Below are 56,944 nucleotides of genomic sequence, written 5' to 3' on the forward strand. Positions count from 1 at the left end.
CCGGGCCGCSCCCGCCGCGCCGTGGTCACGGGGTGAACGGACGTTGATCCAGGAACGCGGCATCGGCGTTGATCGTGAACAGGTTCGGAACCTGGTCCGGTGGCATCGCGTTCATGATCCGCTGATGGAACTGCCGATAGCCGGCGTCGAAGGCGCCGTCGCCCCACACCTGCAGCAGCGCGCCGGTGAACTGTCCGTTGACCGGCCCGTCGTAGGACAGCTGCGAGTCCTGGCAGCCGGCCAGCAGCACCACGCCCGCCTCGATGGCGGCCCGCGAGTTCGGTCCGGCCAGCTGCTGGACGAACGCGTACATGGCCGCGCGCTGCTTGTTGTCCTCGGTCTGCACCTCCAGCGGCATCGCCTTGGCGCTGCCGTGGACCACGGTGCCGAGGTCGCCACCGGGATAGTCGCGCGCGGCCAGATCGACGATCGCCGTGCGGGTCTCGCGGGTGAAGGCGTCGCGCGCCACCGTGCCGCTGTGGCAGCTGTCCGAACAGACAACGACCCGCACGCCGGGCGCGAACCGCGACCACATCCGGTACAGCTCGTCGTCGACGATCTGGCGATCGAACACCACCCAGGTCTCGTCGCGGCGGTCGTCCTCCTCGCCGTCGACGTCGCTGGTCTGGCCGCCGTGGCCGGAGTAGGTGACCAGCACCAGATCGCCCGCTCGCGCCGCGCCGGCGAGCCGGGCGATCTCGCCGATGATCGCGAACGATGTCGCCGCGCTGTCGAGCAGCACGCGTGGGCCGGCGAAACCCTGCGCGGCCGCCAGCGCGGCCATGGCATTCGCGTCGTTGACACAGCCCGCGAGCGCGCCGTCCCAGCCGCCGTAGGCGGTGGGATCGACCCGGTTCAGTCCGATGTGCAAGGAGTATCCGCTCACTGTCGTTCCCTCCGTCTGGGATGTCCGATCAGGGGGTGCCGGGGGAGTCCGGCGCGGATCAATTCTTCGGCGGCCGTGCCGGACTCGATAGCGTGCCGCACTACCCCAATCCGGCGAATCGCCCGGCGGAGGTGGAGTAGTGCATTACGCGTTCGGCACGGGTACCCGGTGCGCGACGATATCGGGGTGGGAATCTCCCCACGATTCGAAAGGACAGGGAGATGTTCGATTCGGATATCGAGGACGCGGTCCCGGCAGCCAGCCAGGACACCGGGGAAGAGTGGTTCGAAGCGGCGAAAGCACCGGCCGGCAGGCCCGACAACGGCGTCGGGACGAGGGGAATCGACCGGACCGAGGTCGACGCCGACCGCACCCTGCTCCTCGGACCCGCGACGATGCGGGTCCTCGATGGCGTCCCGCACGCCGACGGCACCATGACGGTGCGGTACCCCGTCGGCCGGGACGCCGAGCTCCGGATGCTGCGCAACTCCATCATCGTGAACTGACCGGCCATGACCACAGCGGAACAGCACGCCGGATCGCCCGTGCGAGCCAGCGGCGACCACGTCACCTCGGGCTTGGCGACCATCGAACAGGTCGGGCGTGGCAAGGTTTTCGCGTCCACCACCGGCATCGTGGTCTTCCTCGTCGCGGTGCAGGCGACGATGGCGTTTCCGCTCGGCGCGCGCACGGCCCAGGAATGCCACACCGCGGGATTGCTGGCCCTGCTGGTGGGCGCCATGATGGCGATCGCGGCGCCGACGGCGACCTACCGGTACTACGTCTACATCTATTCGCTGCGGCTGGACCCGAAGTACGCCCAGTTCGCGAAGCTGGTCTTCGCCGGCTCGCTGCTGTTGTCGGTGCTCGACGGTGGCGCCGATCTCGCGCTGGCGATCCGGCTGACCGGCGAGCCCGCGTCCTGTGGCGGCGCCACGGTGACGCTGCTGCGCGCCCAGGCGGGCCTGCACCTGTTCTTCCTGCTGCTGGCCCTCGTGGTCACCGCCATGATCTGGTACCTCGGCACCAAGCACCGCCTCGCCGGCGACGACCCGTCGCAACCGCAGTACGCGCCGACCCCCACCACCGCCCCCGCGCCGAGCGGGCTGATCATCTGCTGCTCCGGCGGCGGCATCCGGTCCGCGTCGTTCTGCCTCGGCGCGCTCCAGGTACTGCGCGACCGGGGACGCTACCAGAGCGCGACCGCGGTGGTCGGGGTGAGCGGCGGCGGCTACATCGCCGCGGCCATGCACATCCTGCACCGCAACTTCACCGATCCCTACGCGCTCGAATCCTCGGAGCTGGCCTATCTGCGCCGCCGCACGCGCTACCTGATGCCGCGCGGCACCGACAAGTTCCGCGCCGTGTTCTCCCTGCTCTACGGCATCGCCGTGAACGCGACGCTGGTCGGGATCTCGCTGCTGGCGGTGTCGTGGTGGCTGGGCTGGCTGCTCGACGACATCGACGTGCTGACCCGCGACGGCGATCGGCTCGAACTGCACCTGGTGCCCGCGGGCGGGTACTGGTACCTGGCGATCGCGCTCGGCCCGTTCGCGCTCGCACTGGCGGCGTTCGTGGTGGAGAAGGCCTGGGATCGGCTGACCATGGTGCCGGACCGGATGCGCAACGTACTCGCGAAGGGGTCCTCCGTGCTGTTGGGGATCGGGGCGCCGCTGGCGGTGCTGCTCGTCGGGGTCCCGGTCGCCCTGTACGTGCTGAGCAGGGTGACCGACGGGTCCGCCGGCGCGCCGACCACGTTGCTCGTCGGGCTCGTCGACCCGGGCGCGAAGGGCGCGCTCACCTTCGGCGCGACGCTGGTCGCGGTGATCGGGCTCGGGCGCTCGGCGTGGAAGGGGCTGCACACGGGCGACGCGGCGAGCGGCTGGTACGGGCGCGTGCTCGCGGTGGTGCGCAAGCAGCTCGCCCCGTGGCTGGGCAGCGCGCTGATCGTCGCGGTCGCCGTCGTGCTGCTGCTGCGCTGGACGACGGTCTTCGCCACCGACGCGCACGCGCGCGCGAACTGGACGCTGGCCTGGTGGATGATCGGCGTCGCCGTCGCGATCAAGGTGTTCACCGACGCCAACCGCACCTCGCTGCACACCTACTACCGCGAAGCGCTGTCGAAAGCCTTTCTCGTGGAGAAGGATCCGCGGTCGCACCAGGCGGTGCCGCTGCCCTACAGCACCGCGCTGCGCTACTCCGACTACGGCAAGCCGGTCGGGCACGGACCGCGGCTGGTCATCGCGGCGGCCGCCAACGCCAACGACGTCGCCTTCGTGCCCACCCGGCGCGGCTGCGTGCCGTTCGTCTTCGATCCGGACCGGATCGGCGTCGTCGGTGACCGCGCGCTCACCCAGGACGGCCTGCGTCCGACCGCGACCTACGAGCAGGTGGCCGACTACCGGTATCGCGATGTCACCGTGCCCGCGGCGATGGCGATCAGCGGCGCCGCGTTCAGCCCGCTCACCGGCCGCGAGAGCGCCCGCACCCGGCCGGTCCGGATCCTGCTCGCCCTGCTCAACGCGCGTCTGGGAGTGTGGCTGCCGAATCCGTACTGGCGGCCGGTCCCCCAGGGCAGGCTCGCCGCGAAACTGCCCGCGGCCTACAGCTGGGCCGACAAACCGGGACCGTACCGGCTGCTGCGCGAGGCCTTCGGCAATCCGTCGCTGTACGACCGCTGGCTCTATGTCACCGACGGTGGCCACTACGACAACCTCGGGCTGGTGGAGGCGTTGCGCAGGCGGCCGGCGACGGTGCTCGTCCTCGACGCCAGCGGCAGTCCCGACGACCGGTTCTGCGCGCTGGCCGAAGCCATCGCGACGGCGCGCATGGACCACTGCGTGGAGATCACCATCGACCTGCGGCAGATGCTGCGCGGGGAGCGCAAGCGCGCCCACAAGGCGTGGGCACACGGTGTCGCCCGGCATCTCGACGGCGCCACCACCGACATCTACTACCTCCGGTCCCAGCTGATCGACGACCTGAGCTGGGACCTGGAGAACTACAGCAGGGCACATCCGGACTTCCCGTACACCTCCACCGGCGACCAGCTCTACAGCGAATGGGATTTCGAGGCCTACCGCGCCCTCGGGCACGAGGTGACCGAGCGGGCGCTGGCGGATCCCGTCTTCGCCGGGCTGGTCGGTGCGCCCGGCGCCGGAGCGCCGGAGTCCGACGGCGAGACCGGCGCACCGGTCTTGGCCCGCTAGCGCCTACTCGCCGACGACCGATCGCGCGGCGGTCAGCGTGGTGAGTACCCGCTCGGTCTTGGTCAGCTCGGTCGAGATCGACAGACCGTAGCCGCGGACGGCGGCATGGAGCCGGTGCTGCACGTCGAGGGCGCGCGCGTGCAGGGCGGTGGGGGATTCGCCCGGCGCGGGCGTCACTTTCAGCGTGAGCTCGAACAGGTCGAGCCCGTCGACCGTCCACCGCTCGGCGTCGGCGGCCAGATCGCCGACGGCGATGTTGGTCCACTTCGTCGACGCGACCGGACCCATCGCGCGTAGATGATCGACCACGACACCCGGAGGCGTGCAGCTGACCAGGAACTGGCGCTGGGCCGAGTCGAGGGCGTCGGTGACGTCCTCGCCGCACAGGGCCGCCACCCGCAGCGAACCGGCCGGGCGTCTGCTCACCACCGAGGCCGACAGCACCCGGCGTTCGCCGCACCAGTCGCCCTCGATGCGGTACTGCATCCCCGGTTCGCTGAACGGCGTCGCCCAGCGGCCCACCAGCTGCGCGGTGGCGCAGGGCCGCAGTTTGACGGTGAGGTCGTCGTGGTCGCCACTGCGCAGCCGGATGGCGATCCGGCCCGCCAGCAAGGCGGGTGCGCCGCGCGCGCCGGGAACGGCGGGTTCGGCGAACCACACGTCCCGGCTGATCGCGGCGGCATTGGTGCACCCCAGCCGGGATTGGGCGTCGAGGAGGTCACCGTCGAGATTGACCTTGATTTCGATCGGAGTAGTCACCCGAGCAGCGTCGCCCATGCCCCCGCCGTTCGGCGCGCGTAATTCGCTACTCGATTGCCGTGGGCCGGGCCGCGGCGACATCACGGCCGCCGGAACACGGGCCGGTCAGGGCACCGAGTAGTGCACTACTCGTGACATAGATCACCCGGTGCCGGACACTGATCTGCGACCACTTCTCGTACACCGCGGTTCGAGCCAGTCAGCTACGTGGAGGTTCTCGATGGTCGAGGCACAGCCGGCGATTCCGCCGCAGTCGTCGCCGCCCCACCGGTCGTTCGTCGCCCGCGCCGCCGTCGAGGCCGCCGAAGCGCTAGACCGGCGCGTGGGCTGGTTCCGGTTACCCACCCCGCTGGGGCTGGCCGTGCTGGTCGGCCTGCGCAGCAGGCTGCGCTCGCGCAATCTGTTCGACACCGGCCGACATCCGGCCGGACCGTTGCCGCCGGACACGACCGGCGAACACCGGGCCGCGCGCACCATCGACGGTTCGTACAACAGCGCCACCGATCCGCGCACCGGGTCGGTCGGCTGCCGGTTCGGGCGCAATTTCGCACCCGAGCACAGCTACCCCGAGGACTCCGCCCGAATCCAGGAACCGAACCCGCGCCAGGTCAGCCTGCGCCTGCTGGCCCGCGACGGCTTCCAGCCCGCCACCACCCTGAACCTGCTGGCCGCGGCCTGGATCCAGTTCGAGGTGCACGATTGGTTCAGCCATACCCGCACCGACAGCGAGCCGTTCCGGGTGACGCTCGACGAGCACGACACCTGGCCCGAACGGCCGATGACGATCCAGCGCACCGCCACCGTCCCCGGGGCCGGGCCCGGCGACCCGCCCAGCCATGTCACCGAGGACTCGCACTGGTGGGACGCCTCCCAGATCTACGGCAGCACAGCGGCTTTCGCGTCCGCCCTGCGCTCGGGCAAGAACGGCGAACTGGTGATCGACGAGCTCGGCCTGCCGCCGCTGGACGCGGCCACCCTGCTGGCGCTCTCGGACGCGGCCGCCAACGCCTGGGTCGGTCTGGCGCTGCTGCATTCACTGTTCCTGCGCGAGCACAACGCGATCTGCCGCCGCCTGTCGCGGCGCTATCCGGACCTCGACGACCAGCTGCTCTACGACACCGCTCGCCTGATCAACGCCGCGCTGATCGCCAAGATCCACACCGTCGACTGGACCCCGGCCATCATCGCCCACCCCACCACCGTCGCGGCCATGCGCGCCAACTGGTTCGGCGTCCTCGGCGAACGGATCTCGCGCCGGTTCGGCAGGCTCGTCGGCAACGAGGTGCTCTCCGGCATCCCCGGCTCCGCGGTCGACGACCACGGCGTGCCGTACGCGCTGACCGAGGAATTCGTCTCGGTGTACCGGATGCACCCGCTGATCCCCGACGATCTGGTGGTGCGCAGTCTCACCGACGACCGGGTACTGGCCGAGTATCCGTTCCCCGAGCTCGGCGTCGCTCACATCCGTGAGCGCCTCGGCGAGACGCCGATGGACACGCTGTTCTATTCCTTCGGCCGCGCCAACCCCGGCGCGCTGACGCTGCACAACTATCCGCGCCATCTGCAGCAGCTCGCCAGGCCGGGGCAGCCGCTGATCGACCTCGCCACCATCGACATCCTGCGGGTCCGCGAGCGAGGGGTGCCGCGCTACAACGAGTTCCGGCGGCAACTGCGGTTGCGGCCCGCCGCCTCGTTCGACGAGCTGACCGACAATCCACGGTGGGCGCGTGAACTCGAACAGGTCTACGGCAACGTCGACGACGTCGATCTCATGATCGGCCTCTACGCCGAGCCCAAGCCTCCCGGTTTCGGCTTCAGCGACACCGCGTTCCGGATCTTCGTGCTGATGGCGTCGCGGCGGCTGTCGGCCGACCGGTTCTTCACCACCGACTTCCGGCCCGAGATCTACACCGAGGCCGGTATGGCCTGGGTGCGCGACAACAGCATGCGCACCGTGCTGCTGCGCCATTTCCCCACGCTGGCGCCCGCGCTCGCGGGCGTCGCGAATCCCTTCGCGCCGTGGAGGACTCCGCGATGACCTACCTGCGCTTCCGCGACGACCTGGAACAGCCGCGCCCCGACGAAGAACAGATCATCGACAAGATCATCGCGGTGCTGCGCGACAACAACGAACGCGCCTACCGCAAATACAAGCGCGGACTGCGCGACGCGCACGCCAAGAGCCACGGCATCCTGCGCGGCGAGCTCACCGTGCCCGCCGGCTTGCCGCCCGAGCTGGCACAGGGCCTGTTCGCCACCCCGGCGACCTATCCGGTCATCGCCCGGCTGTCGAGCACCTCCGGGGTCATCCGCAGCGATCAGTTGCGGGGCGTGCGCGGCCTCGGCATCAAGGTGCTGGGCGTGCACGGTCCGCGGGCGATGCCCGGCGACGAGGCCACCACCCAGGACTTCATCATGGTGACCCACCGGGAGTTCCTGTTCGCCGACGCGCACGCCTACCTCACCCGGGGCATGCCGACCGCCTGGGTGCTGGCCCGGCTGCCCGACGAGGTGCTTCGCGCGGGCAGCGATCTCGTCGCGGCCCTGGACAAGCACGTGCTGCGGCGCATCGGCAAGCGGGTGCCCCCGAATCTGGGCGTGTTCGTGGCGCCCAACACCCACATCCTCGGCGAGACCTTCTACACCTCGGCGCCGGTGCGCTACGGCGACTATGTCGCCAAGCTGCTCTATGTCCCGGTGTCGCCGGAAGTCGCCGCGCTGCAAGGACAACCGGTGAGCACGGGGGCCGGGGTCAATGCCCATCAGGACGCCGTCGTCGACTTCTTCGCCGCGCACAGCGCCACCTACGAACTGCGCGCGCAGCTGTGCACGGACGTGGCCACGATGCCGATCGAGGACGCGACTGTGCCGTGGCCGGAGGAGGCGTCTCCGCATCGCACGGTCGCGACCATCCGGTTCGACGTCCAGGATCCCTACACCCCGCAGCGGCGGGCCTACGGTGACGACGTGCTGTCGTTCAACTCCTGGCGCGGCCTGGACGCGCACCGTCCGCTGGGGTCGATCAACCGGCTGAAAAAGCGGGTCTACGAGGCGTCGAGCGACTATCGCCACGACGTCAACAACGCGCCGCGGCTCGAGCCCCGTGACGCGACCGAATTGCCGCCATGACCACCGCGCAGGTCCGTTGTGGGGGAGCCGGTCGCGAACTAGAATTGTGGCGTATGGGCGAATTGTGGCAACTGCTCGATCGCCCCGCCGAATTCGACACCGTGCGTACGGCTTTGACGAATGGGAACAGCGGCGGAGTGATATTGGTCGGCGCCGCAGGCATCGGCAAGACCACGCTGGCCCGGCTGGTCACCTCGGTGCTCACGGACCCGGTCCGCTGGGTGGCGTGCACCGCCTCGTCGCAAGCCATTCCGCTCGGCGCGTTCGCCCCCTGGATCGCCGCGTCGGCCTCCCGTGATCCGCTCGCCCTGCTGCACTCGGCACGGGAAAACGTTCTGGCCCAGCCGGATACGGTGATCGGCGTCGACGACGCGCACCTGCTCGACACCCTGTCGGCCACCCTGGTGCACCAGATCGCCGCCGACCGCAGCGCGCGCATCGTGGCCACGGTCCGCTCCGGCGAGCACGTGCCCGACGCGATCACCTCACTGTGGAAGGACGGCTTCCTCGCGCGCGTCGAACTGACACCGCTGTCCAAGACGCAGTGCACCACCCTGGTCGAGACCGTGCTGGGCGGGACCCTGGAGGGGCTCAGCGCCGACGTCATGTGGGAGGCCTCGGGCGGTAACCCGCTGTTCCTGCGCAACATGGTCGAAGGCGCGGTCGAGGCGCGCACGCTCACCGATGTCAACGGGGTCTGGCAGTTGCGCGGTCCGACCGCCGTGCCGTCGGGGCTGGTGGATCTGCTCGACGAGCGGCTGTCCAGGGCGGGCGAACCGGTACTCGACGCGCTGCGGATGCTGTCGGTCCACGAGCCGCTCGACATCGACATCCTCACCGAGCTCGTCGGCGTCGAGGCCGTCGACGCCGCCGAGCTCAGCGGCCTGATCCGGGTCTGCCGCCATGGCGGCTCGGTCGACGCCCGGTTCAGTCATCCGCTGCTGGGCGAGGTGGTCCGCCGTCGGATCGGCACCGCCGCGGCCCGCACGCGGCGCGGTCGCATCGTCGAGACGCTGCGCGACCGGCCGCTGGACACCCCGGCCGAGCGGATCCGGCTGGCCCAGCTGTGCGTCGACAGCGATCAGCCGATCGACATCGTGTTGCTGATCAATGCCGCCAAGGACGCGATCGCGCTGGCGAACCTGCCGCTGGGGGAGCGCTTGGCGCGCGCCGCCTGCGAACGCTGCGGTGGCCTGCGCGCGGCCGAACTGCTGTCGCGGGCGCTGCTGTGGCAGGGCAAACCGCACGAGGCCGACGAGATCCTCGCCCGGTTCGACCCCGACCGGCTCGATCCGCTGCAGGTGGTGCAGTGGGGGCTGCCGCGCGCGAGTCTGCAGTTCTGGTCGCTCGGCGATGTCGCGCGGGCCCACCAGCTCATCGACCTGGTCGCCGCACGCGTCGAGCATCCGTCGCTGCGGCTGCTGGTCGACGCGGTCCGCGCGGCGATGGCCGTGCACGAGAACCGGCTCGGCGTCGGCGTCGCGGAGGCCGAGCGCGTGCTCGCCGACCCGGACTCGCCCCGGCAGGCCGCCGATTTCGCCGCGTTCTCGCTGGGCCTGGCGTTGCCGTACGTCGGTCGCGGCGCCGACTTCGCGCCCATCGCCGCCCGGATCACGGCCGAGCAGAAATCCACCGACGGCCTGATCCGGGTGATGGTGCGCTACGGCGACGTGGTCGCCCTGACGATGATCGGTGACCTGGACCTGGCCGAACAGCGGGCCTCGGAATACCGGGAGTTCTCCTCGGCGGGCCAGTTCGCCGGCTGGGCGATCGCCCGCATCGCGATCGGCGTCGTCGCGACCTATCGCGGCCGGTTCCGGGCCGCGATCGCCGCCTTCGAGCAGGCGCTGGCCGCGCTCAACGCCGATTGCACCCTGCCCTGGCAGCTGCCCGCCCGGCTGGTGCTGGCCCGCGCCTACGCGGCGGTGGGCGAGGTCGACCAGGCCGAACGGGTCCTCGCCGACGCCGAGGAGCACAGCGGCCCCCACATGGCCCTGCACGAGCCGCAGCGGATGATCGCGCGCGCCTGGGTGGCCGCGGCCGAGCACAGTCAGCACACCGCGATCGACCTGGCCCGCAAGGCGGCCGACCTGGCCCACCGCACCGGCCAGTACGCGCAGGAAGCCGAGGCGCTGCACCACGCCGCCCGCTTCGGTGACCGGACCCTGGCCACCCGGCTCGCCGCCGTCGCGGCCCGGGTGCAGGGACCCGCGGCCGGCATCTACGCCCGCCACGCGGCCGCGCTGGCCCACTCCGACACCACGGCGCTCGCGGCGGTCAGCGTCGAGTTCGAGGACGCCGGGCTGTTGCTGGCGGCGGCCGACGCCGCGGCTCAGGCCGTCCCGATCTTCGACCACGCGGGTCAGCGCCGTCCTAGCGCCCAGGCCGCGGCCCGCGCCACCGCGCTGGCCGCCCGCTGCGACGGCGCCTGCACACCGGCGATCACGGCCGCCGCTCGTCCCCTGCCGATCACCGAACGCGAGCGGGAGATCGCCGCCCTCATCGGCCGCGGGTTGTCCAACCGGGCCATCGCCGAACGGCTCTGCGTCTCGGTCCGTACCGTCGAGGGGCACATCTATCGCGCGTGCATCAAGCTCGACGCCACCGATCGCGACCAGCTCGCCAAGCTGATCTGACACCATGGGTGGGTGACGACCGGTCGCCCACGAGCTGTCCTCGGCGCCGCGCTGGTCGCCCTCACGGTCACCGCCTGCGCGAGCGACGAGCCGGACCGGAGCGCGCCCGCCGCCGTGACCTCGACCGTGCCGAGCCTGCCCGCGGGCCGTCCCGATCTGGGCGCCGCCGAGGAGATCGCGCACGGCCTCGACGTGCCGTGGGGACTGGCGTTCCTGCCGGACGGCGGCGCCCTGGTCGGCGAGCGGGATTCGGGCCGCATCCTGCGCGTGACGCCCGGCCGCGCGCCCGAGATGGTCGATCAGGTGCCCGGTGTCGTGGCGCGCGGGGAGGGCGGACTGCTCGGTCTCGCCGTCGCTGCCGACTACGCCGACACCGGATACGTGTACGCGTATCTCACCGCCGCCGAGGACAACCGCATCGTGCGCCTGCGGCCGGGCGCGACGCCGGAGGTCGTCTTCACCGGAATCGCGAAGGCGGGCAACCACAACGGCGGCCGGATCGCCTTCGGACCCGACGGCATGCTCTACGTCGGCACGGGTGACGCGGCCGACAGCGCACGATCGCAGGACCCGGCGAGCCCGAACGGCAAGATCCTGCGGCTCACCCCCGATGGCGCACCGGCACCGGGCAACCCGACCGCAGGCTCACCGATTCTGAGTCTCGGCCACCGCAATGTGCAGGGCCTGGCCTGGGACCGCGCCGGCACCCTCTACGCCGCCGAGTTCGGCCAGAACCGCTGGGACGAGCTCAACCGCATCGAACCGGGCCACAACTACGGCTGGCCCACCGTCGAAGGCGCGGGTGGCGCGGACCGCGGCTTCACCGACCCGCTGCTGTCCTGGTCGACCGCCGAGTCCTCGCCCTCCGGCCTCGCCATCGCCGGCGACACCCTCTACCTGGCCGCCCTGCGTGGCCGAAGGCTCTGGACCGCAACGCTGTCCGAGGGCGAAGCGACCGCTCCGGTGGATCTACTCCGCGACACCTACGGCCGCCTGCGCACCGTCGCGGTGGCCCCGGACGGCGCCCTGTGGCTCACCACCTCCAACACCGACGGCCGCGGCGACCCCCGCACCGGCGACGACCGCATCCTGCGCTTCCCGGCCCGCTGACCCGCCTCCGGCCGCGCTAGTGACCACCGTCGCGGCGGCTGACCCAGTGGGGATCACGGCCGAGCAAGGCCGCGATCGTGTCCAGTGCGGGCAGCGGCCGGTCCGGCTCGACCGGGGGCCGATAGACCCCGCCCGGGCCGTTGAGCGTACTGCCCGGCGCGGTGATCGACCGCGCGATCGGCAACGCGAGCGCGGTGAGCCGATCGGGGACCGCGCAGGGCCGGGCCAATGCCCGCGACAGATCCCAGCGGTGCGCGAGCATGTCGACGACATGGACCGACAGCACTTCGTCCGTCGCCAGCGGGCCGCGGTGCGGCAAGTTCACGACCTCGCCGGTCTGTTCCATCGCGACCACCCAGCGCGCGGCGGTCCGCGCGAAATCGTCGCGGGGATTGTCGGCGTGGTCCGCGAGCGGCGGCAGGACCGACGCGACGACGGCTTCGTGCCGTTCGTTCATGTGGCTGATGAGGTCCGCGACGGTCCAGCCCGCGCACGGGGTCGGCGCGTCCATCTCCGCGTCGGAGACAGTGGCCACATCGTGGGCGATCAGCGCGGTCGCCGTCGCGTCGAGGCGGAGCAGTTCACTCATTCGGAGACATCCTTTTTAGCGGTCGATCGTTCGCTATGAGGATAGCGAACGATCGACCGCTATGATGGAACGATGTCTCCCCGTCGCTCCGTCGCCGAAGCGGCCCGTACCCGGGATCGGATCGTGCGGACCGCTGTCGACGAGGCATCGTGTCTCGGTTTGGAAGGGCTGACGGTCGGCGCGCTCGCCTCCCGGCTCGCGATGAGCAAGGCGGGAGTCGTCGGCCCCTTCGGATCTCGGGAGGACTTGCAGGCCACTGCCCTCGAGCGGGCCGGTCAGATCTTTCGGGCCGCCGTCCTGGCGCCACTGTCGCACCTGGCGCCCGGCCCGGCCCGGCTGGCGCGACTGATCGATGCCTGGATCGACTATCTGGCCGAATGTCCTTTTCCGGGAGGGTGTTTCGTCACCGCGGCATCGTCGGAACTCGATGGACGGCCCGGCGTACTGCGGGACCGGCTGCGGGTGGTCGTCGCCGACTGGCGCGCCCACCTCACCGCCGAAATCGCCGCGGCGCAAGGCGAAACCCCCGCCGCGCAGCGGCCACCCGAGCAGATCGCCACCGTGCTCATCGGCATTTCGATGGCGGTCAACCAGGAAATCCAGCTACTCGGCGACGCGTCCGCCGCGCGGCGTGGCCGTGCTGCCATGCGCGACGCGGCCGGTCTGCCGCATTCGCCATAGCTCGGCGGTGCGCGGCTACGGTGTGCCGATCTGTTCGACGTAGCCGGTGCCGGTGACCGGACGGCCGCGGAAGGTGCCGGTGTAGCGGTAGCTGCCGACGTAGCCGCCGGTCATGCCGTAGACATAGTCGTCGTTGGCGACGGCGTCGATCTGGATCAGGGGGTCGCCGTTGTCGTCGTCGACGGCCCAGGTGAACGTCGTGGCCAGGGTCATGTCCCGGCCCTCGGGGGTGTGTCGCGGGGTGTGTTCGTACCCGGCGACGCGATAGCGGTAGCCGTTCTCGTAGGCGCCGCCGTGGTCGGTGCGAGAGCGCACGTAGACGGTCTGCTGGAGCGGAATGCCCAGTGGCCCACGGACTTCCACCATCAGCACCTGGGTGTCGGCGTCGATGTTGATGATCTGATAGGTGAAGAAGGTGGGGAACAGGTCGACCGCGACGGCGCGGGCGTATTCGAGCGTGCTGAGCCCGGACAGGTCGTACCGGGTGCCCTGGTGGTCGACGGTGCCCTCGTACTCGCACAGCAGTGACCAGTGGTCGTAGAGCCCGCCGCGCAGCTTGGCAAAATGCGCGATCTTGTCGGTGGCGCGCACCCGCAGATCCGCCCGGAACTCCGGATTGCGGTAGGTGACCAGGAAATTCGGGTAGCTGCCCCGCAGGGCGAAGTCCTCGCCGAACCGGATCAGGCTCGCGTCCGGCGCCAGTTCCAGATCGCGCGCGACCTGGTAGCCGCGGAACTGGCCGGGGAATCGCACCGCCGTGCCCGCCAGCAGGTTCGCGGTGTCGGCCGCCGAGGTCTCGATCAGATGCGCGTTGCGGAACGCCCGCACCTTCGGCTGCCCGATCACGGTGATGAAGTCCAGGAAGTTCAGCGGCGCGGGCAGGCCGGGGAACATCAGGCCGTAGTGGACGGTCCGGTAGCGCCCACGGGGCGGATGGAAGGGGGTGCTCGGGTCGTACGGGGTGCCGTTCACCGCGTGGGAACTCGACACGGTGCGTTGAATGCCGTGGAGCAGGGGAGTCGTCATCGCCATGGAAACCGGCGCCTTTCGCTGGACGGACATCGAGCTGACCGATAGGAAAATTACCGTTTGGTCAATTCGTCGTCAACCAGTCCGTGGATGCCCGTCGACGTGGAGGCCCGACCAATTGACCGGCACTGGCGAGGCGGTAAATTACCTGGTGGCCGGGCACGGTCAACCAGCGGAAGGAGGGCGTGATGGGCACGGCGGGAACGAAAGGGGTGCCGCGCGCCGAGCGGGAACAGCAGATTCTCGACATCGCCGGTGAGCAGATCAGCCGGGTGGGGTACGCCGGGCTGTCCCCAGCCGGCGTGGCGAGCGCGGCCGGGGTCTCGAAACCCATGGTGTTCCACTACTTTCGCAGCAAAGAGGGCCTCTACGCCGCGTGCGTGGAGCGGGCGGCCGACGCGGTGTGCGGCGCCATCGAGCCGGTCTTCGACGGCACCCCGGGAATCGAGATGGCCGAGCACACACTCGAAGTCGTCATCGCCGCGCTGGCCCGCAGGCCCCACGACTGGAACGTGCTGCTGGACCGGTCCTATCCGCCGGACGGCATCGCGGCCGACGCGTCACATCGCGCCGAACGCCGCCTCGCCGAGCAGGCCTACCGGGGCGCGGCCGCCCTGCTCGCCGAACGCGGAATCACCGATGCCGCCGACCTGTCGGCGCTCACCGACGTCTGGATGGGTGTGGTGACGGCACTGGTGAATTGGTGGCTGCGGCACCCGGAGGAAAGCGCCGAGGCCATGATCGCCCGCTGCACCCGGCTCATGGGCGCGTTGTTCTGATCGGACTCAGAGCGCGTCCGCCAGGTCGTCGAGCAGCCGCCGCTTGGACCGCGCGCCGACGACCGTGCGCACCGGCTCGCCGTCCCGGAACAGCATCAGCGTCGGCATCGACAGCACGGCGTAGTCGGCGGTCGTGCGCGGGTTGGCGTCCACATCGAGCTGGACCACCGTCATCCGGTCCGCCTCCTCGCGGGCCAGTTCCCCCAGCATCGGCTCGATCATCTTGCACGGCGGGCACCACGACGCCGTGAACTCGACGAGCACCGGTACCTCGGCGGCGAGCACCGCGCCGGCGAACGTCGCATCCGTCACCGCGGTCATCGCGTGGGTCATGTTCTCTCCCTCGGTCGGCGGGGCACCTCGCCCCGGGGTCACCACGCTAGGGACTGACGCCGAGGTCAAGGCAAGCTCGAACGGGGAAACCCTTGCCGGGCAGGCCGATCGGTCCGTACGGTCGGTCGATGGTTCCGCTTCCGAATCTGCTCGCCTTCGTCGCGGCGGCCTTCGTCATCGTCGTCGTGCCGGGGCCGGGGGTGCTGTTCGCGGTCGGCCGGGCGCTGACCTCGGGGCGGCGCGCCGCACTGCTGTCGGTGTTCGGCCACGCGATGGGCGTGCAGACGACGCTGGTGCTGGTAGCGGCCGGGCTCGGTACCGTGCTCGCGGCCTCGGCGCTGGTGCTGACCGTGGTGAAACTCGTCGGCGCGGTCTATCTGCTGCACCTGGGGGTGCAGGCGATCCGGCAGCGTCGTGCGCTGTCCGCCGCGCTGGCCGCGGGCGCGGCGCCGGTGGCGGCGACGAAGCTGTTCCGGCAGGGGTACGTCGTCGGCCTCACCAATCCGAAGGCCATCGTCTTCTTCGCGGCGGTGCTGCCGCAGTTCATCGATCCGGCGGCCGGATCGATGGTCGTGCAGCTGGTCGTGCTCGGGACCATCATGGCCGCGCTGGCGCTGGTGCTCGACAGCAGCTGGGCGCTGATCGCGGGGACCGCGCGCGGCTGGTTCGCCCGCTCGCCGCGCCGCCTGGAAGCGGTCGGCGCCACCGGCGGGGCGATGATCATCGGGCTCGGCGCCTCCGTCGCGCTCACCGGCGCCGTCAAGTGAAACGAACCAGGCCGGGACGCGCCGGGTAGCGCACTACTCTCGGCCGGTCGCGCGATTCGGAGGACACTGAAGACATCGCGTCCGGGCCGTGCCGTCGGCGCGCGTCGAGGCGCGCCGAGACCCCGCGCTGACCGGGGCGTGTGCGGCCGACTTCATTAATACGTGCGGGTAACCCTTGGACGCTGTTCACATATACGGAGTAGAGGTGCACACTGCCCTGGAACCGGAGTTCGAATTCGTACCCGTCCGGGCCACACAACTCGGTATTGGAAAGGAGTCGGCGAGTGTTCAGCCGCATCGCCATCGTCAACAGGGGAGAGGCCGCCATGCGGCTCATCCATGCCGTCCGTGATCTGGCAGCGGCGAGTGGGCTACCGATCGAAACGGTCGCCCTGTACACCGACGTCGACCGAAACGCCACGTTCGTCCGGGCCGCCGATGTCGCCTACGACCTCGGCCCGGCCTCGGCCCGCCCGTACCTGGATCTCAAGGTGCTCGAGCAGGCCCTGGTGGCCACCAAGGCCGACGCGGCCTGGGTCGGCTGGGGCTTCGTCGCCGAGGATCCGGCCTTCGCCGAACTGTGCGAGCACATCGGCGTCACCTTCATCGGCCCCAGCGCCGAGGCCATGCGCAAGCTGGGCGACAAGATCGGCGCCAAGCTGCTCGCCGAAGAGGTCGGGGTCCCGGTCGCGCCGTGGAGCCGCGGCGCGGTCGACACCGTCGAGGACGCCATCGAGGCCGCCTCCGAGATCGGCTACCCGCTGATGCTCAAGGCCACCGCCGGTGGTGGCGGCCGCGGCATCCGCGTCATCACCAACGAGGCCGAACTGGTCGACGCCTACGAGCGCACCAAGCAGGAAGCCGCGCGCGCCTTCGGCAGCGGTGTGGTCTTCCTGGAGCGTCTGGTCACCGGTGCCCGCCACGTCGAGGTCCAGGTGATCGCCGACGGACAGGGCACGGCGTGGGCGCTCGGCGTCCGCGACTGCTCGGTGCAGCGGCGCAACCAGAAGGTCATCGAGGAGTCCGCGTCGCCCGTGCTCAGCGCGGAGCAGACCGCCGAGCTGAAGGCCTCCGCGGAGCGCCTCGCCGTCGCGGTCGGCTACTGCGGCGCGGCGACCGTCGAATTCCTGTACCACCCGGGGGAACAGCTGTTCGCGTTCCTCGAGGTGAACACCCGCCTGCAGGTCGAGCATCCGATCACCGAGTGCACCACCGGTGTCGATCTCGTGCACGCGCAGCTGTCGGTGGCCTCCGGCACCAAGCTCGAGGGCACCCCGCCGGTCGAGCGTGGCCACGCCATCGAGGCCCGGCTCAACGCCGAGGATCCCGACCGTGACTTCGCCCCCGCCCCCGGCCGCATCGTGCGGCTCGACCTGCCCGCGGGCCCGGGCATCCGCGTGGACACCGGCGTCAGCGAGGGCGACACCATCCCCGCCGACTTCGACTCGATGATCGCCAAGATCATCGCCTACGGCCGCGACCGCAACGAGGCCCTCGGCCGGCTGCGCCGGGCCATGGCGCAGACCCGGGTGGTCATCGAGGGCGGCGCGACCAACAAGAGCTTCGTCCTCGACCTGCTCGAGCAGCCCGAGGTGATCGACGCCAGCGCCGACACCGGCTGGATCGACCGGGTGCGCGGTGAGGGCCGCCTGGTGACCCACCAGCACTCCGCCATCGCGCTCGCCGCGGCCGCGATCGACGCCTACGAGGACGACGAGCGCGCCGAGCGGCACCGCCTGCTGTCCACCGCCTCCGGCGGCCGTCCGCAGGTCCAGCACGAGAGCGGCCGCCCGCTCGACCTGAAGCTGCGCGGCGCGAGCTACCGGGTCCGGGTGGCGCGCATCGGCGCGCACCGGTTCCGCGTCGGCATCGAGGCCGGCGCCGAACTGACCACCGCCGACGTCGATCTCGAGCGTTTCGACCAGCACACCGGGCAGATCGTCGTCAACGGCACCCGCTACCGCCTGATCACCGGCACCCACGGACCGACCCACCTGGTCGACGTCGACGGCGTGACCCACCGGATCAGCCGGGACGAGGGCGGCGTCGTCCGCTCGCCCGCGCCCGCCCTGGTCGTCGGCACCCCGCTCGAGGTCGGTGCCGAGGTCGAGGCAGGCGCCGCGGTGCTCGTGCTGGAGAGCATGAAGATGGAGACGGTGCTGCGCGCGCCGTTCCGCGCCCGGCTCAAGGAATGCAACGTCTCGGTCGGTACCCAGGTCGAGACCGGCGCGCCGCTGCTGCGGCTCGAGCCCCTCGCCGACGACGACGAGGCAGGCGAGACCGAAGCGGTCGGGACGGTCGAGCTCGACCTGCCCACCGAGCCCACCCCGCGCCAGCCGCACGAGCGGCTCGCGCGCGGCCTGCAGGATCTGCGCAGCCTGCTGCTCGGCTTCGACGTCGACCCGCACGACGACCGCCGCGTCCTCGACGAATACCTCGCGGCCCGCCGCGATTGTGTCGCCGGCGATCACCGTCCGCTGGCCGAGGAACTCGAACTCGTCCAGGTCTTCGCCGATCTGGCCGAACTGAGCCACAACCGCGCGGCCGACGACGAGCACAGCGCGGACCACCTGCACAGTGCGCGCGAGTACTTCCACACCTACCTGCAGAGCCTCGACGTCGAGCGGGCCGGTCTGCCCGAGGCGTACCAGGCCAAGCTGGCGCAGGCGCTGAGCCACTACGGCGTCACCGAGCTGGATCGGACCCCGGACCTCGAGGCCGCGGTGTTCCGGATCTTCCTGGCCCAGCAGCGCCCGACCGACACCGTCGAGGTCATCACCACGCTGCTGCGCGAGTGGCTGCGGGAGCCGATGCCGGACCAGGTGCTGCGCGAGCCCGTCGGCCTGGCGCTCGAGCGCCTGGTCGCGGCCACGCAGGTGCGCTTCCCGGTGATCGCCGACCTCACCCGAGGACTGGTCTACGGCTGGTACGGCCAGCCGCTGCTGCGCCGCAACCGTGCCCGCGTCTACACCAATGTCCGCAAGCACCTGACCTACCTGGACGCGCACCCGGACTCGGCCGATCGCGCCGCCCGCATCGCCGACATGGTGCGCAGCACCGAACCGCTGGTGCGCCTGCTCGGCCAGCGGCTCGAGCGCGACAAGCCCGACCACACCGTCCTGCTCGAGGTGCTGACCCGCCGCTACTACGGCAACAAGGGCCTGACCGGCGTGCACACCGAGCAGGTCGGCGGCACGTCCTTCGTCGTCGCCGAGCGCGACGGCGCGAGCCTGGTCTCGGCCGCGGTGAGCTTCGACGAGCTGGGCACCGCGCTGCAGGGCCTCGGCGAGCTGGCCAACGGCGCCGCCTCGATCGACGCCGACATCTACCTCAGCTGGGAAGCCCAGCCCGAGGACTTCGACGCCATGGCCGCGGCCCTGCAGGAGGTCCTCGGCGGCTACCAGCTGCCGCAGCAGGTGCACCGGATCACCGCCACCGTGGCGGGCAGCAACGGCGCGGTCATGCACCACCACTTCACCTTCCGTCCGTCGGCCACCGGCATGGCGGAGGAGCGGCTGATCCGCGGCCTGCACCCCTACATCGCGCAGCGGATGCAGATGGAACGGCTGCGCAAGTTCGACCTGACCCGCCTGCCGTCCTCGGACGACGAAGAGGTCTACCTGTTCCGGTGCGTCGCCAAGGGCAATCCGTCCGACGACCGCCTGATCGCCTTCGCCCAGGTCCGCGACCTGGCCGCGCTGCGTGAACACGACGGCAGGCTGCTCGCCCTGCCCACCGCCGAGAGCACGATCGCGACCTGTGTCGACTCGATCCGTCGGGCGCAGTCGCGGCGGCCCTCGGCCAAGCGGCTCAACACCAACCGCATCGTGATGTACATCTGGCCGCCGATGGACGTCACCAGCGAGGAACTGGCCACGATCGGCGGACACGTGCTGCCGACCGCCGTCGGCGCCGGGCTGGAGGAAATCCTGCTCATCGCGCGTCAGCGTGATCCGCAGACCGGTGAGCTGACCAAGGTCGGCGTCCGGATCGCGATCGACGCGACCGGCGGTTCCCAGGTGACCGTCGGCGAGCTGACCGACGAGCCGGTCGAGCCGCTCGACGAGTACCGCCAGAAGGTGCTGCGCGCCGCGGGCCGCAACACCGTGTACCCGTACGAATTGACCGGTGTGCTGGGCGATTTCGCCGAGTACGACCTCGACGCCGACCACACCCTGGTCCCCGTCGACCGGCCGAAGGGCCGCAACACCGCGGCCATCGTCGCCGGTGTGATCAGCACGCCGACCATCCAGCACCCCGAGGGCGTCACCCGCGTCCTGCTGCTCGGTGACCCGACCAAGTCGCTGGGCGCGCTCTCGGAGCCCGAGTGCCGCCGCGTGATCGCCGCGCTCGATCTCGCCGAACGCCTGCAGGTGCCGCTGGAGTGGTACGCGCTGTCCTCCGGCGCCCGGATCTCGATGGAGTCCGGCACCGAGAACATGGACTGGGTCGCCGCCGCGCTCAAGCGGATCGTCGAGTTCACCCAGGACGGCGGCGAGATCAACATCGTGGTCGCCGGCATCAATGTCGGCGCGCAGCCGTACTGGAATGCCGAAGCCACCATGCTCATGCACACCAAGGGCGTGCTGGTGATGACGCCGGACTCGGCCATGGTGCTGACCGGCAAGCAGTCGCTGGACTTCTCCGGCGGCGTCTCGGCCGAGGACAACTTCGGCATCGGTGGCTACGACCGCGTCATGGGCCCCAACGGCCAGGCGCAGTACTGGGCGCCGAACCTGACCGCCGCCCGCGACGTGCTGATGGCGCACTACGACCACACCTACGTCGCGCCGGGCGAGCAGTCGCCGCGCCGCGCGCAGACCGTCGACCCCAGCGACCGCGACATCTCGAGCTTCCCGCACGTGCTGGCCGACAGCTCCTTCGCCACCGTCGGCGAGATCTTCTCCGCCGCCGCGAACCCGGATCGCAAGAAGCCCTTCGACATCCGGACCGTGATGCGCGCGCTGGCCGACCAGGATCACCCGGTGCTGGAGCGCTGGGCGGGCATGGCCGACGCCGAGACCGCGGTGGTGCAGGACGCGCACCTCGGCGGTATCCCCGTGTGCCTGTTGGGGATCGAGTCGCGCAGCGTGCCGCGGCGCGGTTTCCCGTCGACCGACGGTCCCGACACCTACACGGCGGGCACCCTGTTCCCGCGGTCGTCGAAGAAGGCGGCCCGGGCCATCAACGCGGCCAGCGGTAACCGTCCGCTGGTGGTGCTGGCGAACCTGTCGGGCTTCGACGGCTCGCCGGAGTCGATGCGCAAGCTGCAGCTCGAGTACGGTGCCGAGATCGGTCGCGCCATCGTCAACTTCGAGGGCCCGATCGTGTTCACCGTGATCTCGCGGTACCACGGCGGTGCGTTCGTGGTGTTCTCGAAGGCGCTGAACCCGAACATGACCGTGCTCGCCCTGGAGGGCTCGTTCGCCTCGGTCCTCGGTGGCGCCCCCGCCGCCGCGGTGGTCTTCGCGGGCGAAGTCAACTCCCGCACCGCGGCCGACCCGCGCGTGCGCGACCTGGAGACCCAGGCCGCCAACGCGTTCGGCACCGACCGCGCGACCCTGACCGCCGAACTCGACGAGGTCCGCTCCTCGGTGCGCGCGGAGAAGCTGGGCGATGTGGCCGCGGAGTTCGACCGCGTCCACAACATCCAGCGCGCCGTCGAGGTCGGTTCGGTCGACGCCATCGTCAGCGTCAGCGATCTGCGCCCGCGTATCATCGCCGCGATCGAGACCGGCCTGCCGGAGTAGGTTCGAGCCGAAACGAAGCCGCCCACCCTGTCGAACCAGGGTGGGCGGCTTCATTTCTCGGCTCGTCGGGTGGGCGATCGTCCCGGGTGATGCTCAGGAATCGGGCCCTCGGTCTATCGCGCACGAGAAGGCATAGGCGTCGAGCCGCCCGATCAGGGCCTCGATGTCACCGGCTGAGGCGTTGTCCCGCACTCGGAGCAGCGCGTGCGGGCGACCGTCTCGCGAACTGACCTCCACATCGCCGCGGAGCCCGGCGTCGTGGGTTTCCCGCATCACCACCCGCCGGACCGCATCGTGGACCAGCGGCACCTTGTGCACCTTGCCCACCGTGGTGACCGGGATTTCCTCGACGATATGGACGAATTTCGGTGCGGCCGCCGGTTCGGGTGCGTGGGAGCCGGCCCAGGACAGCAACTCCGCCGGTGACGCGCAGGCGCCGAGCCGCAGGACGACATACGCCGCGGGCACTTCGCCGGCGTGGCTGTCCGGTCGTGGTACCACCGCGGCGGCTTCGATATCCGGATGCGCGAGCAGCGACTCCTCGACCAGCCGCGGGTCGATATTGTGCCCACCGCGGATGATGACGTCGCGGGCTCGGCCTGCCAGCGTCACGAATCCGTCGGCGTCGACCCGTCCCAGATCGCCGGTGATCAGCCAGCCGTCGACCACGATCCCGGTGGGGTCGGGCGTGGGGCCGCCTGGACCCGCGCGGAGATAGCCGGGAAAGACACTGGGTCCGCGCACGGCGAGGACCCCGGTGTCCCCGGGCGCGCAGTCAGCGACCGGCCTGCCGGCGTCGTCGACCCGGACCGCCTTGATCTGCTGGTCGGGCAGCCGCAGTCCCAGCGCGCCGGGACGGTTGCCGCGCACCGGCGCGAGCACGCTGGCGCAGGTGGCTTCGGTCAGTCCGTACCCTTCGAGCATGGGTACCCCGGTCGCGGTTTCGAAATCGCTTCGGACTCGGCTGGGAAGCGGGGCCGCACCGACGATTCCGGCCCGCAGGCTGGAGATGTCGACGCCGTCCGGAACGGCGGGCAGCCCCGCGTACACCGTGGGAACCGCCGAAAAGCCGGTGACGCGATAGCGTTCCACGATCCGCCAGAAATCGGCCATCGCGGTCCGGTCCCGATAGCCGAGCGGTCCGAGCGACACCACCGACCGTGCCGAGTAGAACGGTGCGAGCGCGGTGACGAGCACCGCGTTCACATGGAACAGCGGCAGTCCGGCCAGCATGACCGCGTCCTCGCCGAAGATCTCGTGCTGGGCCAGCGCCCACGCGAGAGAGACCTCGTTCGCGTGCGTGTGGGCCGCGACCTTCGGCGTGCCGGTCGTTCCGCCGGTATGGAAATAGGCGGCCACATCCGTAGGCCGGGGCAGCCGATCTGTCGTGAGCTCCGCGGGCTGACCGGCGGACAGCGCGTCGAAGTCGCCGACCCACTGTGCGGGCGGTTCGGCCACTTCGCCACCGACCGTGATCAGCGCCCGCAATCCGGGCAGCGCCGCGACCACCTCGCACGCCGTCCGCCACATCCCCGGGTCGAGTTCCGGTGCGGCAGCGATGAGTATCCGCGCTTCGGTGAGCCGGAAGATATCGATGATGTGCTCGGTCGCGAGCATCGGATTGACCGGATTGGCGATGCCCACCGCCTGGGCGCCGAACAGCGCCGCGTACGTGGCGCCGGTGTTGGGCAACAGCAGGCCCACCACCCCGCCGGGCTCGAGACCGAGCGCCGCGTACAGGTTCGCCGCCCGGTTCACCCGGAGCAGGAGATCCGCGTAGGACCAGGTTTCGGGCCGATCCCACCCTCGGCCACCCCGCAGCAGGTGGAGGGCGGGACGGTCGCCTGCCCGGCGAGCGGCGGCCGCGAGCAGTTCGTAGGTGCTGTCGGGCCACGCGCGCTCGGCCGGCGATATCGACTCTAGCCGCGCGAGTTCCGCGACGGCGACGATGTCGGGCGGGGTGGGCACGATGTTCACGCGCTGACCACCCGATTGCCGAGCACGCCGATCCGCTCGACCTCCACCTCGACCAGATCGCCGGCGCGCAGGTAGCGTTCCGAGAACACCCCGGCGCCGCGCGGTGTGCCGGTGCAGATCACGTCACCGGGTTCGAGGGTCTGATAGCACGACAGATACGCGATCAGCTCCGGGATGGAATGCAGGAAGCCGCTGGTCCGATCTTCTTGGCGCAGGTGCCCGTTCACCCGGGTGCGGAGGCCGAGATCCGGCGTATCGGTGAACTCGTCGGCGGTGACCAAGCAGGGGCCGAGCGGTTTGAAAGTGTCGAAGCTCTTGGCGACGCCGATCGATGCGGTCGGGTCCCCGGTCATCGCCCGGCGCTGGATATCGCGCGCGGACACGTCGTTGACGATCGTCAGCCCGGCCACGTGCGCCCACGCCTCGTCCACGGTCACCGCGGTGGCGGTCGTGCCGATGACGACGGCGACCTCACCCTCGTAGTCGACGTACTCGGCCGCCACCGCGGGCAGCCGGATCGGATCGGCGGGACCGGTCACCGCCGACCCGGCGCAGACCTGGAGGTTCGGTTCGTCCGGGAGCGTGATATCCGGTGTGCCCAGCGCCGCGAACATCGCCAGCGCCTCGCTCGCGTGGCTGCCGTAGTTCAACCCGACGATCAACACCTTGCCGGGCCGCGACACGGGGGAGCGCAGCGTCGCGGGCGTCAGCGGCTGTTCCCGCAGCACCGGCGCGGTCCGGGCGGCGTCGACGCCCGGACCGCGCAGGAGCGCGCCCACGTCCGGATACGGCAGATCGAGCACGGCGAGCACGCCGGCCCGGTCTTCCCTGGCGAGTCCGCTGTCGAGGGCGTAGAGACGCATATCGAACCTCCTTGTTCGCCGGCTACCCACCGGCCCGTTCTCTTGAGTGTCAGTTAAGAGCATGTCTTAGCTCTCAGTCAAGAGCGGGCATAGAGTGGTCGCATGCCCAAGAATCGTCAGGAGATCCCCAAGGCCGAACGTCAGGCCGAACTGGTCGCGCAGGCGCGCGAGCTCTTCGTCGGCAACGGCTATCGCGGCACCAGCGTGGCGGCGGTCGGCCGGGCGGCCGGTATCGCGCCCGCGGCGGTGCACTGGTATTTCCCCACCAAGGATGACCTCTTCGCCGCGGTGATCGCCTCGATCTTCGAGGCGGAGCGGGCCCGGGTCGAGGCCGACGCGACCCTGTCGGGGGATCCGCGCGCCGAACTGGTCGCCCTGCTGGTGCGGATGGAGCCCTATCGGGCGCTGCATCGCGTCGCCTACGAGCGAATGGAGGAAACGGCGACCCTGCGGGCGGTCTACGAGCAGATGCGCGACTGGCTCGAGCAGCGGCTTTTCGCGGCGATGTCGGAGCGGGCCGGTGGCGGTGCCGATCTCGCCTCGGTCGCCGACCTCGCCCACGTGTTGTTCGAGGGGCTGCTGGTCAGCGTGCGCCGCCTGGATCGGCCGACCGACGAGCTGATCGATCTGCTGATCGCCACCCTCGTCGCCGCCGCCGCGAAAGCGGGATGACCGCCACCTCTTGACTTTCATTCATGAGCGGGCCTAGCTTCTCTTGTATCGCATTCAAGAGATGTTCTCGGCTCGAAGGAGAGTCCGCTCATGGCATCACCGGCAAAACTCGCGCACGTCGTCCTGCGGACCGGTCGGCTATCGGAGATGGTCGACTGGTACGTCCAGGTCCTGGAAGGACGCCTGGTCTTCGGCACCGACCTGCTGGCGTTCGTGACCTACGACGAGGAACACCACCGCGTCGCCTTCCTGGCGACCGGCGCCTCGCAGCGCCCGACCGACGCGCACTCGGGCCTGCATCACGTGGCCTTCACCTACGACACGCTCGCCGACCTGCTCGCCACCTACGAACGGTTGAAGGCGCTCGAGGTGCGGCCGTTCTGGACGATCAACCACGGCCCGACCACCTCGATGTACTACGAAGACCCCGACGGCAATCACATCGAGCTGCAGATCGACAACTTCGCCACCGACGCGGAGCTGGCCGACTTCTTCGAGTCCGGCGCCTTCGCCGCCAACCCGATCGGCGTGGAATTCGATCCCGACGACCTCGTCGCGCGCTTCGGCGCGGGTGAGTCGTTCGCCGACCTGGTGCGGCGGCCGTGAGCGCGCCCGATCGGACGCCGGTGCTCATCGTCGGCGCGGGACCGGTCGGCCTGGCGACGGCGTATGTGCTGGGTCGGCACGGTGTCGCGAGCCTCGTCTGCGAGCGGTTCGGCGGGATCAATCCGCATCCCCGCGCGCATGTGGTCAACACCCGATCGATGGAACTGCTGCGCTCCTGGGGCATCGCCGACGCGGTCACCGGCGACGCCGTCGCGCCGGAGTGGATGCGCAATATCGTCTGGAAGCAGACCCTGGCCGGCTCCGCGCTCGGTCGGATCGACCTCGCCGATGGCGGACAGGACCGAATCCTGCGCCGCGCGGGCGCTTCTCCCGAGATGATCACCTCGTGCGCGCAGGATCGCGTCCAGCAGCGACTGCTCGACGCGCTGCGGGCACAGGGCATGGCGACGCTGGCCTTCGAGACCGAGGTTCGCGGTGTCGCCGACGTGGGTGATCACGTGGCGGTCGAGCTCGAATCCGGTGGCAGGCGCCGTACGGTGCAGGCGCGCTACGTCGTGGCGTCCGACGGTGCCGCGGGCACTCTGCGTGACGATCTCGGCATCGGCATGGCGGGCGTGCCCGAGCTGGGGCAGCAGCTCAACATCTATTTCCACGCCGATCTCGCACCGTGGACCGAGGCGGACCCCGCGCTGCTGATCTGGCTGATCAACGCCCACTCGCCCGGTGTGCTCATCGGCATGGACGGCGACCACCGCTGGACGTTGAACCGGCCGTTCGACCCCGCTCAGGAATCGCTGTCGGACTACACCCCGCAGCGCTGTATCGACCTGGTGCGCACCGCGGTCGGGAGCGCCGATCTCGCCGTCGACATCCGGTCGGTGGGGACATGGACGATGGCGGCCCGGACCGCGGCGAGCTATCGCGCCGGGCGGGTCCTGCTCGCCGGGGACAGCGCGCACCAGTTTCCGCCGACCGGCGGGCTCGGCATGAACACCGGTCTCGCCGACGCCGACAACCTGGGCTGGAAGCTCGCCGCCGTTCTCGGCGGCTGGGCGCCGGACGCCCTGCTGGACAGCTACGAGACCGAGCGCCGCGCGGTCGCGGTCAGCAATACCGAGCACAGCGTCGGCAACGCGCTGCGCATGGTCGATGCCGGGGTCGGCCCGCTGACCGTCGAGATCGCCCAGCGGCTCGACAGCCCGGATCCCGAGGTGGCGCAGCGGGAACGCGACCGGCTGGCCGCCGCGATCCCGCAGCACCGCGCGCACTTCGACGACCTCGAGCAGGAACTGGCCTATGTCTACGACGCGGACGGCGTCGCCACCGATCCGATCGGCACCGCCGTCGTCGGTGCCCGGCTGCCGCACGTGTGGACCCGCTACGACCAGGCGACGATCTCGACCCTCGATCTGCTCGGGCCATGGTTCACCGTGATCGCCGGCGCGGCCGGATCGTCCTGGGCGACAGCGACAGCCGAGGCCGCCGGGCAGATCCCGATCCGCGCCTTCGTGGTCGGCCGGGAGCTCGATCTCGACCCCGGCCGGCTCGGTATCGGCACGACGGGCGCCGTCCTGGTGCGGCCGGACGGGCACATCGCCTGGCTGACCGATCGCGCGTCCGAGACACCGGTCACCGACCTGACCCTCGCCCTGCGCGGTGCCCTCGGCCTCTGTGCATCCGCGTCCCGACAGACCTCGTAGAAAGCCATCGATGTGACCGAACACCCCGCGCCGGTAGCACTGTCGGACCGGTACACCCAGCTGACCGGTGCCGTGCACCTCACCGGCATTCAGGCCCTAGCGCGGTTGCCGCTGGAACTGCGCCGCGCCGATCTGCGGGCGGGCAGGCGCACCGCCGCATTCGTCTCCGGCTACGAGGGCTCACCGCTGGCCGGTTACGACACCGAACTCGCCCGCAACGCCGCGCTGCTGACCGAGCACGACATCGTCTTCCAGCCCGGCGTCAACGAGGAACTGGCCGCGACCGCGGTCCAGGGCACGCAGCTGGCGTCGGTCCAGGACGACAAGCGCGTCGACGGGGTCGTCGCGCTCTGGTACGGCAAGTCGCCCGGGCTGGATCGCGCGTCCGACGCCATCCGGCACGCGAACATGATGGGCACCCACCCCGACGGCGGCGTACTCGCCCTCGTCGGTGACGATCCGGCCGCGAAGTCGTCGACCGTGCCCGGCGCGTCCGAGGCGTTGCTCGCCGACCTCGGCCTGCCGACCCTGTATCCGGCGGATCCCCAGGAGGCCCTGGACTTCGGGCTGCACGGCGTGGCGATGTCGCGGGCCTGCGGGCTGTGGGTGGCGATGAAGATCGCGACCAATGTGGCCGACGGATCGGGCACGGTGGACCTGGCCCCCGACCGGGTCCGCCCGGTGGAACCCGACCGGACCGTCGACGGCACCGTCTACCGGCACGAGGTGACCGCACACGTGCTGCAGCCGACCCTCGGCGTGCTCGAGCACAGCCGCGAGGGCGCGCGGCTGGAGATCGCGCGGCGCTATGCCGTGGCCAACGACCTCAACCGCATCACCCACCGTGGCGTGGACGACCGGCTGGGGATCGTCGCCGCGGGCAAGACCGCACTCGATGTGCGCCAGGCACTGGGCAGCCTCGGCCTCGACGACGCCGAATTGGCCAGACACGGTATCCGCCTGTTGCGCCTCGGGATGATTCATCCGCTCGAGCCGACGGTGGTCCGGCGGTTCGCCGAGGGGCTCGACGAGATCATCGTGGTCGAGGAGAAGCGGCCCTTCCTCGAGACCGCGATCAAGGACGTGCTCTACGGCAAGCCGGACGCCCCCCAGGTCACCGGTAAGAAGCTGCCCGATGGCGCCGCCTTCCTGCCTGTCGACGGTGAACTCGACCCCGACATCATCGCGACCAAGCTCGCCGTCCGGCTGACCCAGCTCGGTGGATTCCCGTCGGTGGCCGCGTGGCGTGGGCGCGCTCGCAGCGAAACGCTGTCGCGCGCTCTGCCTTTGATCACCCGGACGCCGTATTTCTGCTCGGGCTGTCCGCACAACATCTCCACCAAGACACCCGAAGGCGCAACGGTCGGCGCGGGCATCGGCTGCCACGGAATGGTGTCGCTGATGAGTCCCGCGCAGGTCGGCGATGTCACCGGCCTCACCCAGATGGGTGGCGAGGGCGCGCAGTGGATCGGCATGGCGCCGTTCCTGGCGCGCACCCACTTGATCCAGAATCTCGGTGACGGGACCTTCCACCATTCGGGCAGTCTCGCCGTGCGCGCGGCGATCGCGGCCGGCAGTCACATCACCTACAAATTGCTCTACAACTCCGCGGTGGCGATGACCGGTGGTCAGCAGGCCGTCGGGGTCATGTCCGTCGCCGAGATCTGCGCGGCGATGCGCGCCGAGGGAGTCGCGCGGATCATCGTGACGACCGACGAACCGCGCCGGTACCGCAAGATCGCGCTGCCCAGGGGAGTCCAGGTCTGGCATCGGGATCGGCTGATCGAAGCCCAGGAGACCCTGGCCACGATCACGGGTGTCACCCTGCTGATCCACGATCAGGAGTGCGCCACCGAGCTGCGGCGCAAACGCAAGCGTGGACTCGCGCCGAAGCCGATCGAGCGCATCGTGATCAACGAACGGGTGTGCGAGGGCTGTGGCGACTGCGGACAGAAGTCGAACTGTCTGTCCGTCCAGCCCGTCGACACCGAATTCGGCCGCAAGACCCGAATCGATCAGTCCTCCTGCAATATCGACCGTTCCTGCCTGGCCGGTGACTGCCCGTCGTTCCTGTCCGTCGTGCCGGCGCCGGACCATCGCCGCGCGCCCGCGGTGCCCGCCGGTCCGACCGATGTGCCTCGGCCGCCCGCGACCTTCCCCGCGACTCACACCACGCGCATCACCGGCGTCGGCGGCTCCGGCGTGGTGACCTTGGCGCAGTTGCTCAGCACCGCGGCCACGCTGGGTGGGCTCCGGGTCCGGGCACTGGATCAGACCGGGCTCGCCCAGAAGGGCGGTGCGGTGGTCTCCGACATCACCGTCTCCCGCGAGCCGATCGACCAGGGCAGCAAGGCGATCGCCGGGGGCTGCGACCTGTACCTCGGGTGCGACCTGCTCGTCGCCGCCGATCCCCGCTATCTCGTCGCCGCCGATCCCGCGCGGACCGCGGCGGTCGTCTCCACCAGCGAGGTCCCGACCGGGCAGATGGTCACCGATCCCGCCGTCTCGTTTCCCGCGGCCGGACCGATCCGCGCCGCGATCGAGGCGACCGTGGTCGAAGCTCGCTTCCTCGACGCACGCAGCGTGGCGATCGCGCTGCTCGGCGCGGATCAGTTCGCCAATCTGCTGCTCGCGGGAATCGCCGTCCAGACCGGCGCGTTGCCGCTGGCGCCGGCCGACATCGAAACGGCCATCGACCTCAACGGCGTGGAGGTCGCGGCGAATACGGCCGCTTTCCGCTACGGCCGGCTGGCGGTCGCCGACCCCGACGCCTTTGCCGTGGCATTGGCCGAGGCGACAGGCCCGGCCGAAACACCCCGCGCGCGTTCGGCTTCGGCGGACCAGCTGCTGGCGACCGTGCACGCCGCACCCGAATCCGAGCTCCACCGACTGCTCGCGCTGCGCATCCCCGACCTGATCGACTACCAGAACGTCGCCTACGCACGGCAATTCAGCACATTCGTCGAACAGGTGCGCCTCGTCGAGACCGAGCGAACGCCCGGTTCTACCGCCCTCACCGAGTCCGTCGCGCGCCATCTGTACAAGCTCATGGCCTACAAGGACGAGTACGAGGTCGCCCGCCTCTCGCTCGACCCCGATATCCGCGCGTCCGTCGAGGCGGAATTCGGTCGCGGCGCCCGCATCTCCTACCGGCTGCACCCGCCTGTGCTGCGTGCGCTGGGGATGAAGAACAAGCTCGAACTCGGGCCGTGGTTCCGTCCGGTCTATCGGAGTCTGGTCTCGATGCGCCGAGTCCGTGGCACCCGCCTGGATCCCTTCGGCGCCGCGGGGGTTCGCCGGACCGAGCGTGCCTTGATCGCCGAATACCGGACGGCCGTCACCGAGCTTCTCGCCGGGCTGAGCAGCGAGACCCTTCCGCTCGCGGTCGAAATCGCCGATCTACCGGACATGGTCCGCGGCTACGAGTCGATCAAGATGGACAACGTCGCGCGCTACCGTGCCCGGATGGCCGAGCTGATGGCCGGATACTCCGACGCGGCGTCGCGCGGAGGTTCCCGATGACGCGGTGGGTGCGCATCGGGTCCTAGGCGCCGACCGAGGACAGCAGCATGGGCAGCGCGTTGCGCATCTGCACCTGCCAGGCGTCCCAGTTGTGGCCCTGGGACGGCACGTAGCGTTCGTCGACATTCGCGCCGAGCGACTGCAGCTTGTCGACGAAGCGGTAGTTCTGTTCGTAGGCCAGCGATTCCACGGGATCGTTCTTGCCGTAGGAGACGAACAGCGGGATTCCGGTCAATTTCGACGCCTGGGTGTACGGGTTGTTCTGCTCCCAGATCGAGCGCTGCGCGGTGTAGTCGCCCCACACCCGCTTCCAGTCCGCGGCGCACCCCTGGCCCGGCTTGTCGGGGTCACCGGGTGCGCCGGAGTCGTGCAGCGGGTCGACATTGCCGCTGAAGGCGGCGGCGGAGCGGAACCATCCCTGGTACTTCGCCGCGAACTTCATCGCGCCGAGACCACCCATCGAGTTGCCCGCGACAGCCCGGGTGGTGCCCGCCCGGTAGCCGGATTCGAGAATCGTACGCACGTCGTCGGTGAGGTACTTCTCCCAGGCGGGTGCGCCGTAGGCGCCGTAGTTCCACCAGTCGGAATAGGCGCTGCACCAACTGGTTTCGGGCAGCACGTAGATCGCTTCGGTGCCCGCGGTGAGGGCTTCGAGGTCGCCCTTGTCGGTCCAGGACTTGTGGTCGTCGAACCCGCCGTGCAGCACCCAGATGGTGGGCCAGGTGCGTCCGGCGTTCTTGGACCAGCCGTGCGGGAGCAACAGCCGCACGACCTTCACCGCGAAGCCGGGGCCTTCGAGGTTGGGGGAGGAGATCCCGATGTCGAGAATGCGGTCACTGACCCTGGTTTCCCAGCGCACCGTGCCCGCGGCGGCCTGCGCGGGAGCGGGCAGGGTGAATGTGGCGGCGACGGCGGTGAGCAGGGCTGCGAGGGCGAGGGATAGGCGAGGTCCGAACATCGGAGGGTCCTCTCGATCGACGGTGCGCGCCGCGGTGGTCACGGGCGGCGTCGACGCGCGACCCGAGCGCTGGGCACATCGGCGAATACTAGTGTTCGGCAATTGTTTCCGCTGGCGATCCGCGGCATTCCCCGCGCCCGGCGCCGGTGGTCGGACCGACGCGGGGGCGCCTCGGCGGTACTGTGCGGGTCGGTACCCACGGAGCGGAGGCTGACGTGAACGAGATCTGGCCGGTGGTGCACGCCGAGCGTGCTGCCCTGATCGCGGACCTGACGGACCTGCCCGCGCAGCGGTGGTCCACGCCGTCACTGTGTGCCGGCTGGGACGTGCACGACGTCGTGGCACATCTGACCGACGACGCGAAGACCACCCGCCTGGGATTCTTCGTCCACTTCGCCGCTGCCCGTTTCGATTTCGACCGTTTCAACGACGCGGGCATCGCGCGGGAGCGGGCCGCGGACCCGGTGCTGACGTTGGCCGCGTTCCGCGCGGCGAGCCACCGGACCACCGGTGCCCCCGCGCCGAAGGCGACCAGGTTGATCGAAGCGTTCGTCCACGGCGAGGACATCCGCCGCCCCCTCGGCCTGCACCGGGACTACCCCGTCGCGCCGATCGTGACCGCGGTGCGACATCAGCTCGGCACCTCGGTGAAGGTCGGCGGAGGCAAGGAACGCGCACAGGGCCTTCGCCTGACGGCCACCGACGCGGACCTCGAGGTCGGTGCCGGCCCGCAGGTGCGCGGCACCGCCCTGGCGCTGCTGCTCGCGCTGTCCGGAAGACCGCTCGAGGCCGGCGAATTGGACGGTCCGGGCGCCACGACCCTGACGGGCCTGCCGCACGCCGGGTGAGCGCGACGCCCACGCGGTGAACCGCCGTCGACGCTGACCGGCCACCGGCGCGGCCGACCTCGCCGCACCTGGGTCGCCGGTGGTGCGCGGCGCACCGTCCGCCGATCGGCCCGAGCGAAGTGGCCGGGCGTATGGAACGCCGGTGCGCGCCGGGCGGCTGCGCACCGCGTGGCAGGCCGCGCATACCCCGGTGGCGGACGTCCCTCGATGGGCCGCGATCACCGCCTTCGCCATCCTGTTGGCGGTGCTCCCGTCCAGCCTCCGGCGAATCGGCGTGGCCTTCCTCGACGACGACGCCGCGGGCAAACGCGGAGATCTTCCGTTGCACCAGCGGGCATCCGGTGATCAGCGCAGCGAGCCCGGCCAGGCGGGCGCTGGTCACAGGCTTGCTCGGCAGCTGGCACCAGCCACGGTGGTCGATGGCCGCCGACACCAGTTGCTGGCCGGTCACGGTCAGCGCGATGGTGGTGGCGGCGCCGATCTGCGGGATGACGGTGACGTAGGTCGCCGCCGCGACCCCGCCCAGCCGGCCCCACCACGGCACCGTCCGCAACGGGGCGACCCGCGGCCGCGGCGTGCGGCCGGTGACCACGAGGACGGCCAGCGCCACCGCGATGGTCACCGTCGCCACGACGAACGACCACAGTCCGGTGACGAAACGGATCGTCGAGCGCCCGGCGCAACGCGGCGTTGGTCGCGCCCTGGACCGGAAGTGCCGCGCCGGCACCGAGTCCCAGCGCGATCCAGCCCACCTGCGCCCTCGCGCAGGTCTGGCCCCGACCACCGGTGAGCTGGCTGCGGATCACCACCACGATCCCGGCCAGCAGCACCGCGGCGCCCAGCAGCATGCCCGGTCAACGGCCGCGGCTCGACGCCGAGCAGCCCGCCGACGTCGAGCGCGAGGGAGGCGAACCTCTGCCCGGTGACGAACAAGCCGACCGAGGTCGGCATCATGGGCGCGCTCGGCCACGTCGTCGCCCCCTTCGGCCCGCTGCGCGCAGGCACCGTCGACATCCAGCTGCTGTGGCTGCCGGTCCGCGAGCCCGACATCACCGTCGGCCCCACCGTGCTCGTCGAACCGGTCCGGCTCGCGGTGCCGGAGGGCAGCGAATCAGTCACGCGCGCGACGATTCCGATCGAGGACCTCGGCGACCACATCCTGTGCGATATCGGCACCGGCGCACCCGGCTACTGGGCCGACGAGCTGATCCCGCCCCGCACGCCCGCGGGTCGCCCGATCCCGCGTGGTCCCCGCGTGCACACCCTCCGGGAGATGCTGGCCGCCATCGCCGCGGGCCGGGCCGTCGCCCTGGCCCAGGAACACTGCGTGCGGTACTACGCCCGCCCCGGCGTGGTGTACGTGCCGATGCCCGACGGCCCGCGTTGCCGCTGGACCTTCGTCTGGCGCGCCGACCCCGAGACCGAGCTGATACGCGCCTTCGCGGCAGTCACGGGTGATTTCGCGGCCTCCCGTACAGCGTCCTGACGCGGGTGGCGTTCCTACATCGCGTCGGCGGGCAGGCGGGCCAGGCCGAGCTGATCGCAGCGCCGCACCAGCGGCGCGAGAAGACGGTCCGCCTCGGCCGCCCGGCCCGCTCGCCGCAGGGTCGCGCCGCGCAGCAGGCCCGCGCGCACCGCGGCCAGCGGCCTGCGTTCGGCGTCGATCCCGGCCAGGAGGGTTTCCGCGCGTTCGACCGCGAGCTGGTGGCGGTCGGTGGCGGCCAGCAACCGGATCGCGGAGTCCTCGTCGGTTTCGTCGATGGCCGTGGCGATTCCGTCCTCGCGCCGGATCGTGCGCGGGCGGGTGATCTCCGCGACCACCGCGGGCTCGAGGACGACACCGAGCCGCACCTGTTCATTGCGGATACGGGCGGCCAGGCGGGGCAGCCCCAGTCGTTCGGCGTGGGCCAAGCCTTCGTCGAGCAGGCCGAGCGCGCCGTCCCGGTCGCCGCGCAGCGCGCGAACCCGGGCTCCGGTGGCGTAGGTGGCCAGCATGAAGTCGACCCCGCCGCCCCCTTCGGTGGACAGTTCCCTGCTCTGTTCGAGGAGTTCGGCGGCGGTGTCCGGATCGCCTGTCTCGTATCGCAAAGCGCCGAGTAGCGCACCGGCCAGACGGGTGGCGTGCGCGGCAGGCCCCATCGTCGACCGCGCGGTGTCGTACGCGGTCGTGAGCAGGTCCTCGGCGCCGGTGACATCGAGTTGCTCCCAGGCCGCGAGCCCGGCGTAGCAGCGCCCGTAGACCGACAGGAACGGACCGCTCTGCTCGTGATACGGCGCCGCCCACAGCTGCCGGCGGCGGGCCTTGTCGTAGTCGAAACGGTGGATCGCCACGTAAGTGGCGATATTGGCCGCCACGCCGGGAATGCGCGGAGAGAAGTCGTCCGGACGGGCCAGCGCGTCGCCGATCAGGCCGTCCAGCTCCGAGATCCGGTCGGCGAACATCTCGCCGACGCTGATCGCCACGTCGGCCTCGGTGCGCATCTCGGTGCGATTCGGCTCGGCGGGCGCGGCCGCGACCAGCGCGGTCTCGAAGCGGGCGAGCGAGGCCGCGGTGGCCGTGGGACGCCGCAGCACCAGATCGATCCAGACGCCGAACAGCTGGATCCGCGGTCTGGTCCGGCACACCGCGGCGGGCAGCTTGGCCAGAATGCCTTGCAGCATCATCATTCTCGAGCGTTCCAGCAGGTACCCCGCGCCCTCCTCGACCAGGTCGACCGCCCGCTCCGGATCGTCGGCCGCCAGCGCGTGCTCGACCGCGTCGTTGAGCAGGTGCTGCCGGGCGAACCATGTCGCGGCTTTCTGCCGCAGCGGCGCGATTTCGGTCGGCCGGTCCTTGGCCAGGCGGCGACACAGGTAGCCGGCGAACAGCTGGTGGTAGCGATACCAGTCGTGGTCCGGCCCCGTCGGCAGCAGGAACAGCCCGCGGTCGGCGAGGTCGGCGAGCAGCGCGGCGGCGTCGGCGCGGCCGGTGAGCGCGGTCGCCAGGCCACCGCAGATCCGCTCGCAGATCGAGGTCGTCATGAGGAAGTCGAGCGTGTCGGGATCCAGTGTGTCGAGCACGTTCTCGGCGAGGAAGGCGCCGATATCGGGGTGCAGCGCGAGGCTGTCGAGCAGGTGCTCGGGTGCCTCGCCCGCGCGCAGCGACAGCACGGTCAGCTGCAGCGCCGCGATCCAGCCGTCGGTGGCGCCGGCCAGCGCGGCGACCTCCTCGGCCGTCAGCCGCACGCCACCGGCCTCGGCCAGGAAGGCACGCACCTCGTCGGCGTCGAAACGCAGGGTGGCGGCGTCGATCTCGGCCAGTTCGCCGTGGATACGCAACCTGCTCAGTGGCAGTTCGAGCCGCGCGGTGCTGGTGACGACCAGCGGCAGATGGTGGCAGCCGTGCTCGAGCAGGAACCGCACGGCCGCCACCGAGGCCGTGCCGGTGACCCGCTGCCAGTCGTCGAGGATCAGTGTCACCCGCCGGTCGCGGGTGTGCAGTCCGTCGACGAGCGCGGTGAGCACGGCGCGGGTGGGATCGTCGGGGTCGGCTTCCAGCAGCCGGTCGAGCTCGTCGGCGAGGTCGGGGACGGCGGGCCGCAGGGCTTCGGCCAGGTGGGTGAGAAACCAGGCGACGTTGTCGTCGTCCTCGTCCAGCGTGAGCCACGCGACGGCCGCGCCGTGCTCGATCAGTTCGTCGTGCCACTGCGCGGCCAGCGTGGTCTTGCCGAATCCGCTGGGCGCGTGGATGGCGGTGAGCCGGGTGCCTTCGCTCGTGCGCAAGTGCTCGAGCAGACGCTTCCTGGCGAGGGTGGCGCGGGCGGGAGTCGGCGGGCGGTACTTGGTGGCGGGTGTCGGTGGGGCGGTGGTTCGTTCGTGCACGCGCGGCGCCGCGACCGGCGCCGTCGCCGGACGCACCGTGCTCGGAATCCGCAGGATGTCGACCTCGCCGCCGGTGCTGCGCTGGGCTTCGCGCAGTTCCGCGCCGAACGCGGCGGCGCTGTCGGGCCGATCGGCGGGATCTGGGGCCATCGCGTGCTCGATGACAGCCCTGACCTCCTCGGGCACATCCTGATCGGTGAGATCGGGTCCCGGCTGCGCGGATACCCGCAGGAACTGCGACAGCACCTGCTCACCGACGCGCCGCTCGTAGGCGACATGGCCGGTGAGGGCGCAGAACAGGGTGGCGCCGAGACCGTAGACATCGGCGGCGGTGGTCGCCTGCGCGCCGCGCAGCACCTCCGGCGCGGCGAAAGCGGGCGAGCCCGTGACGACGCCGGTGGTCGTGTGGAATCCGCCCTGGATCCGGGCGATCCCGAAATCGGTGAGCTCGGGCTCGTTGTAGTCGCTGAGCAGGATGTTGGACGGTTTCACGTCGCGGTGCAGGATGCCCGCCCGATGCGCGGTCTCGAGCGCGCCCGCCATCTTCACGCCCAGCCGCAGCGTCGCCGCCCAGTCGAGCGGGCCGACGGCATGGATGCGCTGCTCGAGCGAGCCCCGCGCGTGATACGGCATCACCAGATACGGGTGCCCACCGTGCGTGGTGCCCGCCTGGAACACCGCGACGATGTGCGGATGGCCGGACAGCCTGCCCATCGCCTGCTGCTCGCGCACGAACCGTTGCAGCCCGTCGGGGTCGAGTTCGGCGGTGAGGACCTTGACGGCGACCACCCGATCCAGATCGGGCTGGGCGCACCGGTACACCACGCCGAAACCGCCGCGCCCGATCTCCTCGGCGTCCTCGAAGCCCTCGGCGGCGAGTTCCGCCGCGATGCCCGAGGCCGAGCTGCGCTGAGTCGGCAGGTTGTCGGCCATCTCGGCTCGATTCGGTCACGGCGTGTCGGCGGTGCGCTGGTGCGCTCGCCTCTACCGAGGATAGCGCCGAAACTGTCGGTGTTCGACGACGTCAGGCGCGTTTCGGGCATCCCTGGACCACGCGTCGCCGGGTCGTGCTGCGGACACCGCCGAGCACGACGCATAATGCACAACATGTCGAACGACACCGACCGACGCCCGCCGATCTCGACGACGCGAGACCTGCCACCGCGGGCGAACTCGCAGCGTCAGCAGCTCTCCGATGACGTCGCCGACTACGTCCGGGAGCTGATCATCTCCGGACGGGTTCGATCGGGCGAGTTCCTGCGCGCTGAGCCCATAGCCGAGGCGGTCGGCGTGAGCAACACGCCGGTGCGAGAAGGTCTGCTGCTCCTCAGCGGTGAGGGGTTCGTCGAACTGGTGCCCCGGCGCGGATTCATGGTCTCGGCCTTCAGCGCGCGCGATGTGCGGGATCTGTTCTGGGCGCAGGCCACGCTGGCCGGCGAGCTGGCAGCGCGCGCGGCGAAATCCATCTCCCCGCGCGACCTCGCCCGCCTGGCCGACATCGTGGGTGAACACGAAAAGGCGGTCGCCGATGGCGCCGAGGCCGACCGCACCGTAGCCCTGCGCGACGAATTCCACCGCACGATCGTGTCGGCCGCCGAATCGCGTCGGCTCGCGTTACTGCTCGGCTCGATCGCCAAGCAACTGCCGAGCCGGTTCCACCGCGACACCGACGACTCGCTGGACTTCCTACCGGCGATGCTCGAGGCGCTGCGGAAGGGGCGTGCGAAGACGGCGAGCAGCCTGATGCGCGACCACATCATGTCGGGAGCCGACGCGCTGATCGCGACGCTGGAGCAGCAGGACCGACTTCCTGCGGAGAAATCCACCGCCCGGTGAAAGGAATCCGGAGCGTGATGCGGGTAGTCGACTACGCGTGAGGTCACCGAGCCCGGCGACGACGATGGCGGGCACATCCATCGCACCGCCGGCCCCGGGAAGTGATCGCCATGACTGCCATCCACACACCGACGACAGCCGTGAGTCCGGCGAGCGATGCCGTACCCCGGACCGGCTACATGCCGGGATTCCTGGCCACCAGGATCGAGGTGCCCGCACTCGACGCCGAGATCGCCGCCGACGCGGTGCGCCTCGACGGCTCCGCGGTCATCCCGTACACCCACTTCTCGCTGGTATTGAGCGCTTCGCGGCGCTTCGCCCGCTGGGTGGGGTGGAATATCGACGGCGCGTCGATGAAGCGGATCGACCGGACCGGCATCGAGTTCGTCAAGGACGCCCGGCTGCCCGCTCAGGCGCAAGTGGGAAACGAGCTCTACCAACGCAATCGGCTCGATCGCGGGCATCTGGCGCGACGCGCGGATCTGCTGTGGGGGAGCATGTCCGAAGCCGAGCAGGCCAATGTCGACTCGTTCTTCTACACCAACATCACGCCGCAGATGGACGACTTCAATCAGAGCAGCCGCAACGGTGTATGGGGCAGGCTCGAGGACGCCGTGTTCGCCGACGTCGACATCGACGACCTGAAGGTGAGCGTGTTCGGCGGACCGGTGTTCGCCGCCGACGATCGCGTGCACCGTGGCGTGGCGCTGCCGCGCGAGTACTGGAAGGTGATCTGCTTCGTCGAGGACGGTCGGCTGACGTGCCGGGCCTTCCTGCTGACCCAGCGTCTCGACCACCTCGAAGCCCTCGAACTCGACGAATTCCGCGTCTTCCAGGTGTCGGTGACCGAGCTCGAGCAGCGCACCCGGCTCCGCTTCCCGGACGCCGTGCGAGCCGCCGACACCCTGGCGCTCACCGAGTCGGCCGGACCGCGTGTGCCGCTGACCACCACCGCCGACATCACCTGGTGAAGGCAGCGCCGCGCCCGCTTCTACGATGGGGCGATGGTTGGTGCTGTCCTGTCGTTCACCCTCGCCGCGGTCGTACTCGTCCTGCTGCCGGGGCCGGACACGCTGGTCGTCGTGCGCAGTCTCGTCCGGGGCGGGCGCCGGGCCGGGATCCGCACGGCCGCGGGCGTGCTGTGCGGGCTGACGGTGTGGGTCGTCGCGGCGGTGCTCGGGCTGTCCGCGCTGTTGCGCGCCAGTGAGGTCGGCTACGAGGCGCTGAAGATCGTCGGCGCCTGCTATCTGGTGTGGATCGGCGTGCAGTCGCTGAAGGCGCTGCGCAGACCGATCGACGCGGAAATCCTCGATCCGTCGGGGTCGACGGCGCCGCCGCTGGACCGGGTGGGCAATTTCGGCGCCGGCTTGCTGACCGACATCCTGAATCCGAAGATCGGCGTGCTGTTCGTCAGCTTCCTGCCCGGATTCGTCCCCGACGGCTACTCCCCGGTGTGGACGACCTTGGGCCTTGGCGCGGTGTACATCGCGCTGACCGCGCTGTACTGCGCCGCGCTCATCGTCGCCGCCGGCTCGATCTCGACCTGGATGCGGACCGCGCGCGTCCGCCGCCGCATCGATGCGCTCTTCGGGCTGGTGCTGGTCGGGTTCGGCGTCCGCCTGGCGACCGAATCCTGATCCCGTTCAGACGATTCGTTCGTCCGGCTGGGTCTGCGTCTGCGGCGGATCGCGTTGCAGCTCCAGCCAATAGCTGAGCACGACCACGGCGTATCCCGACACCAGCGAGCCCACGGCCAGAGCGCAGAGCCCGCCGATGAGGGCCAGCAGTGTCACCACTTCTGTCCCGGCTCGGCCGACCCGCCGCGCCGATCCCCGCGCAGCCGATCCGTTCGCGCACGCTTGGCGGCATCGGCCAAGTCGGCGATATCGAAAGCCAGTGAGCGTCCCTCCCGGACGAGATCGCGACCCGAATCGGCGGCCGCGCGCCGGGCTTCCCGCTGATGGACGGCCACCGCGGCACCCACCTCGCGCGCGAACTCACGCAAGGCTGCCAGATCCTGCGTCGCCATCTCGACCCACCCGCCTACTACCGTTGACACCAGCAACCTCATCGTCGCCACCCCGCCGGACTATTGAGTGAACAGTTGTGCACTGACATCACCACGTTATCCGGTAACGGGGGTACCGGCAAGTGTAGGACTCCGCAAACGCCGCAGTCCCGCTGCCGGGCACCGCGACTGCGTCTTCGAGACGGCATCAGGGCCCGGTCGCGACGGGCGGGCAGCACCGGCTTCGGCCCGACCGTCCCGAAGCGGTTCTAGGGTGAGGCATGGTCGAGTCGGATCCGGCGGCATGGCGCGACACCGTGCTGGTGCCGCCGCCGTGGACGCCCCTGCTGGTCGCCGCCCGCTGGTGGGTGCGCTACGGGCCGGGCGTGGCGGTCAAACGTCGACTGCTGCGTGAATGGCTCGACGTCGGCCTGCGTCAGCACCCGCGCGTGGCCAGAACCGTACGGACCCGCCATGGTCGGCGTTTCCACATCCCGACGACGCTGGACTTCGTCGCCCGCGCGATCTACCTGCACGGCTGCTGGGAACCGGTGGTCACGGCGGTCATCGCGTCCCGGCTGCGGCCCGGCGACACGATGATCGACCTCGGCGCGGCCGGCGGCTGGCACACGGTGCCGGCCGCCCACCTCGTCGGGCCGAGCGGATCGGTCGTCGCCGTGGAGCCCGCGCCCGCGGCACAGGAGCAGCTGCGCGCGAATCTGGCGCTCAACCGCTGCGACAACGTCCGCGTCGCCGCCGTGGCGATCGCCGCCGAATCCGCACCCGTGCGGCTGTACGTGCCCGATCGGGGCAACGCGGGCGCGACGACCACGATCCGGCCCGGCAGTCACATCGCCGAGATCGTCGTCCCCGGTGCGCCGTTGGCCGACATCGTGAGTCCGCGTGAGCTGGCCCGGGCGCGAATCATCAAGATCGACGTCGAGGGCGCCGAAGGTATCGTGCTGACCGACCTGGCCGCGCTGATCCCGCGACTGCGGGCCGACTGCGAGATCCTCGTCGAGCTGACGCCGCGCTGGCTCGCCGGTACCGGCCACACCGTCGAACACCTGCTGGAACCGTTCACCGGCAACGGATTCCGGGTCTACCGGATACCCAACTCCTACGCGCCGCAGGACGCGCCGGTGTTGCTGCGACGGCCGCCGCCGCTCACGCCGTCGACCGGAGCGCTCGACGGCCAGACCGACCTGCTGCTCTCCCGAGCCGGGCCGGACCCATCGACGATGCCGCTCAGGGCATTTCGACGGTTTCGGCCCTGGCGACTTCGTTGATGGCGCGCAGCACCGACTGCTGGGCGGGCACCCGCGCGGTCGTGGCCAGATAATCGATCAGCAGAATCGCCGCGGGCCGGGGATCGGTCGGCGGACGGTCCTCGCCCTCGTCGATGCCCAGCGCACCGGTCAGCGCGCTGACGACCGCGGCCGCGTCCAGCCGAGGCAGCCAGACCACCGACCGTCGCACCACCGCCTCGAGGACGTCGCGCACGTGGTCACCGGTGAGACCGTCCGGATGCGCGATCTCGAGCAGTTCCCGCACGATCGCCGCCAGCACCACGTCGACCTGATCGGACGGCAACTCGGCGAGATCGCCGATGGCGGAAGTGAATCCCGGCTCGTCGGCGGCCTGCGCCGCCAGCAGGGCCGCCTCGATCGCGGTCGCGATCTTGCGGGCCGGTGCGGGCCACTCGGTCGGCCACATGGCGCGGGTTCTCCTCACGGATCGGCGCGCACCTGCGTGCGCGAGCGGGTGCCAGCCTAGCGAGGGCGGGTGACAGAACCGCGGGGTCCCGTGCGACCCGCCGTGATCGGTTATCCTGGAGGCGATCTCAGGAAGGCTTCACATGCCCATCAGATTCCGTCAGCGCAAGTCGTTCGGCCCGCTGAAATTCAACTTCACCGAATCCGGTCTGTCCTCGTGGAGCATCAAGATCGGCCCCTGGACCTGGAACTCGCGCACCCGGAAGAACAGCGTCGACCTGCCGGGTCCGCTGAGCTGGCGCCAGCGCTGACCGAACCACGTCGTCAGCCTGCCAGCGGTGTCTGCTCGCTGACGATGTGGGTCATGATGGCCACCGCGTGGGTGAGGACGGAGATGTCCTCGTCGGAGAGCTTGGACAGCTGCTCGGTCAGCCATTCCTCGCGGGCCTGAGCCTCGTCGGAGAGCAGGGCGAGGCCGGATTGTGAAGCGGCGATGATGATCTGGCGCCCGTCGGTCGGGTGCGGGGATCGTTCGACCAGGTTCATATCCGTGAGGGACGCGATGACACGAGTCATCGACGGAGGCTGCACGCATTCCCGGCCCGCCAGCGTTCCCGGTGTCATCGCGCCTTCTCTGGCCAGCGTGGACAACGCCGAGAGCTGCGTCAGGGAGATGTGCGGATCGGCGCGCCGGCCGCGCAGGCGCCGGGCGAGCCGCACGGTGGACAGGGAGAGATCACCGGCGAGAGCGCGGGTGTCCGGCAGAGGCGTGGTCATACCCATGAACTTTACGAACAAAATGGCCTCGACGGCTACCGATCGGCAGGGACCGGGGGCCGGATCCCCCGGAACCACCGCCTGGGACGAGGGTGCTCAGCTCGCGGCCGGGCCGTAGTCGAGGTGGATGACGCCGTTGTCGTAGACGTCGGTCGACAGCAGCGCGAGGGGGGTCTGCTCGCCGTCGACCCAGAACCTCTCGCCGGTGCCCAGCGCGATGGGGTACACGAACAGGTGCAGGTGGTCGACGAGGCCGTCGCGCAGCAGCGCGCGGACCAGGGTGCCGCTGCCGCTGATGTAGATGGTGCCCTCGGTCTCGTCCTTGAGCTTGCGGATCGCGTCGACGTCGTAGGCGCCGAGGCGGACGCTGTTGGCCCACTGCTCCTTCGGCTCCTGCGACCCGACGATGTACTTGGTGGTCTCGTTGAAGAATGGGGCGCCCGGGTCGTCCTCGACCGTGCGCGTCGACCAGGCGGGGGCGAACATCTCGAAGGTCTTGCGGCCGAGCAGGATCGCGGTGGCGTCGCCGGTGATCGCGCCGAGGGTTTCGCCCATCTTCGGATCGAATCCGTAGGCGACGGTGAACGACGGATCGTCGTACATGCCGTCGAGAGCGATGAATTCGTGTACTGCGATGGTGCCCATGATGATGTCCCTTCGGTGGTTTTCGTCAGCGGTGTCTCGCTGTCGAAAACTACCGTGCCGGGACCGCCTTACGGTTTGTTTACGGTGGCGCGCGGGCGCACCGAAACCGTGCTCGGCAGTGCGCGGGACCCCCGGACAGAACAGTCCCCGGTAGCGTTGATCCGACACCATGAACCTCAGTCGTCGCTGACTGCCCTGGTCGTCCGATCTGCTTGCCGGGGGCCTGGCCGGAGCCTGGAAAATCGTCGCCACTGTCGACGGACGTCTCCGCTCGGCCGTGCGGCTCTTTTCCGGTTTTCCGGTATATGTCCAGTGTTCTCCGGATTTCGCCGGTGTCAATACCTGCGCCTACCCGAATACGACGGAAAATGGGCATTGTGCCGGCGGTGGGCGTGGAGGACAGTGGGTATGTCCGGTGGTGCCCACCGGGGCGCCGCCTTTACCCAGGTAGGAGGTGGCTCGTGTACGCACGCTCCAGCACAATCGCGGCCCAGCCGTCGTCGATCGACGGCGGGATCGCATACCTCCGCAACGACATCATGCGGAATCTGCCCGAAGTCCAGGGCTGGGTCGGTCTGTCGCTGATGGTGGACAGGGCGACAGGACGCTGTATCGCGACGACCGCGTGGGAATCCGAGGAGTTGATGCAGGCCAGCAGGCCACACGTCCAGATGCTGCGGGACGGCTTGGCCCAGGCGCTGAACGGACCGGTGGAGAAGGTCGAGGAATGGGAAGTGGCGGTCATGCACCGCGACCACCTGGCCGGCCCGAACGCGTGCACGCGGTGCACGTGGGTGCAGGTCGACCCGTCCGCTGTCGACGGCGCGATCGAGACGTTCAAGGCGCAACTGCTGCCGGAGTTCGAGAAGCTCGACGGCTTCCGTAGCGCCAGCCTGTTCGTCGACCGGGCCACCGGCCGCGGCGTCGGCTCGACGGTGTGGGCGAGTCGCGAGGAACTGGACAGCAGCCGTGAGCACGCGGACCGGATCAGGGCGATGGCGACCCGGGTCACGGGTGCTCAGATCGTCGACGTAGCCGAGTTCCGGCTGGGATTCGCGCATCTGCGCGTGCCCGAGATGGTGTGATCCCCGACCATCACACGTCGCGCCCGTACGGTGGACGGCATGGGCGAACGTGTGGTGGTCATCGGCGGCGACGCGACAGGGATGGCCGCCGCGTCGCAGGCCCGCAGGCTGCGTGATGCTGACGACCTCGAGATCGTGGTGTTCGAGAAGGGACACCATTGCTCGTATTCGGCGTGCGGCATCCCCTATTGGGTGAGCGGGGACGTCGACGCCGCCGACGATCTGATCGCCCGCACACCCGCCGAGCACCGTGATCGCGGGATCGACCTGCGCCTGCGGACCGAGGTGCTCGACATCGATCCGGCCGGTCGCCGGGTGTGCGCGCGTGATCTCGGCACCGGCGCACAGTCCTGGACCGACTACGACAAGCTCGTCCTGGCGACCGGCGCGACACCGGTGCGGCCGCCACTGCCCGGCATCGATGCCGACGGCGTGTACGGCGTGCAGACCCTCGACGACGGGCAGGCCCTGATCGACGGGCTGGCGGCGGCCCCGGGGCGCGAAGCGGTGGTCGTCGGCGCCGGGTACATCGGTGTGGAGATGGCCGAGGCGCTGGTCACCCGCGGATTCCGGGTCACCATGGTGACCCGGGGCGCCGAACCGATGTCCTCGCTCGACCCCGACATGGGCGCACTGGTCCGGAAAGCCATGGAGGGGATGGGAATTCGGGTCGTGCCGGACGCCGAGGTGACGGGTCTGCCGACCGGCGCGGACGGCCGGGTCCGCGCGGTGACGACCGCCGACACCGAGTATCCGGCCGACGTGGTGGTCCTCGGGATCGGCGTGCGCCCGGCCACCGACCTGGCCCGGCGCGCCGGGCTGCCGCTGGGCGAGTCCGGCGGCCTGCTCACCGACCTCGCCCAGCGTGTGCGCGGGCACGACGAGATCTGGGCTGGTGGAGACTGTGTCGAGGTGTTCGACCTGGTCTCGGGCGCTCTGCGCTACGTGCCGCTGGGCACGTACGCCAACAAACACGGCCAGGTCATCGGCTCGGGCGTGGGCGGCGGCTACGCCACGTTCCCCGGCGTCGTCGGCACCGCGATCAGCCGGGTGTGCGATCTGGAGGTGGCGCGCACCGGCCTGCGGGAGAAGGACGCCGTGCGCGCGGGTCTGCAATTCCACCCCGTCACCATCGAATCCACCGGCCGCGCAGGCTATTTCCCCGGCGCCGCGCCCATGACGGTGAAGATGCTCGCCGAACGCCGCACCGGCCGGCTGCTCGGCGTCCAGATCGTCGGTCGCGACGGCGCCGCGAAACGCATCGATACCGCGGCCGTCGCGCTCACCGCGCGGATGACGGTGGAGCAGGTGATCTCGCTCGATCTCGGCTACGCGCCACCGTTCTCGCCGGTCTGGGACCCGATCCTGGTCGCCGCGCGCGCCGCGGCCCGCGCGGTGGTGCGCGGCGAGTAGTGCCTCAGCCGGAGCGGGTCGCCAGGTAGATCAGCAGGCTCAGTCCCAGGGCGAGGGCGCCGAGAATGCCGCCGACCAGCGTGTCGGCTCGATTGGTCGCCTCGCCGCGCTCGATGCGGTCCCACCCGAAGAACGCCGCCGTCACCGCGGCCACGGCGGTCGGAGCCGCCAGGAATTCGCCGGCGAACGGGATGAACGAGAGCACGAAGGCGACGATGCCGAGCACCAGCGCCGACAGCCCCACGCCGTTGCGCGGGGGCGGCGAGACCTCGGGGTCGGGCATGCCACGAGGCTAGCCGGTCTCGGCCGTCGGCGCGTCCCACCGACGGCCGGTCGCGCGTCAGGAGAACACGGCCACCAGGAAGTCCGCGTCGTCGGTGAACGGGCGCAGATCCCAGGTCGACAGCAGCAGATCGACGGTGAGCCCGGCGGATTCGGCATCGGCCAGGAATTCGGAGAACTCGTAGCCGCGGTCCGCGCCGAAACCGATGACCACCCGGCCGCCCGGCCCGCGATGCCGGGCGAAGGCGGTCAGCACCGCCGACCGCGTCGAGGGGGCGAGGAAGGTCATCACATTGCCCGCGCACACGATCACGTCGAAGTCGCGGGTCGGCAGATCCAGTTCGGCGAGGTCACCGACCAGCCAGGTCGGGCCCGGATGATCCGCTCTGGCCGCCTCGATGAGAACCGGATCACCGTCGACGCCGACCACGGTGTGCCCGGCCTCGTGCAGGTAGCCACCGATGCGGCCCGCCCCACAGCCGGCGTCGAGCACCCGCCGGCCGCGCCCGAGCATCGCGTCGATCAGGCGCGCCTCACCGACGATATCCTCGCCCGCGGCGGCGAGGGAGCGGAAGCGCTCCACATACCAGGTCGAATGCGCCGGGTCGGCGGCGGTGAGCTCATCCCAGCGGCTGGGGGTGCGCTTGCTCGGCGACGCGCTCATGCTCGGATCCTCCTCGGGTCGACCCGATCGACCCTAGCCGGTGATGCTCATCGGCTCGGCTCCGGCAGCTGGCATGAGGCGATCCGGGGATTGGCGCCCAGATAGTTGAGCGGGCCCGCGAGCACGGTGACGCCGATCGTGCCCAGGCCACCGCAGTCGGTGGGCGGGTTCGCGAAGTACTGGCGCTGTGCCGCCGCCAGCAGCCCGAGCCCGAACCAGACCAGCATCAGCGTCGACAGGACGAACTTGGCGATCTGGTGCGACGGCCGAGCGTGGATCTCTCGAACTTCGCGAATCTCTCGATTGCGGCGATTCCGGCGACCGTTCATCGTCATCGCGTCCTTCCCGTTTCCGAGTAGCTCGCTGATACCCCCTGCGAACAGGGCCGATCCTGTGGAACCACCGACACGCGCGACGCTCAGTGCTATCAACAGTGCAGCCCGGCGCGCGGACAGTCAACCGTTATGCCGGTGTCGCGACCGAGGGAACCGGCCGATGCGGAAAAGCGGTGGTCAAATCCCACGACTCGGCGTGCTTGTGGGACAGAATGTCGCCATGCGGACATTTGCCGGGATGTTGCACGCTGTTGTCGCCGGAGTTCTGGTCGTCGCCGCTGGTCACGGGGTCGCGGGTGCCGCGCCGTCCGGCAGCGCCGCCCTCGATCAGCTGCCCTGGACGGTCGGTCCGGAGGGCGTCCAAGCCACCGGGGCGGCGCTGGCCGACGGCCTCACCGGCACGGTGGTGTGGTCGCGCAACGCGCACACCCCGGTCCCGATCGCCAGCATCACGAAGGTGATGACGGCCATCGTCGTGATCGCGGGCAACGATCTCGAGCGACCGGTGACGGTGCCGAACGAGGTGGTCGGGTACTGCGCCGAGCACAACGGGAGCACCGCGGGCCTGGCGCCCGGCGAGGTGCTCACCGCCCGGCAGCTGCTGTACGGGCTGATGCTGCCGTCCGGCTGCGACGCCGCCTACGCCGTCGCCGAGTCGTTCGGCCCCGGCCAGGACGCGTTCATCGCCAAGATGAACGACACCGCGCGCCTGTTGGGCCTGGCGGGAACACAATTCACCGATCCCAGCGGCCTGCCGAACCCCACCGACGACTCCACCCATTCGACACCGGTGGACCTGGTCGCGATGGGCGTGCGCGCGATGAGCCTGCCGGTTTTCCGCGAGATCGTCGCCGCCCGTGACTATTTCGTGCCCGCCGGACCGGGGAACCGTGAACACCGCTGGGAGACGACGAACCGGCTGCTGCGGGAGTACCCCGGCACCATCGGCATCAAGACCGGCAGCACCAACGCCGCTGGGCACTGCCTGCTGTTCGAGACGGTCCGGGCGGGCATCCCGGTGATCGGCGTGGTGCTGCACAGCTCGGCGCACAGCAGCGCCGCCGCCAAGGAAGACGCCGAACGGCTGCTGAACTGGGCCTACGACCCGATCATGCGCGTCCTGCAACCGGCCTGACGGCGACAGCGCGCCGATGTCGGTCGGCATTCCTACACTGGCCGGCGTGACGCTCACTCCCGCCGATCTCCTCGGCTACACCGAACGCGACCTCGACGGCGATCTCGCCCGGTGGTTCCCGGCTGCCGAACCCGTCGTCATCCCGGCCGAAACCCGTTCGGTCGCACCGTTTCTCGATCGGCTCGCCCCCGCCGACGCGGCCGCGCTCGCGGCCTTCGACCGCCGGGTCCGCTCCGGTCGGCTGCCGCAGTTCCTCGACATCTTCGACTGGTCCTACGCCTTCGACTTCGCCGGCAACGACTGCGGCATCCTCGACGCGGACTACACCACCGAGCTGACCGACGACGACGTGTTCTCGATCGGCGCGGACGGCGGCGGCAACCTCTACGTCGTGCTCGCCACCGGCCAGATCGCGGTGTGGTTCCACGAGGAGGAAGTGCTCGAGGGCGGCACCCGCTTCGACAACCTCGACGTCTTCCTCTGGTCGTATCTGCGCTATCGGGCGGTGCGCGCGGGCGCACTCGCGCGCGCCGACGTCGAGGCCGACTTCACCGCGCTCGGCCAGGACGGCGCCCTCGCGCCGGACCTGGGGTTGCTGGCCATGATGGGGTAGCCCGGCGCGCTCAGCGGTGCGGGGCGCCCGCGGTGAAGGCGTTGTAGAGCACGCTGAGGTCGAGCGTCTCGGCCGGGTGCGTCCGCGGCTGGGCCGTGCGGTCGATCTGCCGGTGCAGCGCCTCCATCTTCTCGTCGAGCTGGGTCGCCACCTCGGCGGCCTGGGCGAGGTCGCTGCGCAGGTTCGGCGGCACCTCACCCCGGTACTTGTAGTAGATCTTGTGCTCGAGGCTGGCCCAGAAATCCATCGCGATGGTCCGGATCTGGATCTCCACCGGCACCCGCTGGGTGCGGTCGGAGCGGAACACCGGGATCGAGACGATCAGATGCAGGCTCTGGTAGCCGTTCGGCTTGCGATGGGTGATGTAGTCGCGCTCCTCGAGGACGGTGATGTCCTCCTGACCGGCCAGCATGTCCCGGATCGTGCCGATATCGGAGATGAAACTGCACACCACCCGCACACCGGCGATATCGAGCACGTTCTCCCGGATCGCGGCCAGGTTCATCGCGTAGTTCTTGCGCTGCACCTTCTCCAGCACGCTCTCGGGCGACTTGAGTCGCGAGCCGACGTGCTCGATCGGGTTGTACTCGTGGGTGTTGTTGAAGTCCTCGCGCAAGATGTTGATCTTGGTGGTGATCTCGTCGATCGCGAACTTGTAGCCGAGCATGAAGTCGACGAACTGCTCGCGCAGGACTCGGATGTCTTCGACGGTGGCGCGCTCCCCGTTCCCGGGCGGGCCGTCGTCGGCGTTGAGGTCGAGCTGCCAGGGTTTCATCGCCCTCCATTGTGCCTGCTCCCCAGGGGTTGGTCCGCGGGGTGAGGTGGGTCACGGGCCGCTGGGCCCGTCCCCGGTGCGTGCCGGGCAACGCTGCGCACCTCGGCGGGGACACTCGGTGCGATCCTCGGTCTCGTGCACTGGCTGCTCTACCGGCGGCTCGGCGTCGCCACCGGCCTCGGCCGCACCGCCCGCCGTGCGCTCGCCGTCGGGCTGGTGCTCCTGTGGATTCCCCCGGTCGTCGCGGTCGGCGCGGGGAACGCGTATTCGCCGCAGCCGATCCGGCCGATCGTGTGGTGGGGCGAGGTCTGGCTCGCGGTGATCTTCTACCTGCTGATCGGGCTGGCCGTGCTCGGCGTGGTGTTCGCGGTGGCCCGGTTGCTGGAGTTCCGGCACCGTCGCGGGCTGATCCAGGTGGCCTCGGGCGTGCTGGTCGTGGCTTCCCTCGGGACGGTCGCCTACGGCGTCACCGAGGCGAACGACCTGCGGGTGCTCGAGACCGACCTGTCCTTCGCCGAGCTGCCGCGCGCGGCCGACGGGCCCCGATATCGATCCGCTCGCGGGGCTGCGCGCGAAGAGCGGGAAGTTCGTCGTCGCGGGTAATCACGAAGGGTACGTGGACCGTCCGGACAACTGGCTCGACTACTACGACGCCCTCGGTCTCACCACCCTGCGCAACAGATGCTCATCGCCCACCAGCCCCTGCAGGGCGCCGGGGCGAGTGAGCGCGGGGTCGACCTGCAACTGTCGGGACACACCCACGGTGGTCAGATGTGGCCGCTGAGGTATCCGGTCGGCTGGATCAACGGCACCGTCGCCGGTGCGAGCCGCATCGGCGACCTGCAGCTGTACACCACGCGCGGTATCGGCGCGTGGGGCCCGCCGGTCTGCGTCGGCGCGCCGCCCGACATCACCGTGGTGACGTTGCGGGCCCGCTGAGGAACGCTCAGCCGTGACGCCGGAAGTCCGGCAGTTGCCAGCTGCCGTCGAAGGCCGGCCCGTCGGGGCCGTAGATGCGGAAGTAGGTGAACCAGCCTGTGCCCGGCACGGTTTGGATCCAGCGATCGGTGGGCGTGTTCGGTGGCGGGGTCGGCCCGAAGTACAGGGTCAGGGGCGCGGTCGTGTCTACATCGGCGAGTTCGTACAGGGAGCGCAGCACGGGCCGGTTCTGCGGGCTCCGCAGTTGGCTGCGCGTGCGCGCGTCGTAGGCGGTGATCGACCAGGACAGTGTCGCCGGAACCGGTTGCGCGACGGTGAGACTGTAGTAGCCCGCGCCCTCGAGGTAGGCCCCCGCGGAGTCGCGCAGGCCGAGCCAGTACAGCGAGCCGGCGCCGGGACTGCGCGCGAGCATCGCCGGTGACACGATCTGGGCCTGGTAGAACCACTTCCCGCGCGCGTACAGGTCGGTGTAGCCCGCGGCGTCGAACGTGCCGTTCGCCGGGCGCAGGACAGCCCATTCCCACCGGCTGTCGGGCCACACCTGCTTGTCCGGTCGACGATCGGCGAACGATTGCACGCACAGGTGCAGATGACCCCGGCGGGCCGCGTCGGTGAGGATGGCCGTCATCCGCCGGTCGGGGGCGAACGGGGCGCCGCGCAGAATGCCGAGCGCCGCGAGTTCGCCGTACTGGTAGTGAAAGTCGGGATTGGGCGGCTCGGAGTTCAGGATCTCGTGCAGGACTCGCCAGTAGTCGAGGGTCTCCTCCCACCGCACCGGCGAGAAGTCCAGCCCCTTCTGCTCCGAAAGATCCACCCACTCCAGGGGATTCGACTCGGCGTCGGCATCCAGCGGGTATACCCGCACCTGCTTCACGAGCTCGATCGCGGGGTCGACCTCGGTGCCGTGCGGCAGTGCGCGCACGAGCACGAGCACCCGGTTGGTCGTCGCGGTGCCGGTGAAACAGCCGTCCGGTATCGGCCCGTCGTAGCCGGGCGGCAGCAGCAGATGTCTGCCGCCCTCGGCGCCCGCCGGTCCGGGCAGCCCCAGATCGAGTACCCACCGCTGGTTGAGGTCGTTCGCGGTGCCCATGAGCGTGCCCGGCGGCACGTCGACGACCATCGGTCCGTCCGACAGGTCGATGGTGAGTCCGGCGTACGGCGTATCGGAATCGGCGGTGAAGGCGAACTGATCCGGGGTGCCGACCAGCAGCGCCATCACCCGGTTCGGCACCGCCCCCGCCGCGAGATACTCGCGCCACGTGGCCTCCAGCGAGACGGTGGGGAAGAAGAACCGATACATCGCCAGCGCCCGGTGGTAGTCCAGTTCGTCGTAGGCGCGGCGGACAGCGTCCGGGCTGGGATAGCCGCCACGAATGTACTGCGGTGCAGTCATGCCCGACCTCTTTCGTCGACAGCATCGGCCCCTCGTCGCCGACGTTAGGCAGGCGCGCACCAGCACGCTTCACCCGAAACGGATGAACCACGCGCTCCGGTGCCGCTGGGCTCGCCTCGCCTGTCGGCCGATTCGCGCGGTCACTCCGGCCCGCCGGCCGGTTGCCGAGCCGTTGTCGCGCCGTATCGGGCGGCGATGGCGGTGGCGCGCTCACGTAGCGAAGCACGTAACGACAACGGGGCCAGCGCCTCCGCGTCGGTGCCGAGCTGCCACAGCGCCCATTCGGCGTGCCGCGAGTCCTGGAAGGTCACCTCCAGCCGCAGCCCGTCGCCGTCGGGCTCTTCGGAACGGACGGCCAGCGCGGTGCGCACCAGTTCCTCTCTGCGCGCCGCGTGTACCCGGACCAGCACGGCGATCTGGTCACCGCCGGTGCGGAACCGGGTGCTGCGTTCCTGCCAGGCCCGGTCCAGATCGACCCGGTCCGGTCGCTGTGCCGGTTCGGGCAACTCCTGGGCCGCGAGCACCCGCGAGAGCCGGTAGGTGCGGTCCGCGCCGGACCTGGTGGCCAGGAGATAGGCCTGGTCACGCACGATCACGATGCCGATCGGGTCCACCGTCCGCCAGGTCGGCGCCCGGTCGACCGCCGCGTAGTGGATGCGCAGCTTGTGGCCGGCGAACACCGCGCGGCGGACCTCGGCCGAGATGTCGCCGGGGACCTCGTCGTCGACCAGCCGACGCGACAGCAGATCGGTCTCCGGATCGATGAGCAGGCGCTCGGCCACCTCGGCGGCGGTATCACGGTAGGTGTCCGGCAGTGCGTCGACAACTTTGAGCATGGCCGAGGCCAGCGCCGAGCCGAGACCGAAAGCCTGTGTGCCGCGCCGTGATCCGGCGACGAGCAGGGCCAGCGCCTCCTCGTGGTTCAGCCCGATGAGCTCGGTCCGGAAGCCGGGAAGCAGGGCGAAACCGCCGTGTCTCCCGCGTTCGGCGTAGACCGGGACGCCCGCGGACGACAGCGCCTCGATATCGCGCAGCACGGTGCGGGTGGACACCTCGAGCTCGTCGGCGAGCTCGGTCGCGGTCAGGCGACCGCGCTGGCGCAGCAACAACACCAGCGACACCAACCGGTCTGCGCGCACCCGAAAACCCTACCGAATACACGACACAGGATGTCGTGATTGCTTGCGAGGGTTACCACCACGGCGGCACGGACATCGGTCATCGGACCGAGGGCGCCGGTACTTCGACGAATCGAATGGAGCTGAAGTGGTACTGGAACGAACTGCGGTCAACCCGGTGACTTGGTCGGTGGCTATGGGATTCAACCAGGGCGAACTCGTCGCCGGGCACACCCGGACCCTGTACTGCTCCGGGCAGACGGCGATGAGCGGCGACGGCACGCCGCGGCACGACGGCGATATGGCCGCGCAGCTGGCGCTGAGCCTCGACAATCTGGCGGCCGTGCTCGCCGAGGCGGGCATGTCACTGGCGAATCTGATCCGCCTCAACGTCTACACGACCGATGTCGACGTGCTGTTGCAGCACTACGGCGTGCTGGCGGCCCGGCTGGGCGCGGCCGCGGTGGCACCGGCCACCACGATGCTCGGCGTGACCCGCCTGGCGATTCCCGGCCAGCTGGTCGAACTCGAGGGAACCGCCGTGGACTGAGCGCTCGCGTCAGGCGACGCGGCGGGACGGGTGTTCCAGCACCTCCGCGAGCGGACGGCGCGGGCTCGGGGAGACCGGGGGCGCGGTGTGGTGCATCCGGCCGACCCGGACCACGACCTGGGGGTGCGCGCAGTCGTGCAACAGGGTGCGGCGGATGGTGTCACGGAGTTCGGGGATGCCCAGCGGCTCGGATTGGATGCAAGTCGACAGGCCCATGCTGGTGGCGCCCAGCAGCAGGGCACTGGTCGCCTTGCCCGCTCGGAGCTGGGCCCGGCGGTCGTCGGTCGCGGTGCAGATCACGACCCAGCCGGCATGGTCGGGGCCCTCGCCGGGGTCGTCGATGCCGGGGTCGCGGAAGGCGCGCAGCGGGATGGCGTCGGTCCGCCGCGGCAGCACCGTCGTGTGCGAGGGCACGCCGTCGTCGTGACCGGTGTGCCCGCTCCAGGACGCGAGTTCGCGGAGATAGGCCGCGTCGGTGCGGTGCCGTGCCGCCGCGGCTCGCATCGGCTCGGCCAGCAGGGGGAGCATCTGTTCGGGGATATTCCGGGCGACCGCCCCGAATTCGACAACCGAGGAGGACAACGCGCGCAAGGCGCCCGCCGGGATCGGTAGCGGCGCGAATCGGCGACGTTCGGATTTCCGCAGCAGAATCGCGGCGGCGAGCTGAATATCGGAATCGGCGGGCGGCCGCGGCGACACGGTCACCCGTGCCAGATGGGTCGGATCATCCGGGTCGGGTAGGAATTCGGGACTCGCCGACCACCCGGTGACGGCGAGCGCGACGCGCAAATGATGGAGGGCCGCGCCACAACTGACGACCATGGCATGCCCGTCGGGGTCTTCCACCGGCAACTGCCGGTCGGAATCGCTGAACAGGTCGATCCGCCCGTCGCCGACCTGCCAGCGCCAGGGCTGGGTGTTGTGCACCGACGGCGCCTTCACCGCGAGCTCCAGGGCGGCGGTCATCGTATCCACATCGAATATCAACGGTGTCATTTCACGATCCCTCCTGACGGGATTGCGGCACGCGTTTGTCATTCGCTCGTCCAGACGCCGTAATCGACCATAAGTCGACCCCACCGAATAAGCGAACCCATAACGTTTCAAATACCCTGAAATTGCTCCGCGCTCGCTCGGCCACCTATCGAGCTGACCGGGGAGATCGTCACCGGGGTTATCGGTTCCGTAACGAAAACAATGGATGCCCTGTGTCGGACGTCTCGCCGTCGAATTGATCAGGGGAGGTCGGCGAAGTGGACATCGTGGGCAACGGCGGTGGCGTGGAGGCCGTCGGCGGCGGGCTGGATGGCGGTGAGGCGGGCGCCGAGGGGGAGTTGCTGGAGGGGGACGACGAAGGTGAGGGTGCTGCGCAACAGGGAGAGGGGGACGGTGGGGCCGCCGAGGGTGGAGCGGACCGAGACCGGGGTGACTTCGATGCCACTGTCGGTGGGCGCGACGGTGACGAAGACCGTCGCGGGCACCGACAAGCCCGCGACCGGGAAGGTGCCGGTGACACGCAGTCCCTCGGGGCTGTGGGAGATCGACTCCACACCCGCGGGAGCGAAGCCCTGGACGACGTCGTAGGGGACCACGGCCGTCGCGGTCGCCGTGGCGGCGACGAGGTTCGAGGTGCGGTTGCCGAGCACGTCGGCCAGCGGGGCGGAGACGTCGGCGAGGGCGACATCGAGATCGTGGACGGACAGGTCCTGGCCGCGCCAGTCGCCGACGCGGATGTCGATGTCGCGGTAGGTGCCGTCGATGGCCTGGGTCAAGAACGGAACACCCCTGATCTCGACTTCGGGTGACTGGGCGAGGTCGTACTCGGCGGCGATCGCGCGGCCGATCTCGTTCTGCGCCAACACGACTGCGACCCGGTCGCCGACGACCAGTCCGATCCCCAGGACGACGATCAGTATCAGCAACGCGCGCATACGCTCACCCTCTCGGCCATCCCACCATCATGCTGTGGATCGGGCCCGAGTGCGGGCAGGGGGACGCCGAAAAGGGGGAACCGCTAGCTGGCTCGGACGGTCACCACGGTGTCGGTACTGGGGAATTCGATCACCCGGAGCCGACCGTTGACCAAGTCGATCGTGTCGGCGATCACCCGTCCGGCGTGATGGGCGCCACCGACGAAGCTGGTGCTGATCACCCGGAAGCTGCGGCGCGGAGTGAGGACGACATCGCCTGTAGTCAGCAGTCCGGCCGAGGTGGCGGCGCCGGGGCAACTCTCGATCGTGTTCTTGCGGCGCTGGCCGCCGAGCAAACCTAACACTGTGTGTCTCCAGTTGTGTCCATCGCGAAAACCCGCGTCCCGCCGCCGTCTCGCGAGCGGGTATCGGAGTCTTCTTACCCACCGGCCGCGCGCAGGAAACCCCAGGCAACCGGACCGGACGCCGTTCCCGATGAGCGGGAAGGGCCGCAGGCAGGTGCGCGGGCCCGGTCCTACGGTGAGCGACATGACAGCAACATCGCACTCCGACGGCGTGGCGAGCACAGTCGTGCCCGGAGTCGCCCTGGTGACCGGTGCCAGCCGCGGCGTCGGCAAAGGCATCGCGCTGGCGCTCGGCGCCGCGGGCTGGACCGTCTACCTGACCGGCCGGGGCAGCGCCGGTGACGGCGGTCCGCTGGAGGTGGCCGCCGCCGAGGTGAGTGCCCGTGGCGGCACCGGCATCGCCGTGCGCTGCGATCACCGCGACGATGCGCAGATCGCCGCCGTCTTCGCCCGCATCGCCGGCGAACAGGACGGCCTCGATCTGCTGGTCAACAATGTCTGGGCCAATCCCGACGGTTTCGCCGGTTTCAGCGATCCGTTCTGGCGTCGACCGGTCGGCGACTGGGATTCGCTGATCGGCGTCGGCCTGCGCGCGCACTACGTCGCCGCGGTCGAAGCGGCACGACTCATGGTCGCGCGCGGTAGCGGCGTCATCGCCAATATCTCCTCGTTCGGCACCCGCGGCTACCTGCATTCGGTGCTGTACGGGATGTCGAAGGCGGGCCTGGACAAGATGGCCGCCGATATGGCGGTGGAACTGC

General features: G+C 70.3%; 52 protein-coding genes and 1 pseudogene (1 of these 53 cut by a window edge). 29 read left to right on the forward strand and 24 right to left on the reverse strand.

Annotation, left to right across the window (positions count from 1 at the left end; genetic code table 11):
• Positions 1–25: 25 nt before the first annotated feature.
• Entirely contained in the window at positions 26–886 is an 861-nt protein-coding gene (locus Q7X29_RS13020) for a caspase family protein (RefSeq protein ID WP_316574187.1), read from the reverse strand.
• Between the two features lie 221 nt (positions 887–1,107).
• Here Q7X29_RS13020 and Q7X29_RS13025 point away from each other — a divergent pair, with 221 nt between their 5' ends.
• Positions 1,108–1,392 (forward strand): hypothetical protein, encoded by a 285-nt coding sequence (locus Q7X29_RS13025; RefSeq protein ID WP_316574188.1) that lies wholly within the window; start codon positions 1,108–1,110, stop codon positions 1,390–1,392.
• 6 nt (positions 1,393–1,398) lie between these two features.
• A complete protein-coding gene (locus tag Q7X29_RS13030; protein WP_316574189.1) occupies positions 1,399–4,095 on the forward strand; it encodes a patatin-like phospholipase domain-containing protein in 2,697 nt (898 codons plus the stop codon).
• A 3-nt stretch (positions 4,096–4,098) separates the two neighbouring features.
• Here the strand turns inward: Q7X29_RS13030 and Q7X29_RS13035 are convergent, their stop codons facing one another.
• Positions 4,099–4,854, reverse strand: a complete 756-nt coding sequence (locus Q7X29_RS13035) for a hypothetical protein (protein ID WP_316574190.1) — start codon at positions 4,852–4,854, stop codon at positions 4,099–4,101.
• 220 nt (positions 4,855–5,074) lie between these two features.
• Here Q7X29_RS13035 and Q7X29_RS13040 point away from each other — a divergent pair, with 220 nt between their 5' ends.
• Genes Q7X29_RS13040 through Q7X29_RS13055 form a run of 4 tightly spaced genes read left to right on the forward strand, consistent with a single transcriptional unit; the run spans position 5,075 to position 11,729 of the window.
• A complete protein-coding gene (locus Q7X29_RS13040; protein WP_316574191.1) occupies positions 5,075–6,892 on the forward strand; it encodes a peroxidase family protein in 1,818 nt (605 codons plus the stop codon).
• Complete coding sequence (locus Q7X29_RS13045) at positions 6,889–7,983, forward strand: catalase family protein (protein WP_316574192.1); 1,095 nt, start codon at positions 6,889–6,891, stop codon at positions 7,981–7,983. The genes Q7X29_RS13040 and Q7X29_RS13045 overlap by 4 nt, the downstream gene beginning before the upstream one ends.
• 53 nt (positions 7,984–8,036) lie before the next feature.
• Positions 8,037–10,619 (forward strand): LuxR C-terminal-related transcriptional regulator, encoded by a 2,583-nt coding sequence (locus tag Q7X29_RS13050; RefSeq protein WP_316574193.1) that lies wholly within the window; start codon positions 8,037–8,039, stop codon positions 10,617–10,619.
• Between the two features lie 12 nt (positions 10,620–10,631).
• Positions 10,632–11,729 (forward strand): PQQ-dependent sugar dehydrogenase, encoded by a 1,098-nt coding sequence (locus Q7X29_RS13055; RefSeq protein WP_316574194.1) that lies wholly within the window; start codon positions 10,632–10,634, stop codon positions 11,727–11,729.
• Between the two features lie 16 nt (positions 11,730–11,745).
• Here Q7X29_RS13055 and Q7X29_RS13060 read toward each other — a convergent pair whose 3' ends face one another.
• The gene (locus Q7X29_RS13060; RefSeq protein WP_316574195.1) at positions 11,746–12,318 is read right to left on the reverse strand and encodes a maleylpyruvate isomerase family mycothiol-dependent enzyme; all 573 of its coding nucleotides are present in this window, start codon (positions 12,316–12,318) and stop codon (positions 11,746–11,748) included.
• A gap of 72 nt (positions 12,319–12,390) precedes the next feature.
• On the opposite strand from Q7X29_RS13060, the gene Q7X29_RS13065 reads away from it, so the two are divergent.
• The gene (locus tag Q7X29_RS13065) at positions 12,391–12,999 is read left to right on the forward strand and encodes a TetR/AcrR family transcriptional regulator (protein ID WP_316574196.1); all 609 of its coding nucleotides are present in this window, start codon (positions 12,391–12,393) and stop codon (positions 12,997–12,999) included.
• Between the two features lie 15 nt (positions 13,000–13,014).
• On the opposite strand, the gene Q7X29_RS13070 is transcribed toward Q7X29_RS13065, so the two are convergent.
• Complete coding sequence (locus Q7X29_RS13070) at positions 13,015–14,025, reverse strand: DUF6670 family protein (protein ID WP_316574197.1); 1,011 nt, start codon at positions 14,023–14,025, stop codon at positions 13,015–13,017.
• A gap of 191 nt (positions 14,026–14,216) precedes the next feature.
• Here Q7X29_RS13070 and Q7X29_RS13075 point away from each other — a divergent pair, with 191 nt between their 5' ends.
• Positions 14,217–14,807 carry a TetR/AcrR family transcriptional regulator gene (locus tag Q7X29_RS13075; protein WP_316574198.1) on the forward strand — a complete coding sequence of 197 codons (591 nt, stop codon included), beginning with the start codon at positions 14,217–14,219 and terminating at the stop codon, positions 14,805–14,807.
• 6 nt (positions 14,808–14,813) lie between these two features.
• Here the strand turns inward: Q7X29_RS13075 and Q7X29_RS13080 are convergent, their stop codons facing one another.
• Positions 14,814–15,140: a thioredoxin family protein gene (locus Q7X29_RS13080; protein ID WP_316574199.1), complete on the reverse strand. Its 327-nt coding sequence runs from the start codon at positions 15,138–15,140 to the stop codon at positions 14,814–14,816.
• Between the two features lie 128 nt (positions 15,141–15,268).
• On the opposite strand from Q7X29_RS13080, the gene Q7X29_RS13085 reads away from it, so the two are divergent.
• Together Q7X29_RS13085 and Q7X29_RS13090 are read left to right on the forward strand one after the other, a co-directional pair.
• A complete protein-coding gene (locus tag Q7X29_RS13085) occupies positions 15,269–15,907 on the forward strand; it encodes a LysE family translocator (RefSeq protein ID WP_316574200.1) in 639 nt (212 codons plus the stop codon).
• Between the two features lie 284 nt (positions 15,908–16,191).
• Positions 16,192–21,657, forward strand: coding sequence for an ATP-binding protein (locus tag Q7X29_RS13090; RefSeq protein ID WP_218721020.1), 5,466 nt, complete (start codon positions 16,192–16,194; stop codon positions 21,655–21,657).
• 93 nt (positions 21,658–21,750) lie between these two features.
• Here the strand turns inward: Q7X29_RS13090 and Q7X29_RS13095 are convergent, their stop codons facing one another.
• Positions 21,751–23,634 (reverse strand): acyl-CoA synthetase, encoded by a 1,884-nt coding sequence (locus Q7X29_RS13095; RefSeq protein ID WP_308248635.1) that lies wholly within the window; start codon positions 23,632–23,634, stop codon positions 21,751–21,753.
• On the reverse strand, positions 23,631–24,497 hold the full coding sequence (locus Q7X29_RS13100) for a fumarylacetoacetate hydrolase family protein (protein ID WP_218721021.1): 867 nt from the start codon (positions 24,495–24,497) through the stop codon (positions 23,631–23,633). Before Q7X29_RS13100 ends, Q7X29_RS13095 begins: the two co-directional genes overlap by 4 nt.
• Before the next feature lie 102 nt (positions 24,498–24,599).
• On the opposite strand from Q7X29_RS13100, the gene Q7X29_RS13105 reads away from it, so the two are divergent.
• The 4 genes from Q7X29_RS13105 to Q7X29_RS13120 all read left to right on the forward strand — a co-directional run bounded on the left by Q7X29_RS13105 (position 24,600) and on the right by Q7X29_RS13120 (position 30,958).
• A complete protein-coding gene (locus tag Q7X29_RS13105) occupies positions 24,600–25,169 on the forward strand; it encodes a TetR/AcrR family transcriptional regulator (protein ID WP_316574201.1) in 570 nt (189 codons plus the stop codon).
• Positions 25,170–25,259: 90 nt separating this feature from the next.
• Complete coding sequence (locus tag Q7X29_RS13110) at positions 25,260–25,775, forward strand: VOC family protein (RefSeq protein WP_316574202.1); 516 nt, start codon at positions 25,260–25,262, stop codon at positions 25,773–25,775.
• Positions 25,772–27,436 carry an FAD-dependent monooxygenase gene (locus tag Q7X29_RS13115; protein ID WP_316574203.1) on the forward strand — a complete coding sequence of 555 codons (1,665 nt, stop codon included), beginning with the start codon at positions 25,772–25,774 and terminating at the stop codon, positions 27,434–27,436. The genes Q7X29_RS13110 and Q7X29_RS13115 overlap by 4 nt, the downstream gene beginning before the upstream one ends.
• A gap of 12 nt (positions 27,437–27,448) precedes the next feature.
• Positions 27,449–30,958 carry an indolepyruvate ferredoxin oxidoreductase family protein gene (locus Q7X29_RS13120; protein ID WP_316574204.1) on the forward strand — a complete coding sequence of 1,170 codons (3,510 nt, stop codon included), beginning with the start codon at positions 27,449–27,451 and terminating at the stop codon, positions 30,956–30,958.
• Between the two features lie 22 nt (positions 30,959–30,980).
• Here Q7X29_RS13120 and Q7X29_RS13125 read toward each other — a convergent pair whose 3' ends face one another.
• Entirely contained in the window at positions 30,981–31,916 is a 936-nt protein-coding gene (locus Q7X29_RS13125; protein WP_316574205.1) for an alpha/beta hydrolase, read from the reverse strand.
• A gap of 215 nt (positions 31,917–32,131) precedes the next feature.
• Between Q7X29_RS13125 and Q7X29_RS13130 the strand changes: the two genes are divergently transcribed.
• Entirely contained in the window at positions 32,132–32,764 is a 633-nt protein-coding gene (locus Q7X29_RS13130; protein WP_218721027.1) for a maleylpyruvate isomerase family mycothiol-dependent enzyme, read from the forward strand.
• A gap of 394 nt (positions 32,765–33,158) precedes the next feature.
• On the opposite strand, the pseudogene Q7X29_RS33040 reads toward Q7X29_RS13130, so the two are convergent.
• Positions 33,159–33,548: pseudogene (locus Q7X29_RS33040) on the reverse strand (DMT family transporter); the annotation flags it as partial.
• Between the two features lie 138 nt (positions 33,549–33,686).
• Here Q7X29_RS33040 and Q7X29_RS13140 point away from each other — a divergent pair.
• A complete protein-coding gene (locus Q7X29_RS13140) occupies positions 33,687–34,250 on the forward strand; it encodes a LysR substrate-binding domain-containing protein (protein ID WP_316574207.1) in 564 nt (187 codons plus the stop codon).
• A 14-nt stretch (positions 34,251–34,264) separates the two neighbouring features.
• Here Q7X29_RS13140 and Q7X29_RS13145 read toward each other — a convergent pair whose 3' ends face one another.
• Positions 34,265–37,558, reverse strand: coding sequence for a protein kinase domain-containing protein (locus tag Q7X29_RS13145; RefSeq protein ID WP_316574208.1), 3,294 nt, complete (start codon positions 37,556–37,558; stop codon positions 34,265–34,267).
• A 174-nt stretch (positions 37,559–37,732) separates the two neighbouring features.
• On the opposite strand from Q7X29_RS13145, the gene Q7X29_RS13150 reads away from it, so the two are divergent.
• The 3 genes from Q7X29_RS13150 to Q7X29_RS13160 all read left to right on the forward strand — a co-directional run bounded on the left by Q7X29_RS13150 (position 37,733) and on the right by Q7X29_RS13160 (position 40,098).
• Entirely contained in the window at positions 37,733–38,461 is a 729-nt protein-coding gene (locus Q7X29_RS13150) for a GntR family transcriptional regulator (RefSeq protein ID WP_218721032.1), read from the forward strand.
• A 110-nt stretch (positions 38,462–38,571) separates the two neighbouring features.
• Entirely contained in the window at positions 38,572–39,432 is an 861-nt protein-coding gene (locus Q7X29_RS13155; RefSeq protein WP_316574209.1) for a DNA/RNA non-specific endonuclease, read from the forward strand.
• 33 nt (positions 39,433–39,465) lie between these two features.
• Positions 39,466–40,098: a LysE family translocator gene (locus Q7X29_RS13160; protein WP_316574210.1), complete on the forward strand. Its 633-nt coding sequence runs from the start codon at positions 39,466–39,468 to the stop codon at positions 40,096–40,098.
• Positions 40,099–40,104: 6 nt separating this feature from the next.
• Here the strand turns inward: Q7X29_RS13160 and Q7X29_RS13165 are convergent, their stop codons facing one another.
• Both Q7X29_RS13165 and Q7X29_RS13170 read right to left on the reverse strand, forming a co-directional pair.
• Complete coding sequence (locus Q7X29_RS13165; RefSeq protein WP_316574211.1) at positions 40,105–40,254, reverse strand: hypothetical protein; 150 nt, start codon at positions 40,252–40,254, stop codon at positions 40,105–40,107.
• Positions 40,251–40,520 (reverse strand): hypothetical protein, encoded by a 270-nt coding sequence (locus Q7X29_RS13170; protein WP_218721036.1) that lies wholly within the window; start codon positions 40,518–40,520, stop codon positions 40,251–40,253. The genes Q7X29_RS13165 and Q7X29_RS13170 overlap by 4 nt, the downstream gene beginning before the upstream one ends.
• A 230-nt stretch (positions 40,521–40,750) precedes the next feature.
• On the opposite strand from Q7X29_RS13170, the gene Q7X29_RS13175 reads away from it, so the two are divergent.
• On the forward strand, positions 40,751–41,758 hold the full coding sequence (locus Q7X29_RS13175; RefSeq protein WP_316574212.1) for an FkbM family methyltransferase: 1,008 nt from the start codon (positions 40,751–40,753) through the stop codon (positions 41,756–41,758).
• On the opposite strand, the gene Q7X29_RS13180 is transcribed toward Q7X29_RS13175, so the two are convergent.
• Complete coding sequence (locus tag Q7X29_RS13180) at positions 41,718–42,203, reverse strand: hypothetical protein (RefSeq protein WP_316574213.1); 486 nt, start codon at positions 42,201–42,203, stop codon at positions 41,718–41,720. The two genes, Q7X29_RS13175 and Q7X29_RS13180, sit on opposite strands and share 41 nt — an antisense overlap.
• Before the next feature lie 124 nt (positions 42,204–42,327).
• On the opposite strand from Q7X29_RS13180, the gene Q7X29_RS13185 reads away from it, so the two are divergent.
• The gene (locus tag Q7X29_RS13185; RefSeq protein ID WP_218721039.1) at positions 42,328–42,495 is read left to right on the forward strand and encodes a DUF4236 domain-containing protein; all 168 of its coding nucleotides are present in this window, start codon (positions 42,328–42,330) and stop codon (positions 42,493–42,495) included.
• 13 nt (positions 42,496–42,508) lie between these two features.
• On the opposite strand, the gene Q7X29_RS13190 is transcribed toward Q7X29_RS13185, so the two are convergent.
• Both Q7X29_RS13190 and Q7X29_RS13195 read right to left on the reverse strand, forming a co-directional pair.
• Complete coding sequence (locus Q7X29_RS13190) at positions 42,509–42,961, reverse strand: MarR family transcriptional regulator (RefSeq protein WP_218721040.1); 453 nt, start codon at positions 42,959–42,961, stop codon at positions 42,509–42,511.
• Between the two features lie 96 nt (positions 42,962–43,057).
• A complete protein-coding gene (locus tag Q7X29_RS13195) occupies positions 43,058–43,606 on the reverse strand; it encodes a dihydrofolate reductase family protein (RefSeq protein ID WP_218721041.1) in 549 nt (182 codons plus the stop codon).
• 461 nt (positions 43,607–44,067) lie between these two features.
• On the opposite strand from Q7X29_RS13195, the gene Q7X29_RS13200 reads away from it, so the two are divergent.
• Positions 44,068–44,691, forward strand: coding sequence for a hypothetical protein (locus tag Q7X29_RS13200; RefSeq protein ID WP_218721042.1), 624 nt, complete (start codon positions 44,068–44,070; stop codon positions 44,689–44,691).
• 39 nt (positions 44,692–44,730) lie between these two features.
• Positions 44,731–46,104, forward strand: coding sequence for an FAD-dependent oxidoreductase (locus Q7X29_RS13205; RefSeq protein ID WP_316574214.1), 1,374 nt, complete (start codon positions 44,731–44,733; stop codon positions 46,102–46,104).
• A gap of 4 nt (positions 46,105–46,108) precedes the next feature.
• Here the strand turns inward: Q7X29_RS13205 and Q7X29_RS13210 are convergent, their stop codons facing one another.
• Genes Q7X29_RS13210 through Q7X29_RS33045 form a run of 3 tightly spaced genes read right to left on the reverse strand, consistent with a single transcriptional unit; the run spans position 46,109 to position 47,385 of the window.
• Positions 46,109–46,387, reverse strand: a complete 279-nt coding sequence (locus Q7X29_RS13210; RefSeq protein WP_218721044.1) for a hypothetical protein — start codon at positions 46,385–46,387, stop codon at positions 46,109–46,111.
• Between the two features lie 57 nt (positions 46,388–46,444).
• Positions 46,445–47,050: a class I SAM-dependent methyltransferase gene (locus Q7X29_RS13215; RefSeq protein WP_316574215.1), complete on the reverse strand. Its 606-nt coding sequence runs from the start codon at positions 47,048–47,050 to the stop codon at positions 46,445–46,447.
• Positions 47,051–47,097: 47 nt separating this feature from the next.
• On the reverse strand, positions 47,098–47,385 hold the full coding sequence (locus Q7X29_RS33045) for a hypothetical protein (RefSeq protein ID WP_374104909.1): 288 nt from the start codon (positions 47,383–47,385) through the stop codon (positions 47,098–47,100).
• Between the two features lie 220 nt (positions 47,386–47,605).
• Here Q7X29_RS33045 and Q7X29_RS13225 point away from each other — a divergent pair, with 220 nt between their 5' ends.
• Positions 47,606–48,520, forward strand: a complete 915-nt coding sequence (locus tag Q7X29_RS13225) for a D-alanyl-D-alanine carboxypeptidase family protein (protein ID WP_316574216.1) — start codon at positions 47,606–47,608, stop codon at positions 48,518–48,520.
• Positions 48,521–48,566: 46 nt separating this feature from the next.
• Entirely contained in the window at positions 48,567–49,133 is a 567-nt protein-coding gene (locus tag Q7X29_RS13230; protein ID WP_316574217.1) for a hypothetical protein, read from the forward strand.
• 10 nt (positions 49,134–49,143) lie between these two features.
• On the opposite strand, the gene Q7X29_RS13235 is transcribed toward Q7X29_RS13230, so the two are convergent.
• A complete protein-coding gene (locus Q7X29_RS13235) occupies positions 49,144–49,908 on the reverse strand; it encodes a GTP pyrophosphokinase (RefSeq protein WP_316574218.1) in 765 nt (254 codons plus the stop codon).
• A gap of 135 nt (positions 49,909–50,043) precedes the next feature.
• Here Q7X29_RS13235 and Q7X29_RS13240 point away from each other — a divergent pair, with 135 nt between their 5' ends.
• The gene (locus tag Q7X29_RS13240; RefSeq protein ID WP_316574219.1) at positions 50,044–50,511 is read left to right on the forward strand and encodes a hypothetical protein; all 468 of its coding nucleotides are present in this window, start codon (positions 50,044–50,046) and stop codon (positions 50,509–50,511) included.
• A 78-nt stretch (positions 50,512–50,589) separates the two neighbouring features.
• A complete protein-coding gene (locus Q7X29_RS13245) occupies positions 50,590–50,847 on the forward strand; it encodes a hypothetical protein (RefSeq protein WP_316574220.1) in 258 nt (85 codons plus the stop codon).
• Between the two features lie 7 nt (positions 50,848–50,854).
• Here the strand turns inward: Q7X29_RS13245 and Q7X29_RS13250 are convergent, their stop codons facing one another.
• On the reverse strand, positions 50,855–52,240 hold the full coding sequence (locus tag Q7X29_RS13250; protein ID WP_316574221.1) for a DUF1254 domain-containing protein: 1,386 nt from the start codon (positions 52,238–52,240) through the stop codon (positions 50,855–50,857).
• Positions 52,241–52,380: 140 nt separating this feature from the next.
• Positions 52,381–53,379, reverse strand: coding sequence for a helix-turn-helix transcriptional regulator (locus Q7X29_RS13255; RefSeq protein ID WP_316574222.1), 999 nt, complete (start codon positions 53,377–53,379; stop codon positions 52,381–52,383).
• Positions 53,380–53,512: 133 nt separating this feature from the next.
• Here Q7X29_RS13255 and Q7X29_RS13260 point away from each other — a divergent pair, with 133 nt between their 5' ends.
• Positions 53,513–53,908, forward strand: coding sequence for a RidA family protein (locus Q7X29_RS13260; RefSeq protein WP_316574271.1), 396 nt, complete (start codon positions 53,513–53,515; stop codon positions 53,906–53,908).
• A gap of 9 nt (positions 53,909–53,917) precedes the next feature.
• Here the strand turns inward: Q7X29_RS13260 and Q7X29_RS13265 are convergent, their stop codons facing one another.
• From Q7X29_RS13265 to Q7X29_RS13275, 3 genes are all read right to left on the reverse strand, one after another.
• On the reverse strand, positions 53,918–54,904 hold the full coding sequence (locus tag Q7X29_RS13265) for an Acg family FMN-binding oxidoreductase (RefSeq protein ID WP_316574223.1): 987 nt from the start codon (positions 54,902–54,904) through the stop codon (positions 53,918–53,920).
• A gap of 239 nt (positions 54,905–55,143) precedes the next feature.
• Positions 55,144–55,839 (reverse strand): LmeA family phospholipid-binding protein, encoded by a 696-nt coding sequence (locus Q7X29_RS13270; protein WP_316574224.1) that lies wholly within the window; start codon positions 55,837–55,839, stop codon positions 55,144–55,146.
• Between the two features lie 83 nt (positions 55,840–55,922).
• Entirely contained in the window at positions 55,923–56,183 is a 261-nt protein-coding gene (locus Q7X29_RS13275) for a hypothetical protein (protein ID WP_316574225.1), read from the reverse strand.
• 184 nt (positions 56,184–56,367) lie between these two features.
• Here Q7X29_RS13275 and Q7X29_RS13280 point away from each other — a divergent pair, with 184 nt between their 5' ends.
• Positions 56,368–56,944 carry the 5' portion of an SDR family NAD(P)-dependent oxidoreductase gene (locus Q7X29_RS13280; RefSeq protein ID WP_316574226.1) on the forward strand. The gene runs 311 nt beyond the window's last position, so the window shows 577 of its 888 coding nt (coding positions 1–577); its start codon is at positions 56,368–56,370; its stop codon lies beyond the right edge, outside the window.

Source organism: Nocardia canadensis (assembly GCF_032656385.1).
Lineage (GTDB): Bacteria > Actinomycetota > Actinomycetes > Mycobacteriales > Mycobacteriaceae > Nocardia > Nocardia canadensis.

Coding starts and splice junctions, on each gene's coding strand:
- Q7X29_RS13100 (WP_218721021.1), bottom strand. CDS start 24,497: ATGCGTCTCTACGCCCTCGACAGCGGACTCGCCAGGGAAGACCGGGCC.
- Q7X29_RS13110 (WP_316574202.1), top strand. CDS start 25,260: ATGGCATCACCGGCAAAACTCGCGCACGTCGTCCTGCGGACCGGTCGG.
- Q7X29_RS13070 (WP_316574197.1), bottom strand. CDS start 14,025: ATGACGACTCCCCTGCTCCACGGCATTCAACGCACCGTGTCGAGTTCC.
- Q7X29_RS13030 (WP_316574189.1), top strand. CDS start 1,399: ATGACCACAGCGGAACAGCACGCCGGATCGCCCGTGCGAGCCAGCGGC.
- Q7X29_RS13150 (WP_218721032.1), top strand. CDS start 37,733: ATGTCGAACGACACCGACCGACGCCCGCCGATCTCGACGACGCGAGAC.
- Q7X29_RS13040 (WP_316574191.1), top strand. CDS start 5,075: ATGGTCGAGGCACAGCCGGCGATTCCGCCGCAGTCGTCGCCGCCCCAC.
- Q7X29_RS13075 (WP_316574198.1), top strand. CDS start 14,217: ATGGGCACGGCGGGAACGAAAGGGGTGCCGCGCGCCGAGCGGGAACAG.
- Q7X29_RS13245 (WP_316574220.1), top strand. CDS start 50,590: ATGCTCATCGCCCACCAGCCCCTGCAGGGCGCCGGGGCGAGTGAGCGC.
- Q7X29_RS13105 (WP_316574201.1), top strand. CDS start 24,600: ATGCCCAAGAATCGTCAGGAGATCCCCAAGGCCGAACGTCAGGCCGAA.
- Q7X29_RS13265 (WP_316574223.1), bottom strand. CDS start 54,904: ATGACACCGTTGATATTCGATGTGGATACGATGACCGCCGCCCTGGAG.
- Q7X29_RS13125 (WP_316574205.1), bottom strand. CDS start 31,916: ATGTTCGGACCTCGCCTATCCCTCGCCCTCGCAGCCCTGCTCACCGCC.
- Q7X29_RS13225 (WP_316574216.1), top strand. CDS start 47,606: ATGCGGACATTTGCCGGGATGTTGCACGCTGTTGTCGCCGGAGTTCTG.
- Q7X29_RS33045 (WP_374104909.1), bottom strand. CDS start 47,385: ATGACGATGAACGGTCGCCGGAATCGCCGCAATCGAGAGATTCGCGAA.
- Q7X29_RS13185 (WP_218721039.1), top strand. CDS start 42,328: ATGCCCATCAGATTCCGTCAGCGCAAGTCGTTCGGCCCGCTGAAATTC.
- Q7X29_RS13250 (WP_316574221.1), bottom strand. CDS start 52,240: ATGACTGCACCGCAGTACATTCGTGGCGGCTATCCCAGCCCGGACGCT.
- Q7X29_RS13195 (WP_218721041.1), bottom strand. CDS start 43,606: ATGGGCACCATCGCAGTACACGAATTCATCGCTCTCGACGGCATGTAC.
- Q7X29_RS13175 (WP_316574212.1), top strand. CDS start 40,751: ATGGTCGAGTCGGATCCGGCGGCATGGCGCGACACCGTGCTGGTGCCG.
- Q7X29_RS13215 (WP_316574215.1), bottom strand. CDS start 47,050: ATGAGCGCGTCGCCGAGCAAGCGCACCCCCAGCCGCTGGGATGAGCTC.
- Q7X29_RS13160 (WP_316574210.1), top strand. CDS start 39,466: ATGGTTGGTGCTGTCCTGTCGTTCACCCTCGCCGCGGTCGTACTCGTC.
- Q7X29_RS13080 (WP_316574199.1), bottom strand. CDS start 15,140: ATGACCCACGCGATGACCGCGGTGACGGATGCGACGTTCGCCGGCGCG.
- Q7X29_RS13060 (WP_316574195.1), bottom strand. CDS start 12,318: ATGAGTGAACTGCTCCGCCTCGACGCGACGGCGACCGCGCTGATCGCC.
- Q7X29_RS13205 (WP_316574214.1), top strand. CDS start 44,731: ATGGGCGAACGTGTGGTGGTCATCGGCGGCGACGCGACAGGGATGGCC.
- Q7X29_RS13210 (WP_218721044.1), bottom strand. CDS start 46,387: ATGCCCGACCCCGAGGTCTCGCCGCCCCCGCGCAACGGCGTGGGGCTG.
- Q7X29_RS13145 (WP_316574208.1), bottom strand. CDS start 37,558: ATGGCCGACAACCTGCCGACTCAGCGCAGCTCGGCCTCGGGCATCGCG.
- Q7X29_RS13235 (WP_316574218.1), bottom strand. CDS start 49,908: ATGAAACCCTGGCAGCTCGACCTCAACGCCGACGACGGCCCGCCCGGG.
- Q7X29_RS13085 (WP_316574200.1), top strand. CDS start 15,269: ATGGTTCCGCTTCCGAATCTGCTCGCCTTCGTCGCGGCGGCCTTCGTC.
- Q7X29_RS13045 (WP_316574192.1), top strand. CDS start 6,889: ATGACCTACCTGCGCTTCCGCGACGACCTGGAACAGCCGCGCCCCGAC.
- Q7X29_RS13155 (WP_316574209.1), top strand. CDS start 38,572: ATGACTGCCATCCACACACCGACGACAGCCGTGAGTCCGGCGAGCGAT.
- Q7X29_RS13065 (WP_316574196.1), top strand. CDS start 12,391: ATGTCTCCCCGTCGCTCCGTCGCCGAAGCGGCCCGTACCCGGGATCGG.
- Q7X29_RS13050 (WP_316574193.1), top strand. CDS start 8,037: ATGGGCGAATTGTGGCAACTGCTCGATCGCCCCGCCGAATTCGACACC.
- Q7X29_RS13190 (WP_218721040.1), bottom strand. CDS start 42,961: ATGACCACGCCTCTGCCGGACACCCGCGCTCTCGCCGGTGATCTCTCC.
- Q7X29_RS13025 (WP_316574188.1), top strand. CDS start 1,108: ATGTTCGATTCGGATATCGAGGACGCGGTCCCGGCAGCCAGCCAGGAC.
- Q7X29_RS13270 (WP_316574224.1), bottom strand. CDS start 55,839: ATGCGCGCGTTGCTGATACTGATCGTCGTCCTGGGGATCGGACTGGTC.